Annotated in this window: 59 protein-coding genes (1 of these 59 cut by a window edge); 42 read left to right on the top strand and 17 right to left on the bottom strand. The window is 61.3% G+C overall.

The window, feature by feature from the left end:
- The 9 genes from JKA62_RS21680 to flhB form a co-directional block, all read left to right on the top strand.
- Positions 1-805, top strand: the 3' portion of a protein-coding gene (locus tag JKA62_RS21680; protein ID WP_201819374.1) for a flagellar hook-length control protein FliK. Its footprint begins 563 nt before the window's first position; only the last 805 of its 1368 coding nucleotides appear in the window; its start codon lies off the left edge, out of view; its stop codon occupies positions 803-805.
- 297 nt (positions 806-1102) lie between these two features.
- On the top strand, positions 1103-1606 hold the full coding sequence (gene fliL, locus JKA62_RS21675; RefSeq protein ID WP_011333056.1) for a flagellar basal body-associated protein FliL: 504 nt from the start codon (positions 1103-1105) through the stop codon (positions 1604-1606).
- Between the two features lie 9 nt (positions 1607-1615).
- Positions 1616-2584 (top strand): flagellar motor switch protein FliM, encoded by a 969-nt coding sequence (gene fliM / locus JKA62_RS21670; RefSeq protein ID WP_003222890.1) that lies wholly within the window; start codon positions 1616-1618, stop codon positions 2582-2584.
- A gap of 57 nt (positions 2585-2641) precedes the next feature.
- Positions 2642-3100: a flagellar motor switch protein FliN gene (gene fliN / locus JKA62_RS21665; RefSeq protein WP_011333057.1), complete on the top strand. Its 459-nt coding sequence runs from the start codon at positions 2642-2644 to the stop codon at positions 3098-3100.
- Entirely contained in the window at positions 3101-3559 is a 459-nt protein-coding gene (gene fliO, locus JKA62_RS21660) for a flagellar biosynthetic protein FliO (RefSeq protein ID WP_007951949.1), read from the top strand. It begins immediately after the preceding gene.
- Positions 3559-4317: a flagellar type III secretion system pore protein FliP gene (fliP, locus tag JKA62_RS21655; protein ID WP_007951950.1), complete on the top strand. Its 759-nt coding sequence runs from the start codon at positions 3559-3561 to the stop codon at positions 4315-4317. The genes fliO and fliP overlap by 1 nt, the downstream gene beginning before the upstream one ends.
- The gene (gene fliQ / locus JKA62_RS21650; RefSeq protein ID WP_007951951.1) at positions 4314-4583 is read left to right on the top strand and encodes a flagellar biosynthesis protein FliQ; all 270 of its coding nucleotides are present in this window, start codon (positions 4314-4316) and stop codon (positions 4581-4583) included. The genes fliP and fliQ overlap by 4 nt, the downstream gene beginning before the upstream one ends.
- Before the next feature lie 3 nt (positions 4584-4586).
- Complete coding sequence (fliR, locus tag JKA62_RS21645) at positions 4587-5372, top strand: flagellar biosynthetic protein FliR (protein ID WP_201819372.1); 786 nt, start codon at positions 4587-4589, stop codon at positions 5370-5372.
- Between the two features lie 3 nt (positions 5373-5375).
- Positions 5376-6515, top strand: coding sequence for a flagellar biosynthesis protein FlhB (gene flhB / locus JKA62_RS21640; RefSeq protein WP_201819369.1), 1140 nt, complete (start codon positions 5376-5378; stop codon positions 6513-6515).
- 111 nt (positions 6516-6626) lie between these two features.
- Here the strand turns inward: flhB and JKA62_RS21635 are convergent, their stop codons facing one another.
- Positions 6627-7001: a DUF6124 family protein gene (locus JKA62_RS21635; RefSeq protein ID WP_201819367.1), complete on the bottom strand. Its 375-nt coding sequence runs from the start codon at positions 6999-7001 to the stop codon at positions 6627-6629.
- 528 nt (positions 7002-7529) lie between these two features.
- On the opposite strand from JKA62_RS21635, the gene flhA reads away from it, so the two are divergent.
- The 14 genes from flhA to JKA62_RS21565 all read left to right on the top strand — a co-directional run bounded on the left by flhA (position 7530) and on the right by JKA62_RS21565 (position 21924).
- Positions 7530-9659, top strand: coding sequence for a flagellar biosynthesis protein FlhA (flhA, locus tag JKA62_RS21630; RefSeq protein ID WP_011333069.1), 2130 nt, complete (start codon positions 7530-7532; stop codon positions 9657-9659).
- 11 nt (positions 9660-9670) lie between these two features.
- Positions 9671-11011, top strand: a complete 1341-nt coding sequence (flhF, locus tag JKA62_RS21625) for a flagellar biosynthesis protein FlhF (protein ID WP_007951958.1) — start codon at positions 9671-9673, stop codon at positions 11009-11011.
- 113 nt (positions 11012-11124) lie between these two features.
- Positions 11125-11955, top strand: coding sequence for a flagellar synthesis regulator FleN (fleN, locus tag JKA62_RS21620; RefSeq protein WP_003222917.1), 831 nt, complete (start codon positions 11125-11127; stop codon positions 11953-11955).
- On the top strand, positions 11952-12692 hold the full coding sequence (fliA, locus tag JKA62_RS21615; RefSeq protein WP_011333070.1) for an RNA polymerase sigma factor FliA: 741 nt from the start codon (positions 11952-11954) through the stop codon (positions 12690-12692). Before fleN ends, fliA begins: the two co-directional genes overlap by 4 nt.
- Before the next feature lie 167 nt (positions 12693-12859).
- Positions 12860-13231, top strand: a complete 372-nt coding sequence (locus JKA62_RS21610; RefSeq protein ID WP_003183998.1) for a chemotaxis response regulator CheY — start codon at positions 12860-12862, stop codon at positions 13229-13231.
- A 17-nt stretch (positions 13232-13248) separates the two neighbouring features.
- On the top strand, positions 13249-14037 hold the full coding sequence (locus tag JKA62_RS21605) for a protein phosphatase CheZ (RefSeq protein WP_011333071.1): 789 nt from the start codon (positions 13249-13251) through the stop codon (positions 14035-14037).
- Between the two features lie 39 nt (positions 14038-14076).
- Positions 14077-16344, top strand: coding sequence for a chemotaxis protein CheA (locus tag JKA62_RS21600; protein ID WP_201819364.1), 2268 nt, complete (start codon positions 14077-14079; stop codon positions 16342-16344).
- A gap of 49 nt (positions 16345-16393) precedes the next feature.
- On the top strand, positions 16394-17530 hold the full coding sequence (locus JKA62_RS21595; RefSeq protein ID WP_011333073.1) for a protein-glutamate methylesterase/protein-glutamine glutaminase: 1137 nt from the start codon (positions 16394-16396) through the stop codon (positions 17528-17530).
- Positions 17530-18270: a flagellar motor protein gene (locus tag JKA62_RS21590; RefSeq protein ID WP_011333074.1), complete on the top strand. Its 741-nt coding sequence runs from the start codon at positions 17530-17532 to the stop codon at positions 18268-18270. Before JKA62_RS21595 ends, JKA62_RS21590 begins: the two co-directional genes overlap by 1 nt.
- Positions 18271-18282: 12 nt before the next feature.
- Positions 18283-19173 carry a flagellar motor protein MotD gene (motD, locus tag JKA62_RS21585; RefSeq protein ID WP_201819360.1) on the top strand — a complete coding sequence of 297 codons (891 nt, stop codon included), beginning with the start codon at positions 18283-18285 and terminating at the stop codon, positions 19171-19173.
- A 43-nt stretch (positions 19174-19216) separates the two neighbouring features.
- The gene (locus tag JKA62_RS21580) at positions 19217-20005 is read left to right on the top strand and encodes a ParA family protein (RefSeq protein WP_007959220.1); all 789 of its coding nucleotides are present in this window, start codon (positions 19217-19219) and stop codon (positions 20003-20005) included.
- Positions 20006-20007: 2 nt separating this feature from the next.
- On the top strand, positions 20008-20961 hold the full coding sequence (locus tag JKA62_RS21575) for a CheW domain-containing protein (protein ID WP_201819357.1): 954 nt from the start codon (positions 20008-20010) through the stop codon (positions 20959-20961).
- Positions 20962-21045: 84 nt separating this feature from the next.
- Positions 21046-21531 (top strand): chemotaxis protein CheW, encoded by a 486-nt coding sequence (locus tag JKA62_RS21570; protein WP_007959223.1) that lies wholly within the window; start codon positions 21046-21048, stop codon positions 21529-21531.
- Positions 21532-21924 carry a DUF2802 domain-containing protein gene (locus JKA62_RS21565; protein WP_201819355.1) on the top strand — a complete coding sequence of 131 codons (393 nt, stop codon included), beginning with the start codon at positions 21532-21534 and terminating at the stop codon, positions 21922-21924.
- A gap of 137 nt (positions 21925-22061) precedes the next feature.
- Here JKA62_RS21565 and JKA62_RS21560 read toward each other — a convergent pair whose 3' ends face one another.
- The 3 genes from JKA62_RS21560 to fliK all read right to left on the bottom strand — a co-directional run bounded on the left by JKA62_RS21560 (position 22062) and on the right by fliK (position 25506).
- Positions 22062-23465: an RCC1 domain-containing protein gene (locus tag JKA62_RS21560; RefSeq protein WP_201819353.1), complete on the bottom strand. Its 1404-nt coding sequence runs from the start codon at positions 23463-23465 to the stop codon at positions 22062-22064.
- A gap of 131 nt (positions 23466-23596) precedes the next feature.
- Complete coding sequence (locus JKA62_RS21555; protein WP_011333080.1) at positions 23597-23935, bottom strand: EscU/YscU/HrcU family type III secretion system export apparatus switch protein; 339 nt, start codon at positions 23933-23935, stop codon at positions 23597-23599.
- Entirely contained in the window at positions 23932-25506 is a 1575-nt protein-coding gene (gene fliK / locus JKA62_RS21550; protein ID WP_011333081.1) for a flagellar hook-length control protein FliK, read from the bottom strand. Before fliK ends, JKA62_RS21555 begins: the two co-directional genes overlap by 4 nt.
- Positions 25507-25703: 197 nt before the next feature.
- On the opposite strand from fliK, the gene ccmA reads away from it, so the two are divergent.
- The 12 genes from ccmA (at position 25704) to JKA62_RS21490 (ending at position 33940) form a co-directional block, all read left to right on the top strand.
- Complete coding sequence (gene ccmA, locus JKA62_RS21545; RefSeq protein WP_011333082.1) at positions 25704-26339, top strand: cytochrome c biogenesis heme-transporting ATPase CcmA; 636 nt, start codon at positions 25704-25706, stop codon at positions 26337-26339.
- Positions 26336-27004, top strand: a complete 669-nt coding sequence (gene ccmB / locus JKA62_RS21540) for a heme exporter protein CcmB (protein ID WP_011333083.1) — start codon at positions 26336-26338, stop codon at positions 27002-27004. The genes ccmA and ccmB overlap by 4 nt, the downstream gene beginning before the upstream one ends.
- 78 nt (positions 27005-27082) lie before the next feature.
- Positions 27083-27838, top strand: a complete 756-nt coding sequence (gene ccmC, locus JKA62_RS21535; protein WP_039769743.1) for a heme ABC transporter permease — start codon at positions 27083-27085, stop codon at positions 27836-27838.
- The gene (ccmD, locus tag JKA62_RS21530) at positions 27835-28011 is read left to right on the top strand and encodes a heme exporter protein CcmD (RefSeq protein WP_011333085.1); all 177 of its coding nucleotides are present in this window, start codon (positions 27835-27837) and stop codon (positions 28009-28011) included. The genes ccmC and ccmD overlap by 4 nt, the downstream gene beginning before the upstream one ends.
- Entirely contained in the window at positions 28008-28463 is a 456-nt protein-coding gene (gene ccmE / locus JKA62_RS21525; RefSeq protein ID WP_201819351.1) for a cytochrome c maturation protein CcmE, read from the top strand. The genes ccmD and ccmE overlap by 4 nt, the downstream gene beginning before the upstream one ends.
- Before the next feature lie 3 nt (positions 28464-28466).
- The gene (locus tag JKA62_RS21520; RefSeq protein ID WP_011333087.1) at positions 28467-30455 is read left to right on the top strand and encodes a heme lyase CcmF/NrfE family subunit; all 1989 of its coding nucleotides are present in this window, start codon (positions 28467-28469) and stop codon (positions 30453-30455) included.
- Positions 30452-30988 (top strand): DsbE family thiol:disulfide interchange protein, encoded by a 537-nt coding sequence (locus tag JKA62_RS21515; RefSeq protein ID WP_011333088.1) that lies wholly within the window; start codon positions 30452-30454, stop codon positions 30986-30988. Before JKA62_RS21520 ends, JKA62_RS21515 begins: the two co-directional genes overlap by 4 nt.
- Positions 30985-31455 (top strand): cytochrome c-type biogenesis protein, encoded by a 471-nt coding sequence (locus JKA62_RS21510; RefSeq protein ID WP_011333089.1) that lies wholly within the window; start codon positions 30985-30987, stop codon positions 31453-31455. The genes JKA62_RS21515 and JKA62_RS21510 overlap by 4 nt, the downstream gene beginning before the upstream one ends.
- Entirely contained in the window at positions 31452-32654 is a 1203-nt protein-coding gene (gene ccmI / locus JKA62_RS21505; protein ID WP_011333090.1) for a c-type cytochrome biogenesis protein CcmI, read from the top strand. Before JKA62_RS21510 ends, ccmI begins: the two co-directional genes overlap by 4 nt.
- Before the next feature lie 25 nt (positions 32655-32679).
- Positions 32680-33087, top strand: a complete 408-nt coding sequence (locus JKA62_RS21500; protein WP_064378639.1) for a hypothetical protein — start codon at positions 32680-32682, stop codon at positions 33085-33087.
- Between the two features lie 236 nt (positions 33088-33323).
- A complete protein-coding gene (locus JKA62_RS21495; protein WP_201819349.1) occupies positions 33324-33536 on the top strand; it encodes a type II toxin-antitoxin system HicA family toxin in 213 nt (70 codons plus the stop codon).
- The gene (locus JKA62_RS21490; RefSeq protein WP_201819347.1) at positions 33536-33940 is read left to right on the top strand and encodes a type II toxin-antitoxin system HicB family antitoxin; all 405 of its coding nucleotides are present in this window, start codon (positions 33536-33538) and stop codon (positions 33938-33940) included. The genes JKA62_RS21495 and JKA62_RS21490 overlap by 1 nt, the downstream gene beginning before the upstream one ends.
- A 45-nt stretch (positions 33941-33985) precedes the next feature.
- Here the strand turns inward: JKA62_RS21490 and JKA62_RS21485 are convergent, their stop codons facing one another.
- A complete protein-coding gene (locus JKA62_RS21485; protein WP_011333094.1) occupies positions 33986-35173 on the bottom strand; it encodes an MFS transporter in 1188 nt (395 codons plus the stop codon).
- A 240-nt stretch (positions 35174-35413) separates the two neighbouring features.
- Here JKA62_RS21485 and JKA62_RS21480 point away from each other — a divergent pair, with 240 nt between their 5' ends.
- Positions 35414-36034: a DUF5666 domain-containing protein gene (locus JKA62_RS21480; protein ID WP_085655459.1), complete on the top strand. Its 621-nt coding sequence runs from the start codon at positions 35414-35416 to the stop codon at positions 36032-36034.
- Between the two features lie 55 nt (positions 36035-36089).
- On the opposite strand, the gene JKA62_RS21475 is transcribed toward JKA62_RS21480, so the two are convergent.
- The 8 genes from JKA62_RS21475 to gcl all read right to left on the bottom strand — a co-directional run bounded on the left by JKA62_RS21475 (position 36090) and on the right by gcl (position 45540).
- The gene (locus JKA62_RS21475) at positions 36090-37088 is read right to left on the bottom strand and encodes a sulfate ABC transporter substrate-binding protein (RefSeq protein WP_011333096.1); all 999 of its coding nucleotides are present in this window, start codon (positions 37086-37088) and stop codon (positions 36090-36092) included.
- 106 nt (positions 37089-37194) lie between these two features.
- Positions 37195-38019 carry an ion transporter gene (locus JKA62_RS21470; RefSeq protein ID WP_011333097.1) on the bottom strand — a complete coding sequence of 275 codons (825 nt, stop codon included), beginning with the start codon at positions 38017-38019 and terminating at the stop codon, positions 37195-37197.
- 21 nt (positions 38020-38040) lie between these two features.
- Positions 38041-38955, bottom strand: a complete 915-nt coding sequence (locus JKA62_RS21465) for an urea transporter (RefSeq protein WP_011333098.1) — start codon at positions 38953-38955, stop codon at positions 38041-38043.
- A 145-nt stretch (positions 38956-39100) separates the two neighbouring features.
- Positions 39101-40516, bottom strand: a complete 1416-nt coding sequence (gene pyk / locus JKA62_RS21460; RefSeq protein WP_201819344.1) for a pyruvate kinase — start codon at positions 40514-40516, stop codon at positions 39101-39103.
- Entirely contained in the window at positions 40513-41787 is a 1275-nt protein-coding gene (locus tag JKA62_RS21455) for a glycerate kinase type-2 family protein (RefSeq protein WP_201819340.1), read from the bottom strand. Before JKA62_RS21455 ends, pyk begins: the two co-directional genes overlap by 4 nt.
- A 170-nt stretch (positions 41788-41957) precedes the next feature.
- Positions 41958-42851 carry a 2-hydroxy-3-oxopropionate reductase gene (locus JKA62_RS21450; protein WP_085605836.1) on the bottom strand — a complete coding sequence of 298 codons (894 nt, stop codon included), beginning with the start codon at positions 42849-42851 and terminating at the stop codon, positions 41958-41960.
- Between the two features lie 42 nt (positions 42852-42893).
- Positions 42894-43676: a hydroxypyruvate isomerase gene (gene hyi, locus JKA62_RS21445; RefSeq protein ID WP_011333102.1), complete on the bottom strand. Its 783-nt coding sequence runs from the start codon at positions 43674-43676 to the stop codon at positions 42894-42896.
- A gap of 88 nt (positions 43677-43764) precedes the next feature.
- A complete protein-coding gene (gcl, locus tag JKA62_RS21440) occupies positions 43765-45540 on the bottom strand; it encodes a glyoxylate carboligase (protein WP_064594456.1) in 1776 nt (591 codons plus the stop codon).
- Between the two features lie 268 nt (positions 45541-45808).
- Between gcl and JKA62_RS21435 the strand changes: the two genes are divergently transcribed.
- Positions 45809-46249, top strand: coding sequence for a GlcG/HbpS family heme-binding protein (locus JKA62_RS21435; RefSeq protein ID WP_007959289.1), 441 nt, complete (start codon positions 45809-45811; stop codon positions 46247-46249).
- Between the two features lie 91 nt (positions 46250-46340).
- Here JKA62_RS21435 and JKA62_RS21430 read toward each other — a convergent pair whose 3' ends face one another.
- A complete protein-coding gene (locus tag JKA62_RS21430) occupies positions 46341-46946 on the bottom strand; it encodes a TetR/AcrR family transcriptional regulator (protein WP_007959290.1) in 606 nt (201 codons plus the stop codon).
- 134 nt (positions 46947-47080) lie between these two features.
- On the opposite strand from JKA62_RS21430, the gene JKA62_RS21425 reads away from it, so the two are divergent.
- Positions 47081-47995, top strand: coding sequence for a DUF808 domain-containing protein (locus JKA62_RS21425; protein ID WP_011333105.1), 915 nt, complete (start codon positions 47081-47083; stop codon positions 47993-47995).
- Positions 47996-48059: 64 nt separating this feature from the next.
- Here JKA62_RS21425 and JKA62_RS21420 read toward each other — a convergent pair whose 3' ends face one another.
- Positions 48060-48848 carry an MlaA family lipoprotein gene (locus tag JKA62_RS21420; RefSeq protein WP_011333106.1) on the bottom strand — a complete coding sequence of 263 codons (789 nt, stop codon included), beginning with the start codon at positions 48846-48848 and terminating at the stop codon, positions 48060-48062.
- Positions 48841-50139 carry a serine/threonine protein kinase gene (locus tag JKA62_RS21415; RefSeq protein WP_201819337.1) on the bottom strand — a complete coding sequence of 433 codons (1299 nt, stop codon included), beginning with the start codon at positions 50137-50139 and terminating at the stop codon, positions 48841-48843. The genes JKA62_RS21420 and JKA62_RS21415 overlap by 8 nt, the downstream gene beginning before the upstream one ends.
- A 223-nt stretch (positions 50140-50362) precedes the next feature.
- Between JKA62_RS21415 and JKA62_RS21410 the strand changes: the two genes are divergently transcribed.
- A complete protein-coding gene (locus tag JKA62_RS21410) occupies positions 50363-50731 on the top strand; it encodes a hypothetical protein (RefSeq protein ID WP_201819334.1) in 369 nt (122 codons plus the stop codon).
- A 30-nt stretch (positions 50732-50761) separates the two neighbouring features.
- On the opposite strand, the gene JKA62_RS21405 is transcribed toward JKA62_RS21410, so the two are convergent.
- A complete protein-coding gene (locus JKA62_RS21405) occupies positions 50762-52357 on the bottom strand; it encodes a glycoside hydrolase family 17 protein (protein ID WP_011333109.1) in 1596 nt (531 codons plus the stop codon).
- Between the two features lie 287 nt (positions 52358-52644).
- On the opposite strand from JKA62_RS21405, the gene JKA62_RS21400 reads away from it, so the two are divergent.
- From JKA62_RS21400 to JKA62_RS21390, 3 genes are all read left to right on the top strand, one after another.
- A complete protein-coding gene (locus tag JKA62_RS21400) occupies positions 52645-53496 on the top strand; it encodes a glycine betaine ABC transporter substrate-binding protein (protein WP_011333110.1) in 852 nt (283 codons plus the stop codon).
- Between the two features lie 230 nt (positions 53497-53726).
- Positions 53727-54038 (top strand): DUF485 domain-containing protein, encoded by a 312-nt coding sequence (locus JKA62_RS21395; protein ID WP_011333111.1) that lies wholly within the window; start codon positions 53727-53729, stop codon positions 54036-54038.
- Complete coding sequence (locus JKA62_RS21390) at positions 54035-55693, top strand: cation acetate symporter (RefSeq protein ID WP_011333112.1); 1659 nt, start codon at positions 54035-54037, stop codon at positions 55691-55693. Before JKA62_RS21395 ends, JKA62_RS21390 begins: the two co-directional genes overlap by 4 nt.
- The last annotated feature ends 312 nt before the right edge of the window (positions 55694-56005 follow it).

Below are 56005 nucleotides of genomic sequence, written 5' to 3'. Positions count from 1 at the left end.
TTCACTGCCCGCCGTGCGCATGGCCATGGAGCAGAGTGGTCACATTTCTGCTTCCAGCCAGTCCCAGCCCAAGGCCACCCCGGCCCAGGCTCAGGCTGACGGCGAATTGACCTCGGCGCAGAACTTCGCTGCCGGCATGGCCAGCATGCTCGATGTGCAGGCTGACAAGGACAGCACCAGCCAGGGCGGTGAAAAGGCTTTCAGCGGTTTGATCGATGACGGCCTGAAAGACCTGAAGACCGCCACCAGCGACACCCGCGTGGATGATTTCGCCAACCGTCTGGCGGCGCTGACCCAGGCTGCCACGCCGAAAACCGCCAACGCGGTGCCGGTGAACCAACCGATTGCCATGCACCAGAACGGCTGGACCGAAGAAGTGGTCAACCGGGTCATGTACCTGTCGAGCAACAACCTGAAGGCGGCTGACATCCAGTTGCAGCCAGCGGAGCTTGGGCGTCTGGATATCCGGGTGAACATGGTGCCGGACCAGCAGACCCAGGTGACGTTCATGAGCGCGCATCCGAGCGTGCGTGAAGCCCTCGACGGTCAGATGCACCGCCTGCGCGACATGTTCAACCAGCAAGGCATGGGGCAGGTCGACGTCAACGTTTCCGACCAGAACCGTGGCTGGCAGGGCCAGGGCCAGGGCCAGGAACAGGCGCAGCAGGGGCAGAGTGGTCGCACCAGCGCTGCCGGCGGTCGCCTGGATTCGGCTGAAGAAGAGTTGACGCCGACGGCCGTGGCTGAAGCGGCAGCTACTGCCACTCACGTGATCGGCTCCAGCGCCGTCGACTACTACGCCTGATCAAATCAAAAGCCCCTCACCCTAGCCCTCTCCCAGAGGGAGAGGGAACTGATTGGGGGATGCCCGGATGCTCGCTAACCTGATTGTTTTGAGCTGAATCCAAATCGACTCGATGCTTCAGGTCGACATATCACGAAAAGACAACTCGATCGGCCCCCTCTCCCTCCGGGAGAGGGCTGGGGTGAGGGTTGCTTTTGACTTTAGTGTTGTCACCACGACTCCCGACACTTCTGGCATAACACTTGCTCTTGCCTTGCCGTGCGACTGTGAAAACCCGATTAGTGACGGATTATTGGCATGGCGAAGAGCGAAGCTGCAGCAGTAAAAGACCCCGCAACCAAAGGCAAACTCAAACTGATCATCGTGATCGTGCTGGGTCTGTTGCTGGCGATCGGCACGTCCGTGGGGGCGACCTGGTTCTTCATGCACAGTGCCCAGAGCAAGCCTGCGGCGACCGCCGAAGCGGCCCCGGTCGGCAAGCAACCGGCGATTTTCGAGCCCATGGCGCCGGCCTTCGTGGCCAACTACAACCAGAACGGCCGTCAGCGCTACATGCAGGTGAGCATCACCATGCTGGCGCGCAATCAGGCGGATCTGGAAGCGCTCAAAGTGCACATGCCGGTGATCCGCAACAACCTGGTGATGCTCTTCTCCGGTCAGGATTTCGCCACGCTGGCGACCCCGGTCGGTCAAGAGATGTTGCGCCAGAAGGCCACAGCCAGCGTCCAGGAAGTGGCGCAGAAAGAGCTGGGCAAAGTGGTGATCGAACAGTTGCTTTTCACTAATTTCGTACTGCAGTAGGAACACGACATGGCCGTGCAGGATCTGCTGTCCCAGGATGAAATCGACGCGCTGTTGCATGGCGTCGACGATGGTCTGGTACAGACCGATAACGCTGCCGAACCCGGCAGTGTCAAAAGCTACGACCTGACCAGCCAGGATCGCATCGTCCGTGGACGCATGCCGACTCTGGAAATGATCAACGAGCGTTTTGCCCGCTACACCCGCATCAGCATGTTCAACATGCTGCGCCGCTCGGCGGACGTTGCCGTCGGTGGCGTACAGGTGATGAAGTTCGGCGAATACGTGCACTCGCTGTACGTGCCGACCAGCCTCAACCTGGTCAAGATCAAACCCCTGCGCGGCACCGCGCTGTTCATCCTCGACGCCAAACTGGTGTTCAAGCTGGTGGACAACTTCTTCGGCGGCGACGGCCGTCACGCCAAGATCGAAGGGCGTGAATTCACCCCGACCGAACTGCGCGTGGTGCGCATGGTGCTGGAGCAGGCGTTCGTCGATTTGAAAGAAGCCTGGCAGGCGATCATGGAAGTCAACTTCGAGTACATCAACTCGGAAGTGAACCCGGCCATGGCCAACATCGTCGGTCCGAGCGAAGCGATCGTGGTTTCCACGTTCCACATCGAACTCGACGGCGGTGGCGGTGATCTGCACGTGACCATGCCGTACTCGATGATCGAGCCGGTGCGCGAAATGCTCGACGCCGGTTTCCAGTCGGACCTCGACGACCAGGACGAGCGCTGGGTCAATGCCCTGCGCCAGGACGTGCTGGATGTCGACGTGCCGATCGGCGCCACCGTAGCTCGTCGCCAGCTGAAACTGCGCGACATCCTGCACATGCAGCCGGGGGACGTGATCCCGGTCGAGATGCCGGAAGACATGATCATGCGCGCCAACGGCGTGCCGGCCTTCAAGGTCAAGATGGGCTCGCACAAAGGCAACCTTGCGTTGCAGGTGATCGAGCCGATCGAGCGCCGCTGAAGCGGCGCCCTCACTCCCTGATTCTTTTACCGGTTTTTTGCCCGCCGAGGACAAATGATGAACGACGATATGAACACCCAGGACGATCAGGCACTGGCCGATGAATGGGCTGCCGCCCTGGAAGAAACCGGTGAAGCCGGGCAGGCCGACATCGACGCGCTGCTGGCCGCCGACGCAGGTACTTCGAGCTCCAACCGTCTGCCGATGGAAGAGTTCGGCAGCGTGCCGAAGAACAACGACCCGGTGACCCTCGACGGCCCGAACCTGGACGTGATTCTCGACATCCCGGTGTCGATCTCGATGGAAGTGGGCAGCACCGACATCAACATCCGCAACCTGCTGCAACTCAACCAGGGTTCGGTGATCGAGCTCGATCGCCTGGCCGGCGAGCCGCTGGACGTGCTGGTCAACGGCACCCTGATCGCCCACGGTGAAGTGGTCGTGGTCAACGAAAAGTTCGGCATCCGTCTGACCGACGTGATCAGCCCGAGCGAACGCATCAAGAAGCTGCGCTGAGTGAAAAAGGTTCTGGGTGCCTTGTTCGGTCTGGCGCTGGCGTTGCCGTTCAGCGTGCTGGCGGCCGAGCCGGTGGCGACCACCGCGGCGGCTGCTGCGCCAGCCGTCAACAGCGGCGTGGCCGGTCAGCTGACGCAACTGGTGCTGGGTCTGTTGCTGGTGCTGGGGTTGATCTTCTTCCTCGCCTGGCTGCTGCGCCGGGTGCAGCAGGCCGGTCCCGCCGGCAAGGGGCAGGTGATCGAATTGATCGGCTCCCGCGCGCTCGGGCCGCGTGACCGTCTGATGCTGGTGCAGGTCGGCAACGAGCAGATTCTGCTCGGCCTCAGCCCCGGAACCATCACTGCGTTGCACGTGCTCAAAGAGCCGGTCGAGGTGCCGAGCACCGCCGACAAAGCGACACCGGAATTTGCCCAGCATCTGTTGAAGATCCTCGGCAAGGATCAGAAGGATAAGAAGTAATGGGTGCGTTGCGCATCGTCTTGACCCTGGCCTTGATGTTGGCCGCGCCGCTGGCATTTGCCGCCGATCCGTTGTCGATCCCGGCGATCACCCTGGGCACCAACGCCGAGGGCGCGCAGGAGTACTCGGTCAGCCTGCAGATCCTGCTGATCATGACGGCGCTGAGCTTCATTCCGGCCGCCGTCATCCTGATGACCAGTTTCACCCGGATCATCATCGTCTTCTCGATCCTGCGTCAGGCCCTCGGCCTGCAGCAGACTCCGTCGAACCAGATCCTCACCGGCATGGCGCTGTTCCTGACGCTGTTCATCATGGCGCCAGTGTTCGATCGCGTGAACAACGATGCCTTGCAGCCGTACCTTGCGGAAAAGCTGACGGCCCAGCAGGCAGTGGAAAAGGCCCAGGTGCCGATCAAGGACTTCATGCTCGCCCAGACCCGCTCCAGCGATCTGGAGCTGTTCATGCGCCTGTCCAAACGCACCGACATCGCGACGCCGGATCAGGCGCCGCTGACCATTCTGGTGCCGGCGTTCGTGACGTCTGAACTGAAGACCGCGTTCCAGATCGGCTTCATGATCTTCATCCCGTTCCTGATCATCGACCTAGTGGTGGCGAGCGTGCTGATGGCGATGGGTATGATGATGCTGTCGCCGCTGATCATTTCCCTGCCGTTCAAAATCATGCTGTTCGTGCTGGTGGATGGCTGGGCGCTGATCATCGGCACCCTGGCCAGCAGTTTCGGAGGTGTATCGCCATGACGCCAGAAGTAGCGGTCGACATCTTTCGCGAAGCCCTGTGGCTGACCACCATGATGGTGGCGATTCTGGTGGTGCCGAGTCTGTTGGTGGGCCTGCTGGTGTCGATGTTCCAGGCCGCGACCCAGATCAACGAACAGACCCTGAGCTTCCTGCCGCGTCTGCTGGTGATGCTGGTGACGCTGATCGTCGCCGGCCCGTGGCTGGTGCAGACGTTCATGGAATACATCACCCAGTTGTACAAAAACATTCCGATGGTCATCGGCTAAGCCATGCAATCGCTGCTTCAGCTGACCGATACCCAGATCAGTACCTGGGTGGCGACGTTCATGCTGCCGCTGTTTCGCGTCGCCTCGATGTTGATGGTGATGCCGGTCTTCGGAACCACGCTGGTGCCCCGGCGGATCCGTCTGTATTTCGCCTTCGCGATCACCGTGGTGATCACGCCCAACCTGCCGCCGATGCCGGCGGTCAGTCCTCTCGACCTCAGCGGCCTGCTGCTGATCGCCGAGCAGATTCTCGTTGGCGCGGTGCTGGGTTTCTCGCTGCAATTGTTCTTTCAGGCTTTCGTGGTGGCCGGGCAGATCGTCGCGATCCAGATGGGCATGGGCTTCGCGTCGATGATCGACCCTACCAATGGCGTGTCGGTGGCGGTGATCGGGCAGTTCTTCACGATGCTGGTGACGTTGCTGTTCCTGTCGATGAACGGACACCTGGTGGTCTTCGAAGTGCTCACCGAAAGCTTCACCACGCTGCCGGTCGGCGGCGGGCTGATGACCACGCATTACTGGGAACTGGCCGGCAAACTCGGCTGGGTGCTGGGCGCCGCGTTGTTGCTGGTGCTGCCGGCGGTCACTGCGCTGCTGGTGGTCAACATCGCCTTTGGCGTGATGACCCGCGCCGCGCCACAGCTGAACATTTTCTCCATCGGCTTTCCGCTGACCCTCGTACTCGGCCTGTTCATCGTCTGGGTCGGGATGGCGGACATTCTCAATCAGTATCAACCGCTGGCCACCGAGGCCTTGCAGTTTTTACGCGAACTGGCAAAGGCGCGCTGAGTCATGGCTGAGAGCGAAAGCGGTCAGGACAAAACAGAAGACCCCACGGAGAAGCGCAAAAAGGACTCCCGGGAAAAGGGTGAGATTGCGCGCTCCAAGGAGCTCAACACGCTGGCGATCATGCTCGCCGGCTCTGCCGCGCTGCTGATTTTTGGCGGGATGCTGGCGCAGGATTTGATGGACCTGATGCGCCAGAACTTCACGCTGTCGCGGGAAGTGATCATGGACGAGCGCTCCATGGCGACGTTCCTGATGAGTTCCGGATTGCAGGCTTTGCTGGCGATTCAGCCGATCATGATCACCCTGTTGGTGGCGGCTTTCCTCGGGCCGATTGCGCTGGGTGGGTGGCTGTTCGCCGCTGGTTCGCTGGCGCCCAAGTTCAGCCGGATGAACCCGGCGGCGGGCCTCAAGCGGATGTTCTCGATGAAGGCCGTGATCGAGCTGCTCAAGGCGCTGGCCAAGTTTCTCATCACGCTGGGTGTGGCGCTGGTGGTGCTCAATTCGGACATCGACGACCTGCTGCGCATCGCCCACGAGCCGCTGGACCGGGCGATCATTCACAGCTTGCAACTGGTGGGCTGGAGCTCGCTGTGGCTGGCCTGCGGTTTGATCATCATCGCCGCCGTCGACGTGCCCGTGCAGATCTGGGAAAGCATCAAGAAGCTCAAGATGACCAAGCAGGAAGTGCGCGACGAGCACAAGGATCAGGAAGGTCGGCCGGAGGTCAAGCAGCGCATTCGCCAGCTCCAGCGCGAGATGTCGCAGCGGCGGATGATGGCGGCGATTCCGGATGCCGACGTGGTCATCACCAACCCGACCCACTACGCCGTGGCGCTCAAGTACGACGCCGAGAAGGGCGGGGCGCCGATGCTGCTGGCCAAGGGCAGCGACTTCCTGGCGCTGAAGATCCGCGAAATCGCCGTGGCCAACAACGTCATGCTTCTCGAATCGCCGGCGCTGGCGCGTTCGATCTATTACTCCACGGAGCTGGAAGAAGAAATCCCTGGGGGGCTGTATCTGGCGGTCGCCCAGGTACTGGCCTACGTCTACCAGATCCGCCAGCACCGCGCGGGCAAGGGCAAGTTCCCGGAACCGCTCAAGGACGACCTGCCGATCCCGCCGGATCTGCGGCGTGATTCCTGATTGTGATGAAGCAAAAAAACCGCCATCCGGTTGCAGCCGGTGGCGGTTTTTTTTATGCCTGATGACCTGTGTTGCCTGTGAGGCCGCCTTCGCGACACATCTCTCAAGCCTTTACGCGGAGGTCTGCGATGGCGGCAGTTCCAGATTATCCAGCACCCGATTCACTGCCAGCTCGCCGAGCATGATCAGTTGCGCAATCCCCACCAGCGTCCTGCGCTGCGAGGCGGGCATGAGGTGGGTGAAGTCATTGACGATGGTTCTGGCTGAGGCCAGGGTTTCGCAGGCATCGGCCAGCAGTTCTTCGTTTTTGAAGTCTGCGGTGACGGCGTACATTCTGCGGGTTTTGCGCGGTGGTGGCCTGGAGCCGGGCGGGCAGAGATAGTGGTCGAGGGCGCGGTCGGCGGCTTCGTGAAGTTTTCTGGAGTCGGCGGATTCGTAGGGCGAGGCGGGGTCGGTTACGGGTGGGTTGGGTGTTGGTTTGATCATGGTGAAGCTCCTTTGGGGTGGAGCCGCCAAATCCAGTCGCTAAACAGGAAGGGTGGCGGCTGTACGCAGGTTAGCGAACCGGTCAAAGGCACCCGGTAGACCACAAGGGTCTCCCGCATACAGCCACCATAACGAAATTGCAGACATACAGATCCGCAACGAAGCCTGGCACGCTGGTGCACCTTTAAATTGAGCCGAGTCGCTAAACCCGATCGCTGATTCGTCAGCGACCGATCCACAATAGAACCCGACCCCACAGCGCACAAGCCGGCGGATTCTGGCGTAGCCGTAGGCAACGGCGCAAGGATTCGTAGCCTGTAAGGCGTGTCTGAAGGTGTCTTTTAAACACCTGAGTTTAAAAGGCAGTTTTTGCTGACTTCTAGCGAAAGCGACATCCCACCCAGCAGAAAAAACACGCCCAAACCCCTCTGTTTCAATCATCGGCAAAAGTTGGAAGGCTTCTTGCAGTAGCCGCCGTGCGCCTGCTTCGGGCGTCAAAAGTTTGCTTTAAAGGAACGGGGAAAACCGGTGGATCGCTCTCAGTTAATCAACAGTGCTCGCTCGAACATTGCCGACCTCAGTCGAGGCAATCTGGGTGTGCCGCTGTTGCTGCTGGTCATGCTGGCGATGATGATGTTGCCGGTGCCGCCGTTCCTGCTCGACGTGTTCTTCACCTTCAACATTGCCCTGTCGATCGTCGTGCTGCTGGTCTGCGTGTACGCCTTGCGGCCGCTGGATTTTGCGGTGTTCCCGACGATCCTGCTGGTGGCGACGCTGTTGCGACTGGCGCTGAACGTGGCGTCGACGCGGGTGGTGATGCTCCACGGTCAGGACGGCCACGCCGCCGCCGGTAAGGTGATCCAGGCCTTCGGTGAGGTGGTGATCGGCGGTAACTACGTGGTCGGTATCGTGGTCTTCGCGATCCTGATGATCATCAACTTCGTCGTGGTGACCAAGGGTGCTGGCCGGATCTCCGAGGTGAGCGCTCGCTTCACCCTCGATGCGATGCCCGGCAAGCAAATGGCGATCGACGCCGACCTCAACGCCGGTCTGATCGACCAGGCGCAGGCCAAGGCCCGTCGTCAGGAAGTGGCTCAAGAGGCAGAGTTCTACGGCTCGATGGATGGTGCCAGCAAGTTCGTCCGTGGTGACGCCATCGCCGGCCTGCTGATTCTGTTCATCAACCTGATCGGCGGCATGGCCGTCGGTATCTTCCAGCACAACATGACTTTCGCCGACGCGGGCAAGGTTTACGCCTTGCTGACCATCGGTGACGGTTTAGTGGCGCAATTGCCATCACTGTTGTTATCTACAGCTGCAGCGATCATGGTGACTCGTGCTTCCGGCTCGGAAGACATGGGCAAGCAGATCAATCGCCAGATGTTCGCCTCGCCCAAAGCGCTGGCGGTGGCGGCCGGTCTGATGGCGGTCATGGGTCTGGTGCCGGGCATGCCGCACTTCTCGTTCCTGAGCATGGCTGCCCTGGCTGCCGGTGGTGCTTACCTGTTCTGGAAGAAGCAGAACGTCGCCAAAGTGCAGGCGCTGCAAGAGGTTCAGCGTCAACAGGAACTGCTGCCGTCGCCGGCCCGCGCCATGGAAACCAAGGAGCTGGGCTGGGACGACGTGACCCCGATCGACATGATCGGCCTGGAAGTCGGCTACCGCCTGATTCCGCTGGTGGACCGCAACCAGGGCGGGCAATTGCTGGCGCGGATCAAGGGCGTGCGCAAGAAGCTCTCGCAGGATCTGGGCTTTCTGATGCCGACCGTGCACATCCGCGACAACCTCGACCTCGCGCCGAGCGCCTATCGCCTGACCCTGATGGGCGTGATTCTGGCCGAAGCCGAGATCTACCCGGATCGCGAACTGGCGATCAACCCGGGGCAGGTCTACGGCTCGCTCAACGGCATTACCGCCAAAGATCCGGCTTTCGGCCTGGAGGCGGTGTGGATCGAAGTCAGCCAGCGCGCCCAGGCGCAATCGCTCGGTTACACCGTGGTCGATGCCAGTACCGTGGTTGCGACCCACTTGAACCAGATTCTGTACAAGCACTCCAGCGAGCTGATCGGCCACGAAGAAGTGCAGCAATTGATGCAATTGCTGGCCAAGAGCTCGCCGAAACTGGCTGAAGAGCTGGTGCCGGGCGTGGTCACGCTGTCGCAACTGCTCAAGGTGTTGCAGGCGTTGCTGGCCGAGCACGTGCCGGTGCGCGATATCCGCAGCATTGCCGAGGCCATCGCCAACAATGCCGCCAAGAGTCAAGATACCGCCGCTTTGGTGGCTGCTGTGCGGGTTGGCGTATCGCGCGCCATCGTCCAAAGCATTGTAGGGACTGAGTCGGAGCTGCCAGTTATCACGCTGGAGCCAAGGTTGGAACAAATATTGCTCAATAGTCTGCAGAAGGCAGGACAAGGCTCGGAAGAGGGCGTTCTGCTGGAGCCGAGCATGGCCGAGAAGCTGCAGCGTTCGCTGATCGAAGCGGCGCAGCGCCAGGAAATGCAAGGTCAGCCGGTGATTCTGTTGGTAGCAGGCCCGGTTCGCGCGATGCTCTCGCGCTTTGGTCGCCTGGCAGTTCCCGGACTGCATGTGCTGGCCTACCAGGAAATTCCGGACAACAAGCAAGTGACCATCGTTGCGACAGTAGGGCCCAACGGCTGAGGTAGTGGTTTATGCAAGTTAAGCGTTTTTTCGCCGCCGATATGCGTCAGGCCATGAAGCTGGTTCGTGATGAGCTGGGCGCTGATGCCGCCATCATTGGCAACCGCCGCATCGCTGGCGGCGTCGAGCTGACCGCGGCGCTCGATTACAAACTGTCTGCGCTGGCCCCGCGTGTTCCGAACATGGAACTCGAGGATGAGCTGCGCAAGACCCAGTCGCGCATTGTCACCGCCCAGGCCGAGCTGAGCCTGCGTGGCGAAGCCGACGGCAACACCAATCGCCAGTTGTTCGCCGGGCTGCCGTTGACGGCCGGCCTGCCGCTGACCGCTGCCGAGCCGCTGACCGAACCGACCTACGAAGCTCCGGCTCGTCCGGCACCGGCGCCTGCAGCGGTTTCCGCAGGCGTTGACCCGCGTGCTCTGGACTCGATGCGTTTCGAGCTCAACAGCCTGCGCGAACTGATGGAAGTGCAACTCGGCACCCTGGCCTGGAACCAGCTGCAAGGCAGTCGTCCGGCCCAGGCGAATCTGTACCGTCGTCTGCAACGCATTGGTCTGTCCGGCCCGCTGTCCCGTGATCTGCTGTCGATGATCACCGAGATCGACGAACCGCGTCAGGCCTGGCGCATGCTGCTGGCGCACCTGGCGCGGATGATTGCCGTGCCGGAAGTCGAGCCGCTGGAAGAGGGTGGGGTGATTGCGATGGTCGGTCCTGCCGGCATGGGCAAGACCACCACCCTGGCCAAGCTGGCCGCCCGCTACGTGCTCAAGTACGGCGCGCAGAACATCGCGCTGGTGAGCATGGACAGTTTCCGTATCGGCGCGCAGGAGCAGCTCAAGACGCTGGGCCGCATCCTTAACGTTTCGGTGACCCACGTCGATCCGGGCCAGTCCCTGGTGCAGGCGCTGGATCCACTGCTGCGCAAGCGCGTGGTGCTGATCGATACCGCCGGCCTGCAGGCCAGCGATCCGGCCCTGCGCATGCAGCTGGAAAGTCTGGCCGGTCGTGGCATTCGGTCAAAAAATTATCTGGTTCTGGCAACCACCAGCCAAAAACAGGTTCTAACCGCCGCTTATCACAGTTACAAGCGTTGCGGGCTGGCCGGCTGCATCCTGACTAAACTGGATGAGACGGCCAGTCTGGGCGAAGTGTTGAGCCTGGCGATCAGTCACGAACTGCCGGTTGCCTACCTGACCGATGGCCCACGGATTCCGGATGATCTGCATCTGCCGCGGCGTCATCAACTGGTCAGTCGCGCCGTCAGCGTGCAAATGCAGGAAGAACCCAGCGAAGAAGCCATGGCTGACATGTTCGCTGATATCTACCACAGTCCGACCAAGCAGGTTGGCTGAGGTAATGAACAGTTTTCGTACCTACATCGATGGCCTGCCACGCATTGTTCCGGTTGTGAACGCGCAGCCAGTAATGTGGCCTCCGTCTATGCAAGACAAGGTAAAGAAATAACATGGGCAGCATGCATCCCGTACAGGTGATCGCGGTGACCGGCGGCAAAGGTGGCGTCGGCAAGACTAATGTGTCAGTGAACTTGTCCCTGGCCCTGGCAGAGCTTGGCCGTCGGGTCATGCTGCTGGACGCCGACCTGGGGCTGGCGAACGTCGACGTTCTGCTGGGCCTCACACCCAAACGAACCCTGGCCGACGTGATCGAAGGCCGCTGCGAGCTGCGCGACGTGCTGTTGCAGGGCCCCGGCGGGATCCGCATCGTGCCGGCCGCTTCCGGCACCCAGAGCATGGTTCACCTGAGCCCGGCCCAGCATGCCGGCCTGATTCAGGCGTTCAGCGACATCGGCGACAATCTCGACGTGCTGGTGATCGACACCGCTGCGGGTATTGGTGACTCGGTAGTCAGTTTTGTGCGCGCAGCGCAAGAAGTGTTGCTGGTGGTCTGCGACGAGCCGACCTCGATCACCGACGCCTACGCGCTGATCAAACTGCTCAACCGCGATTACGGCATGAACCGCTTCCGCGTCCTGGCCAACATGGCCCAGAGCCCGCAGGAAGGTCGCAATCTGTTCGCCAAGTTGACCAAGGTCACGGATCGCTTCCTCGACGTCGCCCTACAATACGTCGGCGCGGTGCCCTACGACGAAAGCGTGCGCAAGGCGGTGCAGAAGCAGCGTGCGGTCTATGAAGCCTTCCCGCGTTCCAAGTGCGCACTGGCGTTCAAGGCGATTGCACAGAAGGTCGACACCTGGCCGCTGCCCGCCAACCCGCGCGGCCACCTCGAATTTTTCGTCGAGCGCCTCGTGCAGCAAACGGCAGGACCTGTGCTATGACCGCCAGCGGTATGAATTTCTACAAGAAGTCGGCGCGTGACGCGCAGTACGAGTTGATCGAGCGTTACGCGCCACTGGTCAAACGCATCGCCTACCACTTGCTGGCGCGGTTGCCGGCCAGTGTGCAGGTCGAAGACTTGATCCAGGCCGGGATGATCGGCCTGCTCGAAGTCTCGACCAAATATGACGCCAGCAAGGGTGCCAGTTTTGAAACGTACGCGGGCATCCGGATCCGCGGCGCGATGCTCGATGAAGTCCGAAAAGGGGACTGGGCTCCGCGCTCGGTTCACCGCAATACCCGTATGGTCAGCGACGCGATTCGCTCGATTGAAGCTAAAACCGGCCGTGACGCTAAAGATCACGAAGTTGCGGCCGAACTCCAATTGAGTCTCGACGATTACTACGGGATTTTGAACGACACCCTGGGCAGCCGCCTGTTCAGTTTCGACGACCTGTTGCAGGACGGCGAACACGAAGGGCTGCACGAGGATGGCGCCAGTGCTCATCTGGAGCCGTCGCGCGATCTGGAAGACGAACGTTTCCAGGCCGCGCTGGCGGACGCGATTGCCAATTTGCCGGAGCGTGAGCGACTGGTGTTGGCGCTGTACTACGACGAAGAGCTGAACCTCAAGGAGATCGGTGAAGTCCTTGGCGTCAGTGAATCGCGGGTCAGCCAGTTACACAGCCAGTGCGCGGCCCGCTTGCGGGGGCGTTTGGGGGAGTGGCGAGCGCGCTGAAGGCAGTGTGGGGACACTGCGAACGAGGCTGGTGCGGTGGTGAACGGCACCGGTCTTGCTCTGTTGTGCTCCAGACAGTCATCGAGTGTTTTGCCGGATTGATTGAAATGGCGCGTCCAGGTGCTGGGCGCGTTTAAGACTGCTTGGAGGTCGAATTGAACAAAGACATGAAAATCCTCATCGTTGATGACTTCTCAACGATGCGGCGGATCATCAAGAACCTGTTGCGAGATCTCGGGTTCACCAACACCGTTGAAGCCGACGATGGCACCACTGCCATTCCGGTGCTCAACAGCGGCAGCATCGACTTTCTGGTGACCGACTGGAACATGCCCGGCATGACCGGTATCGACCTGCTGCGCCACGTGCGCGCCGATGAAAAGCTCAAGCACCTGCCGGTGCTGATGGTGACCGCTGAAGCCAAGCGCGAGCAGATTATCGAAGCGGCCCAGGCCGGCGTTAACGGCTACGTGGTCAAACCTTTCACGGCTCAGGCGCTGAAAGAAAAAATCGAGAAGATTTTCGAACGCATCGGCTGATGACGCGCGGGGGAGCTATGGAGCATAACGAATCTTCACAGGGCGACTTCGAGTCGACTCTGAAAAAACACGCCGTCGAACTGGTCGAAAGCCTTGAAAAAGGCAAGTTCGGCGACGCCGTGCAACTGATCCATGAGCTCAATCAGACCCGTGACCGTGGCCTGTACCAGGAAGTGGGCAAGCTCACGCGTGAACTGCACAGTGCGATCGTCAATTTCCAGATCGATCCGCACATGCCACAGGCTGAGGAAGTGTCGCAAATCACCGACGCTACCGAGCGCCTGGGCTACGTGGTCAAACTGACCGAAGCTGCCGCCAACCGCACCATGGATCTGGTGGAAAGCGCGACCCCCGTGGTCAATGGCCTGGCTGACGAAGCCCAGGCCTTGAGCGCCGATTGGGGCCGCTTCATGCGCCGTGAGGTCGGGGCTGAGGAGTTCCGTGAGCTGGCGCGCCGGGTCGACGGTTTTCTGGCACGCAGCAGCGCGGACAACCGCGCCGTGTCGAGCAATCTGAACGACATTCTGCTCGCCCAGGATTACCAGGATCTCACTGGCCAGGTGATCAAGCGCGTGACCCAATTGGTCACCGAAGTCGAAAGCAACCTGCTCAAACTCGTGCTCATGGCCAGCCAGGTGGACCGCTTTGCGGGCATCGAACATGACCGTGCGGCGATGCTTGCTGAAAAAGATCCACAAAAACATCTCTCGCAGGGTGAAGGTCCGCAGATTCATGCCGATAAACGAGAAGACGTTGTGTCCGGTCAGGACGATGTGGACGATTTGCTATCCAGCCTTGGATTTTGAGTTTTTTTGGGTTTTTAGACCTGTAGGAGCACCCCATTAATGAGCTTCGGCGCCGATGAAGAGATCCTTCAGGATTTCCTGGTTGAGGCCGGCGAGATTCTTGAGCAACTGTCCGAACAACTGGTCGAGCTGGAAAGCCGCCCGGATGACGCAGATCTGCTCAACGCAATTTTTCGCGGTTTCCACACTGTAAAAGGGGGCGCCGGCTTCCTTCAGCTCAACGAGCTGGTGGAGTGCTGTCACATCGCCGAAAACGTGTTCGACATCCTGCGCAAGGGTGAGCGTCGCGTAGATGCAGAACTGATGGACGTGGTGCTCGAAGCGCTGGACGCGGTGAACAGCATGTTCAGCGAAGTCCGCGATCGCAGCCCGATCACTGCCGCCACCCCGGAACTGCTGGCCGCCCTGGCGCGTCTGGCCGAACCGCAATCGGCGGATGAAGTTCCGGCTTCGCCCGTTGCCGAGATGATCGAAGAACTGGTCGTCGAAGGCGATTCGGGTGACATCACCGATAACGAATTTGAACAGTTGCTGGACTCGCTGAACGCCGTCAAGGCCGAAGCCGAAGCCCCGGCGGCTGCCGCTGCGCCAGCTTCTGTTGAAGCGGCCAGCGATGAAATCACCGACGCCGAGTTCGAGTCGCTGCTCGATCAGTTGCACGGCAAGGGCCAGTTCGCGGCCGACGCCGTGGCACCGGCGGCCGCTGCACCTGCTGCTCCGGCGGCGGGCGACAGCTCGGACATCACCGACGACGAATTCGAAGCCTTGCTCGATCAGTTGCACGGCAAGGGCAACTTTGCCGTCGATGCGCTGGAGTCGGCGATTGCTGCGGTCCCTGCGACGGCTGCTCCGGCAGCGGCGGCGGCCGGTAGCGATCTGATCACCGACCACGAGTTCGAATCGCTGCTTGACGATCTGCATGGCAAAGGCAAGTTCACTGACGTCGCCACCGGTGCTGTCGTGACTGCCGGCAATGCTTCGGCTGTTGCAGCGCCAGTTGCGAAGGCCCCGGCCGCTGCGGCAAAACCTGCTGCAAAAACACCTGAGCCGAAAGCCGAACCCGCCAAGCCAGCCGCTGCGGCACCGGCTCCGGCCCGTGCACCGGCGACGCCGCCACCGGAAAAACCGACGACTGAAGCCGAAACCACCGTGCGTGTGGACACCGCGCGTCTCGACGAAATCATGAACATGGTCGGCGAGTTGGTGCTGGTGCGTAACCGTCTGGTGCGCCTGGGCCTGAACAGCGGTGACGAGTCGATGCAGAAGGCCGTGTCGAACCTCGACGTGGTCACCGCCGACTTGCAGACCGCGGTGATGAAGACCCGGATGCAGCCGATCAAGAAAGTCTTCGGCCGCTTCCCGCGTCTGGTTCGCGACCTGGCACGCCAGCTCAAGAAAGAGATCAACCTGGAACTGGTGGGCGAAGAGACCGACCTCGACAAGAACCTCGTCGAGGCACTGGCCGACCCGCTGGTCCACTTGGTGCGCAACGCCGTCGACCACGGCATCGAGTCGCCGGAAGAACGCGAAGCCTCGGGCAAGGCCCGTGGCGGCAAGGTGATCCTGGCGGCCGAGCAGGAAGGCGACCACATCCTGCTGTCGATCTCCGACGACGGCAAAGGCATGGACCCGAACGTCCTGCGTGCCATCGCCGTGAAACGCGGTGTGATGGACAAGGATGCCGCCGATCGTCTGAGCGACACCGAGTGCTACAACCTGATTTTCGCCCCGGGTTTCTCGACCAAGACCGAGATCTCCGACGTGTCCGGCCGCGGTGTCGGCATGGACGTGGTGAAGACCAAGATTTCCCAGCTCAACGGTTCGATCAACATCTACTCGACCAAGGGCCAGGGCTCGAAGATCGTCATCAAGGTGCCGCTGACGCTGGCGATCATGCCGACCCTGATGGTGATGCTCGGCAACCAGGCGTTCGCGTTCCCGCTGGTGAACGTCAACGAAATCTTCCACCTCGACCTGTCGACCACCAACGTGGTGGACGGCCAGGAAGTGGTGATCGTGCGGGACAAGGCGCTGCCATTGTTCTACCTCAAGCGCTGGCTGGTCAGCTCCGCCGCTCACGAAGAGCAGCGCGAAGGCCATGTGGTGATTCTTTCGGTGGGCACCCAGCGGATCGGCTTCGTCGTCGATCAACTGGTCGGTCAGGAAGAAGTGGTCATCAAGCCATTGGGCAAGATGCTCCAGGGAACCCCGGGCATGTCCGGCGCCACCATCACCGGTGACGGCCGCATTGCACTGATTCTCGATGTTCCGAGCATGCTCAAGCGTTACGCCGCACGGCGTATTTGAATCCGGGGTGGCGGGGCGACAACGTCCCGCCGCACCTAATGGAGTGTTTATGGCAGTCAAAGTCCTGGTGGTGGACGATTCGGGTTTTTTCCGCCGCCGCGTCTCGGAAATTCTTTCAGCGGATCCGAGCATCCAGGTTGTCGGCACGGCAACCAACGGTAAAGAGGCGATCGATCAGGCCCTGGCCCTCAAGCCGGACGTGATCACCATGGACTACGAGATGCCGATGATGGATGGCATCACGGCCGTGCGGCACATCATGCAGCGCTGCCCGACCCCGGTGTTGATGTTCTCCTCGCTGACGCACGAAGGCGCCCGGGTCACCCTGGATGCGCTGGATGCCGGCGCGGTGGATTTCCTGCCGAAGAATTTCGAAGACATCTCCCGCAATCCGGAGAAGGTCAAGCAACTGCTGTGCGAGAAGGTGCACAGCATCTCGCGCAGCAACCGTCGTTTCAGTGCCTACAGTGCGCCGGCGCCTGCCGCTGCACCTACGCCTGCACCGATTCCGGCAGCAGCGCCGTCGAGCTTTGGCAGCCACAGCGCTCCGGCCCGTCCGGCTCCTGCGCCTGCACCGACTCGCGCGCCAGCGGCCAGCGCTTCGTCGCCAGCGCCGAAACGCAAGAACTACAAGCTCGTGGCGATTGGTACATCGACCGGCGGCCCGGTAGCGCTGCAACGGGTTCTGACTCAATTGCCGGCCAGCTTCCCGGCGCCGATCGTGCTGATCCAGCACATGCCGGCGGCCTTCACCAAGGCCTTCGCCGAACGCCTGGACAAGCTATGCCGCATCAGCGTCAAGGAAGCCGAGGATGGCGACATCCTGCGTCCGGGCCTGGCGCTGCTGGCACCGGGTGGCAAGCAGATGATGATCGACGGCCGAGGCGCAGTGAAAATCTTGCCGGGCGACGAGCGTCTGAACTACAAGCCGTGCGTGGACATCACCTTCGGTTCCGCAGCCAAATCCTACAGCGACAAAGTTCTGGCGGTCGTACTGACCGGCATGGGCGCCGACGGCCGTGAAGGCGCACGCCTGCTCAAGCAGGGCGGCAGCACGGTCTGGGCCCAGGATGAAGCCAGTTGCGTGATCTACGGCATGCCGATGGCCATCGTCAAGGCTGACCTCGCCGATGCGGTGTACAGCCTGGACGATATCGGCAAGCACATCGTCGAGGCGTGCGTCTGATGGATGTTCTAAGCCTTATCGGGATCATCATGGCGTTCGTCGCCATCATTGGCGGCAACTACCTTGAAGGTGGTCACCTCGGCGCGCTGGCCAACGGCCCGGCAGCGCTGATCGTGCTCGGTGGCACCATCGGTGCCGCGCTGCTGCAATCGCCGATGAGCGCGTTCAAGCGCGCCATGCAGATTCTGGCCTGGATCTTTTTTCCGCCGCGGGTGGACCTGGCTGGCGGCATCGACCGCGTGGTCAACTGGAGCCTCACCGCCCGCAAGGAAGGCCTGCTGGGTCTGGAAGGCGTGGCGGATGCCGAGCCCGACGCCTACTCGCGCAAGGGCCTGCAACTGCTGGTCGACGGCGCCGAGCCGGAAGCGATCCGCAGCATCCTCGAAGTGGATTTCTACACTCAGGAAGCCCGCGATGTCGAAGCGGCCAAAGTGTTTGAAAGTATGGGCGGCTACGCGCCGACCATCGGCATCATCGGTGCGGTGATGGGTCTGATCCACGTGATGGGCAACCTGGCCGATCCGTCGCAACTGGGCAACGGTATTGCGGTCGCGTTCGTTGCCACCATCTACGGTGTGGCCAGTGCCAACCTGATCCTGTTGCCGGTGGCTGCCAAGCTCAAGTCAATCGCGTTGCGACAGTCGCGTTATCGCGAAATGTTGTTGGAAGGGATCTTGTCGATCGCTGAAGGTGAAAACCCACGCTCCATCGAGTTGAAGCTCCAGGGCTTCATGGATTAAGGGACTGACCTCATGGCACGTCGTCGCCAGCATGAAGAGCACGTAAACCATGAACGTTGGCTGGTTTCCTACGCCGACTTCATCACCTTGCTCTTTGCCTTTTTCGTGGTGATGTACTCCATCTCGTCGATCAACGAAGGCAAGTACAAGATCATCTCCGAAGCGCTGATCGGGGTCTTCACCGACTCCGACCGCTCGCTCAAGCCGATCCCGATCGGTGAAGAACGACCGAAGACCGTGACCCCGGCCAAGCCGCTGGTCAAGGACGCCGAACAGGTCGACGCCGGCATCGCCGGGGCCAGCGATCCGCTGAAAAGCATCGCCGATGACATCAGCGCCGCGTTCGGTGATCTGATCTCCTCGAACCAGATGACCGTGCGCGGAAACGAGCTGTGGGTCGAGATCGAACTCAACTCCAGCCTGTTGTTCGGCAGCGGTGATGCGATGCCGAGCGACATCGCGTTCAACATCATCGACAAGGTCGCGGCGATCCTCAAACCGTTCGACAACCCGATCCACGTCGAAGGTTTCACCGACGATCAACCGATCCGCACCGCGCAGTACCCGACCAACTGGGAACTGTCCTCGGCGCGTTCGGCGAGCATCGTGCGCATGCTGGCCATGCAGGGTGTGAACCCTGGCCGCATGGCCTCGGTGGGCTACGGCGAATTCCAGCCGGTGGCCAACAACGCCACCGCTGAAGGCCGGGCGAAGAACCGTCGTGTGGTGCTGGTGGTGTCGCGCAATCTCGATGTGCGCCGCAGCCTGACCGGCACCGGAACCGCCCATGCGCAACCGGATGCCGCGTTGAAGCGTGCTGGCACACAAACTGCACCGACCCCGGTCAAGACGCCGGGACGCGAGAGTGCCGTCAATTCTCCGTCGCCCGCATTAATACGCTGAACCATGTCTCGGCCGAGTATCCCGGCCGGGAGGAACGATCTGAATGAGAGTCTGGGCAGTCGCCAATCAAAAGGGTGGTGTTGGTAAAACCACTTCTTCCATCGCTTTAGCCGGTTTGCTGGCAGAGGCGGGCAAGCGCGTGGTCGTGGTCGATCTCGACCCGCACGGCTCGATGACCAGCTATTTCGGTTACGACCCCGACAGCCTGGAACACAGTAACTACGACCTGTTTCTGCACAAGGGCAGCGTGCCGCAAGGCCTGCCGGGCCAGTTGCTGCTGTCGACCAGTGATGAACGCATTTCCCTGTTGCCGTCGAGCACTGCGCTGGCCACCCTCGAGCGCCAGTCGCCGGGGCAGAGTGGCCTGGGCCTGGTGATCGCCAAGAGTCTGGCGCAGCTGTGGCAGGACTTCGATTACGCGATCATCGACAGCCCGCCGTTGCTCGGCGTGCTGATGGTCAACGCCCTGGCCGCCAGTCAACAACTGGTGATCCCGGTGCAGACCGAACACCTGGCCGTCAAGGGCCTGGAGCGCATGGTCAACACCCTGGCGATGATCAACCGCTCGCGCAAACAGGCGCTGCCGTTCAGCATCGTGCCGACCCTGTTCGACCGCCGTACCCAGGCGTCGATGGGCACCTTGCGCGTGCTGCGCGACAAATTCCCCGACGAGATCTGGCAGGGTTACATCCCGGTCGATACCCGTCTGCGCGACGCCAGTCGTGCCGGTGTCACCCCTTCGCAGTTCGACGGCAAGAGCCGTGGCGTGCTGGCCTACCGCGCGCTGCTCAAGCATCTGCTGGCGCAGCAACTTGTTCCGCAGGTGGCTTGAGCATGAATCGGCCGATCAAGCTGACGTCGAAGCCGCAACTGGCGCTGCAGTCCTATCTGGACGGCTTGCTGCAGGAAGTGACGGACGAGGTCGAGCAGGAAATCGTGGCGCCGGTCGAGGTGGTCGAGACCGCTGCGGCGCTCGATGAATTCCAGGCCGCCGTGCTTGAAGAGCAGGCCCGGGATGCGCAAAAAGCCGCCCGGCCGGTCGCCCCGGTTGCAGCGCCTGCCGCTGTGGTAGCCAAAGCGCCTGCGACCCTGATCAAAGAGCCTGAGCCGGTGCGTGTGGTATCGACACTGGCACCGCTGCTGCAAACACAACTTCTGCAAACGCCTCCGGTTCCGGCGGCGCCAGAACCCGAGCCTGTAGCGCCTGCGCCAGCCCCGGTCGAACCGACCCTGGTTGCGCCGCTGGTCGAAGTGCATCTGCCGCCCAGCAACACGCCGCCACCGGTAGAGACTGATGGCCGTCCGGCCTGGGCTTCGGAAGCCTTCGAATGCCTGCTGTTCGACGTCGCCGGGTTGACCCTGGCCGTGCCGCTGGTGTGCCTGGGCTCGATCTATTCGCTGGCCGGCCATGAGCTGACGCCGCTGTTCGGTCAGCCGGAATGGTTCCTCGGAATCCTGCCAAGTCAGGCCGGGAATCTGAAGGTGCTGGACACCGCACGCTGGGTCATGCCGGATCGCTACCGCGATGATTTCCGTCAGGGCCTGCAGTACGTGATTTCGGTGCAGGGTTACGAGTGGGGCCTGGCGGTGCATCAGGTCAGTCGCTCGTTGCGCCTGGATCCGAATGAAATCAAATGGAGAAGTCACCGGGGTCAGCGGCCATGGCTCGCCGGCACGGTGATTGAACACATGTGCGCCTTGCTCGATGTTTCCGCTCTGGCCGAGTTGATCGCCAGCGGTGGGGCAAAGCACATGTCCGGCAGTAAGCCGAACCACAAACCGACATAACACTTACATAACAGACATGTACCGGCATTCACCGCCGGCACACGAGACACACACCGCCATTGCGGTATTTCGAGGGGCTAGGGTATGAACGACAAGGCTACGGCGGCAAAGGGTTCCGAAGATCCGATCCTGCAATGGGTGACCTTCAAGCTGGACAACGAAACCTACGGCATCAACGTGATGCGCGTTCAGGAAGTCCTGCGCTACACCGAGATCGCTCCGGTTCCGGGTGCGCCAAGCTACGTGCTGGGCATCATCAACCTGCGCGGCAACGTGGTGACCGTGATCGATACCCGTCAGCGCTTCGGCCTGATGAGCGGTGAGATCAGCGACAACACCCGTATCGTCATCATCGAAGCCGACAAGCAAGTCGTGGGCATCATGGTCGACAGCGTGGCCGAAGTGGTTTACCTGCGTCAGTCGGAAATCGAGACCGCACCGAACGTCGGTAACGAAGAGTCGGCCAAGTTCATCCAGGGCGTGTGCAACAAGAACAACGAGTTGCTGATCCTGGTCGAGCTGGACAAGATGATGAGCGAAGAAGAATGGTCGGAACTGGAGAACATCTGATTGATTCTCGAGGTAGCGGTCATTGTCCTGTTCCTGTTCTGGGCGGGCACGCTGGCAATGTTTCTGGCGTACATCAAGGCGCAGCGCGTAATCGCTGCGCAACAGGCCCAGGGCGATGCGCTGCGTGATCAGCGCATCAAGGACCTGGCCAAGCGTGTCGACGATTACCAGAACGGCAACGTGCGCATGGGCGAAGCCCTGCACGAGCTGCGCTCGGTGGTCGGTCCGATCCCGGACAAACTCGCCCAGCTCGAACAGCGCGATCCTTCCAGCCTGTCGTTCGCCCAAGCGGCGAAACTGGTCGGGATGGGCGCGAGTGTCGATGAGCTGACCCAGTCCTGCGGGTTGACCCAGGCTGAGGCGGAGTTGATGCGCAAGCTGCATAAAAGCTGAAGCAAAGACCAGATCAAAAGATCGCAGCCTTCGGCAGCGCCTACAGAGGTGTTCGATCCCTGTAGGCGCTGACGAACGCTGCGATTTTTTTTCGTCATCTCGTTATCGCCATGATTGAGTGCCAGGCCCCTTCCTGGTCAAGGCGCAACCTTCCTTGAGTAAGCGATCCGTCGGTAGAGTGCTTTTTGTTCGCCGGTGCCACCTTTGTGTGCGTCACCCCAAGCCACTACTCTTGCATCCTCCCTCAGTGCGACGAATGTTCGAGTCCCTCCATAGACAGCCCGTACGTTTTGAAGCAGAGGAGCAACGTTGCTGCTGTCACCGCCTGCCTCAGGGTCTCCCCAGGCGACGGCTTCCCCGTTGCTGCGTAAGGCGACGGCTGCCTCATGATTGGTACTTATCCCCACCACATCTGTCAGCGCTTTGATCGTATCCGGCACGTTGGCAGCCGCGCCGGCTCCCCATGCATCCACCTGACCATTGGCGCGCAGTACCACAAAACCATCCGATGTCGGACTAAAATGCACGATGTCTCTGTATTCAGTAATGGGGGCGGGAGGCGTATCCCAGGTGAAGTCTCCCCAGCCATCAACTTGGCCACTCGCCTGACGTACTGCGAATGCACCCGCATTACCCTGTATATCGACAATGTCCCTCAACCCGGCAATACGTTCAGGCATGGGGGCAATACGGCCCCAGACGGCAACACTTCCGTCATCGCGGCGCAGGGCGTAAGCGAAGCCGCTGCTTGCCAATTGAACGACACCGCTCATCTTGCCGATGTCATCAGGCAAAGCACCGCCATAATCCGGGTGGCCCCAAGTCACCACGTGACCATTCTTGCGTATGGCTGCAAATGCAAACTCTGATCCCTGGACATGCACAATGTCGGAGAGTCGGGCAATCCTGTCTGGAAGATCCCCTCCCGTTTCCTTTAATCCCCATGTCACGAGATTTCCCGTGGACAGGAGTGCCGCAAATGCATAGGCCCCTCCGTACAGAGCGACAATGTCGGTTCGCTTTGCAATCTCCTCGGGGACGCAGGAGCTGGGATTTCCAGCGCTGCCCCAGGCCAGGACGTTCCCTTTTGCGCGCCTGACCGCAAAAGCGGCCATGGAAGATGCCACTTCGCGAATATCCCTGAGGCAGGCCAGTCGGGGAGGCAAATTACCGCCATTTTCCCCCCAGCCCCATGCGTGCAGTTTTTGATCATTACGAAGAGCGCACAGGGCAGGGAAGTTGCCAATGATGTTCGAACGGGAGAGGACCAGCCTCTGCTTCCCCGAGGTGACAAGCAGGGGTGTCGAGGGGTTGGTATCAAAGAAATCGATTCCCGTTACAGATTGATCGTGATCTTCGTATTGCCAGACAGCCTCAATTGGCTCAAGGGTCCGGGCGTTCAGAGACACAAGTCTGTAGCTGTTGGAGCGAAAGGTGCCGACCACTCGATGACAGGCGCGTGCGCCCAGAACGAGCAGCTCGTCTTCTGCGACGGGGTTTTGTGGCCCTGTACCATCAACCTTTGCTGATTTTCTGATCATCTCGGGATGCGCCTCCTCAGCCGCTTCTGAGTGACAGGAGATCAGGCATCTAAGCGCTCCAGAGTGCGGGATGTCTACTGTCAGATTTGACAGTGGAGACATAAGGTTGGGGTGTGAGGGCGCGCGATGGCTCAGCGTGCGAGGTAATCATCTCCGCGATCGGTTACATCCTTTTCCGACTCTGCTGCAGGCTGGTCCTGACCTGCTGGAAATTTTCCTTTGAGATTCCAGGCAAACGCGATGATCTCGGCGATCGTGCGGTACAGCTCTTCGGGGATGCTGTCGCCCAGTTCCATCCGCGCCAGCAACTTCACCAGCTCGGCGTTTTCGTAGATCGGCACTTCACAGTCGCGGGCAATCCGCAGGATTTCTTCGGCCAGTTCTTCGTCGCCCTTGGCGGTGAGGGTCGGGGCGTGGTTGCCGTCGTATTTGAGGGCGATGGCCTGGCGTGGAGCGGTGGTGTCATTCATGCGGTTTCATCGACCCAGCGGTGTTCGAGGCGGGTTTGGATGCCTTGCGGCGGGGTGCCGAGGTGGCAGTCGAGGTCGCCGACGTTCAGCCCGGAATCCAGCAGACGCTGGCGCAGTGCGCTCAGGTTGTTTTCGATCAGGCTCGCGGTGTACGGCCGCTCGGCCCACAACTGGCTGGACAGGCTGCCGCTGATCAATTGCGCCTGAATCTGCATCGGCCCCAGCGGTTCCATGTCGAACGCCAGATCGACGCGCCACAGTTGCTGCTTCGGTTCGCGCTCATCGCGGCGCTGTTCGTTCGCTTCCTGTTTCTCCGGCGCTTCTTCGCGCTGGAACTTGACCTGCAACGGCACGATGTCCTGCAGGTTGCGCATCGGGATTTCCAGTTGCCAGGTGCTGAGCAGACGGCCGTCGTCGGTCACGCCGGTCTGTTCCAGACTCGACAGCTGATGACTTTGCAGGCGCGACACGGCAGCCGCAGCGAGGCGCAGCAAATGCTCCAGATCGCCTTCGCCTTCCAGGCTTTGCAGCAGTCGGTCGGGCAGCGGGAAACTGCTCGGCACCGGTTTCGCGCTGACCTGACCGAGCATGCCGAGGGCGTTGCGCACGAAGCTTGGTAGCGCCTGGGCCAGCGTGTTGGCGGCGATGATCGCGTTCAGGTTTGTGTTGCCGGGCAGGCCGGGGGTGAGCTGGGCGATCAGCTTGAGCAGATCGGCTTTCAGGTCCGGGGCCAGCGTCGGGTTCTGCCCGGTCAACAGCTTGGCCTCGAGGAACACGCCGCTGTTGGCCAGCGCCTGGGCCAGACCTTTCGGTGTGCTCAGTTGCTGCACGTCCGGAAGATTGGCGAGCAGTTTGTCCACGGCGGCGCGCAAATCCTGGGAGGTCTGATCGGTGGCGGGGGGCAGGCTCTGGAGCATTTTCAGCAAGCCGTCGAGCGAGCCCTGACGGCTTTGTTGACTGACCAATTGCTGGCTGACCGCCAGTTGTTCCTGGCGATTGCTCAGCGGCAGGAACTTCAGGGTCTGCGAGTCCTGCACCAGCGCCGACAGCAGGGTGCCGATGCGCAGCGGTTGCGGGCTGTCGATGCTCAGGGTGGTGCCGCTCAACGCGGTGTTGAGCAGGCTGACCATCGAGCGGTACACCGTCGGTTGTCCCGGTACCTGCGGCAAGACCTGAGCCGTCAGTACCTTGCCTTGCAGCAGCGTGCCTACCGGCAGTTGCGCGGTGTCGATGCGGGTGAGGGTGGCGACGCTGCTGGCGATGGCCTGTTGCACGGTGATCGCCAGATTGCCCGCCGACGGCTGGGTGATCGCCAGGCTGGTGCCCTGAGGCAGCGGCAGATTGCTGGTCGCCTGCACGGTGGTTTGACGACCGCTGTCCAGTGTCACCTTGAGCAGCAACTCAAAGGTCTGATCCGCCTGCTTGAGTGACAACACCTCGGCCTTGGCGCTCTGGCCAGCGGCAATCAGCCCGTCGACCGGCGTCAGCAACTTCAGCAGCTCACCCGCCTGCGGGCGAACGGTCGCCGGGGTGGTGGGCGGGAGCGGGAGGATGTTCATTTCGCCTGTCATACGCGGACACAACCTGAGGAAAATGCACTCGGGAGAGCGGGGGGCGCCATGTATAATGCCGCCCGTCCTTCCATTCGTTCAAAAAACATAGCAATTGTTTGACGCAGCTCTCTGGATTGAGCCGTCATTGCATTTATGCTGCAACTCTTTAACGGCCGCGCCAGAGCCGACTTGAACCGTATAAGGCCCGTGAACCCTTGACCAGTCCTGTCCTGCAAACCGTTGCCCTCGCGTGTGAGCGTGATCTCAGACTGCTCTTCGACAATCTCGAATTGAGACTGGCCAGTGGCGATATGGTGCAGATCAGCGGCCCCAACGGCAGCGGCAAGACCAGTTTGCTGCGTTTGCTGGCCGGTCTGATGCAGCCGACCGACGGTCAGGTGCTGCTCAACGGCAAGCCGCTAGGCGAGCAACGCAGCGAGCTGGCGCGCAATCTGTTGTGGATCGGCCATGCTGCCGGGATCAAGGACTTGCTCACCCCGGAAGAAAACCTCACCTGGCTCTGCGCCCTGCATCAACCCGCCGAACGCGACGCGATCTGGCAGGCCCTGGCGGCGGTTGGATTGCGCGGTTTCGAGGATGTTCCCTGCCACAGTCTGTCCGCCGGCCAGCAGCGCCGAGTGGCGCTGGCGCGGTTGTATCTCGATAGCCCGCCGTTGTGGATTCTCGACGAACCGTTCACCGCGCTGGACAAGCAGGGCGTGGCACAGCTTGAAGAACACCTGGCCGGGCACTGCGAACGGGGCGGCCTGGTGGTGCTCACCACCCACCACACGCTGAGCCGTATGCCGGCCGGTTATCGCGACATCGATCTGGGGAATTGGGCGGTATGAGTGTGTTCGGCCTGCTGGTTGCCCGTGAATCCCGACTGCTGTTCCGCCGCCCGGCGGAGCTGGCCAATCCGCTGATTTTCTTCGCTATCGTCATCGCGCTGTTCCCGCTGGCCGTCGGACCGGAAACTCAAGTATTGCAAAACTTGTCTCCGGGGTTAGTCTGGGTGGCGGCACTTTTGTCGGTCCTGCTCTCGCTGGACGGGCTTTTCCGCAGTGATTTCGAAGATGGCTCCCTTGAACAGTGGGTCCTTTCGCCGCACCCCCTGCCACTTCTGGTATTGGCCAAGGTGCTGGCACACTGGCTTTTTTCCGGGCTGGCACTGGTTTTGCTCTCGCCGTTACTGGCGTTGATGCTCGGGTTGCCGGCTGCGTGTCTGCCGGTATTGCTGCTTTCGTTGTTGCTGGGAACACCGGTGCTGAGCTTGCTCGGTGCGGTGGGCGCGGCGCTGACGGTCGGTCTGAAGCGCGGTGGCCTGTTGCTGGCGCTGCTGATTCTGCCGTTGTACATCCCGGTGTTGATCCTGGGCAGTGGCGCCTTGCAGGCGGCGTTGCAGGGCATGCCGGCGCTTGGTTATCTGTTGTGGCTTGGCAGCCTGACCGCCCTGGCAATAACCCTGACACCTTTTGCAATAGCGGCTGGCCTGAAGATCAGCGTCGGCGAATAATGAGGTCTGGTTAAAATTTAACCAGCAAAGACCCTGAGACTGCTCACACCGATGAGCGGCACCCGTGATGGAAACAGTATGAACTGGACCTGGTTTCACAAGCTCGGCTCGCCCAAGTGGTTCTACGGCATCAGCAGCAAGTTCCTGCCGTGGTTGAGCCTCGCCGCGTTGTTGCTGATCTGCGTTGGCGTCATCTGGGGCCTGGCCTTCGCGCCGCCGGACTATCAGCAAGGCAACAGCTTTCGCATCATCTATATCCACGTACCCGCCGCGATGCTCGCTCAGTCGATCTACGTGATGCTGGCGGTGTGCGGGGTGGTCGGGCTGGTGTGGAAGATGAAACTGGCCGACGTCGCCCTGCAATGCGCCGCACCGATCGGCGCGTGGATGACCGCCGTGGCGCTGGTCACCGGGGCGATCTGGGGCAAGCCGACCTGGGGTTCGTGGTGGGTCTGGGACGCGCGCCTGACCTCGATGCTGATTCTGCTGTTTCTGTATTTCGGCGTGATCGCCCTGGGCAACGCCATCAGCAATCGCGACAGCGCCGCCAAGGCCTGCGCGGTGCTGGCCATCGTCGGTGTGATCAACATTCCGATCATCAAATACTCGGTGGAGTGGTGGAACACCCTGCATCAGGGCGCGACCTTCACCCTCACCGAAAAACCGGCGATGCCCGTCGAGATGTGGCTGCCGCTGCTGCTGACGGTGCTGGGTTTCTACTGTTTCTTCGGCGCCGTGCTGTTGCTGCGCATGCGCCTTGAAGTGCTCAAGCGCGAAGCCCGCGCCAGTTGGGTGAAAGAAGAAGTGCAGAACAGCCTGGAGGCCGCTCGATGAGTTTCGCGTCATTCGGCGACTTCCTCGCCATGGGCCATCACGGCCTGTACGTCTGGTCGGCCTACGGCATCTGTCTGGCGGTACTGATCCTCAACGTGGCGGCGCCGATCGCGGCCCGCAAGCGTTATCTGCAACAAGAGGCGCGTCGTCTGCGCCGGGAGAACGGCAAGTGAATCCGCTGCGTAAAAAGCGTCTGATCACCATCCTGGCAATTCTGGTCGGGGTCGGCGCTGCCGTCGGCCTGGCCCTGAGCGCCCTGCAGCAGAACATCAACCTGTTTTACACGCCGACCCAGATCGCCAACGGCGAAGCGCCGCAGGACACCCGCATCCGCGCCGGCGGCATGGTCGAGAAGGGCTCGCTGCAACGCTCCACGGACTCGCTGGACGTCAAATTCGTGGTCACTGACTTCAATAAGTCCGTGACCATCACCTACCGTGGAATCCTGCCGGATCTGTTCCGTGAAGGGCAGGGCATCGTCGCACTGGGCAAGCTCAATGCTGACGGCGTGGTGGTGGCCGATGAAGTGCTGGCCAAGCACGACGAGAAATACATGCCGCCTGAAGTGACCAAAGCCCTGAAGGACAGCGGTCAATCCGCGCCAACCCCTGCGAAGGAGGGTTGATCGATGACATCCAGCATTTTCATTCCTGAGTTGGGCCATCTGGCCATGATCCTCGCGCTGTGTTTTGCGCTGGTGCAGGCCGTGGTGCCGTTGCTCGGTGCCTGGCGCGGCGATCGTCTGTGGATGGGCCTCGCTCAACCGGCGGCGTGGGGCCAGTTCGCGTTCCTGCTGTTCGCCTTCGGTTGTCTGACCTACGCCTTCATGACCGACGATTTCTCCGTGGCTTACGTCGCGATGAACTCCAACAGCGCGCTGCCGTGGTACTACAAGTTCAGCGCGGTGTGGGGCGCCCACGAAGGGTCGCTGCTGCTGTGGGCGCTGATCCTCGGCGGCTGGACCTTCGCGGTGTCGGTGTTCTCGCGGCAGTTGCCGCAAGTCATGCTCGCTCGCGTGCTGGCGGTGATGGGCATGATCAGCACCGGTTTTCTGCTGTTCCTGATCCTCACCTCGAACCCGTTTTCGCGGATCCTGCCGCAGATCCCGGCCGACGGTCGTGACCTCAATCCGCTGCTGCAGGACATCGGCCTGATCGTCCATCCGCCGATGCTCTACATGGGTTACGTCGGTTTCTCGGTGGCGTTTGCTTTCGCCATCGCCGCATTGCTGGGCGGTCGTCTCGATGCGGCGTGGGCGCGTTGGTCGCGTCCGTGGACCATCGTCGCCTGGGCTTTCCTCGGCATCGGCATCACCCTCGGTTCGTGGTGGGCTTACTACGAACTCGGCTGGGGCGGCTGGTGGTTCTGGGACCCGGTGGAAAACGCCTCGTTCATGCCATGGCTGGTGGGCACGGCGCTGATTCACTCGCTGGCGGTCACCGAAAAACGTGGCGTGTTCAAGAGCTGGACGGTGTTGCTGGCGATTGCCGCGTTCTCCCTGAGCCTGCTCGGCACTTTCCTGGTGCGTTCCGGCGTGCTGACCTCGGTGCACGCGTTTGCCTCCGATCCCGAGCGCGGCGTGTTCATCCTGATCTTCCTGCTTTTTGTGGTCGGTGGTTCGCTGACCCTGTTTGCATTGCGAGCGCCGGTGGTCAAGAGCCAGGTCGGCTTCAACCTGTGGTCGCGGGAAACCCTGCTGCTGGGTAACAACCTGGTGCTGGTAGTGGCGGCGTCGATGATCCTGCTTGGCACGCTGTACCCGCTGATTCTTGATGCGATCAGCGGCGCCAAGCTGTCGGTCGGCCCGCCGTACTTCAACGCGCTGTTCATTCCGTTGATGGCGCTGTTGATGCTGGTGATGGCTGTCGGTGTGATCGTGCGCTGGAAGGACACCCCGGTGAAATGGCTGGTCAGCATGCTGACTCCGGTGCTGCTCGGCAGCGTGGCGCTGGCGGTGGTGGCCGGTGTCGCTTACGGCGATTTCAACTGGGCGGTGATCGCGACGTTCCTGCTTGCGGCCTGGGTGTTGCTGGCCGGTGTGCGCGATATCTTCGACAAGACCCGCCACAAAGGTCTGATCAAAGGCCTGCCGACCCTGACCCGCAGCTACTGGGGCATGCAGATCGCGCATCTGGGCATCGCCGTCTGTGCGCTGGGCGTGGTGTTGTCGAGCCAGAACAGTGCCGAACGTGACCTGCGCCTGGCGCCGGGCGAGTCGATGGATCTGGCCGGTTATCAGTTCGTGTTTGAAGGCGCCAAGCACTTCGAAGGCCCGAACTTCACTTCCGACAAGGGCACCGTCCGGGTGATCCGCAACGGTCAGGAAGTCAGCGTGCTGCACCCGGAAAAACGCCTGTACACCGTGCAGAACTCGGTGATGACCGAAGCCGGGATCGACGCCGGTTTCACCCGTGACCTCTACGTCGCTTTGGGTGAACCGCTGGGCGATGGCGCCTGGGCAGTGCGGGTCCACGTCAAACCGTTCGTGCGCTGGATCTGGTTCGGCGGTCTGCTGACCGGTTTCGGTGGTTTGCTGGCGGCGCTGGATCGGCGTTATCGAGTGAAGGTCAAAGCCAAAGTGCGTGAAGCGCTGGGCATGGAAGGAGCCGCTGCATGAGACGTTGGTTGATGCTGGTGCCATTGGCGATTTTCCTGCTGGTGGCCGTATTCCTTTATCGCGGTCTGTACCTGGATCCGGCGGAGCTGCCGTCGGCGATGATCGGCAAACCATTCCCGGAGTTTTCCCTGCCGGCGGTGCAGGGCGACAAGACTCTGACCAAGGCTGACATCCTCGGCAAACCGGCACTGGTCAACGTCTGGGGCACCTGGTGCATTTCCTGCCGGGTCGAGCACCCGGTGCTGAACAAACTCGCCGAGCGCGGCGTAGTGATCTACGGGATCAACTACAAGGACACCAACGCCGATGCGCTGAAGTGGCTGGCCGAATTCCACAACCCTTATCAACTGGACATCCGTGACGATGAGGGCTCGCTGGGCTTGAATCTGGGTGTCTACGGCGCACCGGAAACCTTCTTCATCGACGCCAAGGGCATCATCCGCGATAAGTACGTCGGCGTGATCGACGAGCAGGTCTGGCGGGAAAAACTGGCGGCCAAGTATCAGGCACTGGTTGACGAGGCCAAGCCATGAAGCGCTTTTTAGCGGCCATGGTGCTGGGCTTGAGCCTGGCCGGTGTGGCCCACGCCGCCATCGACACCTACGAGTTCGCCAAAGAAGGCGATCGCGAGCGTTTCCGCGAGCTGACCAAGGAACTGCGCTGCCCCAAGTGCCAGAACCAGGACATCGCCGATTCCAACGCACCGATTGCCGCCGACCTGCGCAAAGAGATTTTCCGCATGCTCGGCGAGGGCAAGGACAATCAGCAGATCATCGACTTCATGGTCGATCGCTACGGTGATTTCGTCCGCTACAAACCGGCGCTCAATGCCAAGACCGCTTTGCTCTGGTTCGGCCCGGCCGGTCTGCTGCTGGGTGGGTTCGTGGTGATTGCCGTGATCGTCCGCCGCCGTCGCGGGCAACGCGCCGAGACGCCGCAATCGCTGTCCCCTGAAGAGCGTCAGCGCCTCGACCAACTGTTGGATAAAAACCAAGAATGATTGATTTCTGGCTTGCCGCAGGGCTGTTGCTTCTGGTCGCCCTGAGTTTTCTGCTGATCCCTGTCCTGCGCGAACGTCGCGCCCAGCGTGAAGAGGATCGAACCGCTCTCAACGTCGCCCTGTATCAGGAACGCGTCGCCGAACTGCAATCGCAGCAGGCCGAAGGCGTTCTCGACGCCGCACAAATGGACAGCGGCCGCGCCGAAGCCGCCCGTGAATTGCTGGCCGACACCGAAGGCGTGGCGCCGGCGCGGGTTTCGCGTTTGGGCAAGCCTTTGCCATTGCTGGCAGCGGTGCTGGTGCCGGTGTTGGGCCTCGGTCTGTACTTGCACTTTGGCGCGAGCGACAAGGTCGAACTGACCCGCGAGTTCGCCCAGGCGCCACAGTCGATGGAAGAGATGACCCAACGTCTGGAGCGCGCAGTCGCAGCACAACCGGATTCGGCTGAAGGCGTGTACTTCCTCGGTCGCACTTACATGGCTCAGGATCGCCCGGCGGACGCGGCGAAGATGTTCGAACGCGCGGTCAATCTCGCCGGTCGTCAGCCGGAACTGCTCGGCCAGTGGGCGCAGGCCCAATATTTCGCCGACAACAAGAAATGGTCGGACAAGGTTCAGGCCTTGACCGATGAAGCGCTGAAAGCCGATCCGAAAGAAGTCACCAGTCTCGGCCTGCTGGGCATCGCCGCGTTCGAAGGCGAGCGTTATCAGGAAGCCATCGACTACTGGAACCGTCTGCTGGCGCAACTGCCGCCGCAGGACAAATCCCGCGAGGCCCTGCAGGGCGGCATCACCCGCGCCACCGAGAAACTGCAGGCCAGCGGCGGCAAGGTCGCCCAGGCACCGGCGGCGAAAGCGGCGGCGTTGTTGAAAGTGCGTGTGGATCTGGCCAGCGAGCTCAAAGCCAAGGTGCAACCGGGCGACAGCGTGTTCATTTTTGCCCGGGCCACCTCGGGCCCGCCGGCGCCGTTGGCGGCCAAGCGTCTGACCGTCGCCGACCTGCCGGTGACCGTCGAACTGGGCGATGCCGACGCAATGATGCCGCAATTGAAACTGTCGAACTTCCCCGAAGTCCAACTGGTTGCGCGCATCTCCCGTGCCGGTCAGCCGACCGCCGGTGAGTGGGTCGGTCGCAGCGGGCCTCTGCCCAGCAGCACCACCGCGCCGCAGACACTGACCATCGACAGCCCGGACAAATAGCCGGACACAACAGGAAAGCACCGCCATGAACGCCATCGCCCGAATCACAGTCCTCACACTGGCCCTGGGCTTGAGCGCATGTGCGGTGCAACGACCGGAGCCGACCACACGGCTGCCGCCGATCCCGCCGTCACAACCCGGCCCGACCCCGTCAACCACCCCGACGCCGAGCAAACCGGGCATCCCGGCCAAACCCGCCAAACCCGTCCCGCGCACCTCCGCCAGCTTCGCCCCGCCCCCGGGCGGCAACAGCCACTGGGACCAGAAACTGGGCGTGTACGTACTCGACGACCAGACCAACACCTTCTACCGCCAGCGCACCTACTACCGCTGGAACAACGGCTGGAGCCGCTCGATCAGCCCCAACGGCCCGTGGGAAGAAACCAACATTCACGGCGTACCGGCGGGACTGGGCAAGCAGTTCGGGGAGTAATGAAAAACGGCGATCTCAGGATCGCCGTTTTGCTGTCTGGGGTGATGAGCAATGCCTCACTCGTATCCTGTCCTCAACGCCTGAGCTTGCTCTGCGAGAAGCGCCATTGCCTGCTCGCTGGGGCAGTGCATCAATCACATGCTGCAAAACAACCGAACGTCGTGCTGCGAATTTCTGTGCTTGAGTAAAGATAACTCTAGGGTTACTTTTGTTAAGCCGAAGCAAGGAGGCGGTTGGTGCAGAGCAGGCTATTGATCAAGGAGCTGGAGGAGGCAGGCTGGACGCTGGACCGGATAACCGGCAGCCACCACATCTTCACGCACCGTTACAACCCACACACGATTCCCGTCCCGCATCCGAAAAAGGATTTGCCGGTCGGGACGGTCAAGAGCATCAGGAGGCGTGCCGGGTTGTACAACCCGCCAGCCAGTTACAGAGGAGATCCGTAATGCAATACCCAATCTGCATCGAGTGGGGTGACGAGAACACCGCCATCGGTATTCAGATCCCCGATATTCCCGGCGCGGTAACGGCCGGGGATACGTTTGAGGATGCCTACAACGCAGCCGTCGAGATTGCCCACATCATGCTGCAGGAAATCGCGGCGGGTGGTGATTCGATTCCGATGCCGACCTCGGCGGCGACCCATCGCAACAATCCGGAATTTGCCGATATGGGCTGGGGCATGCTGGAGCTGGACATCTCGCCGTACATGGGCAAGACCGAAAAGGTCAACGTGACGTTGCCGGGCTATGTCATCCAGCGCATTGACCGCTATGTGCGTGAGCACAATGTCAAGAGCCGCTCTTCCTTTCTGGCGGATGCCGCCATGGAAAAACTGGTCCGGCATTGAGCATCAGGGACTGTCGGATCAGCGATCCGGCAGTGCTTTCAGATTCTAGGCCGTTGCCAGAACAGGCTTCTGCGAAGCACTCAAAAACCGCACCAGCGCCAGCAGCGGGAACGCGCTGCCGACAATCACGATCCACAACCAGCCACCATGCTCGTATACCGCACTGGCCACCGACGAGCCGAAGGCGCCGCCGACGAAGATGCTGGTCATGTACAGCGCGTTGAGGCGGCCGCGGCTTTTGGCGTCGAGGGAGTAGACCGCGCGCTGGCCGAGCACCATGTTCATCTGTACGCAGAAGTCGAGCACCACACCGGTCACGGCCAGGCCGATCACGCTGTAGGCCGGGTGGATGAAGGCGGGCAGGAAGCTCAGGCTGGCGAACAGCATGGCCAGCAACGAAGCGATGCGGGTGTGGCCGGCGTCGGCCAGACGTCCGCTGATCGGAGCGGCGATGGCACCGATGGCGCCGACCAGGGCGAAGATCGCGATTTCACTCTGGGACAGGCCATGGTTGCGCGCCAGTTCCAGCGGCACGGCGGTCCAGAACAGGCTGAACGTGGCGAACATGCAGGCTTGGTAGAACGCCCGCTGACGCAGCACCGGTTGTTTGCGCAGCAGCGTCCACAACGATCCGAGTAATTGGCCGTAGGAGGCGCTGTGATCCGGCTGGCGCTTGGGCACAGTCAGCGCCAAAACCACGCTGATCGCTGCCATCAAGCCTGCCGCGATCATGAACATCGCCCGCCAGCCGAGGTGGTCGGCGACCACGCTCGACACTGGCCGCGCCAGCAGAATCCCCAGCAGCAGACCGCCCATGATCCCGCCGACCACCCGGCCACGGGATTCTTCCGGCGCCAGATGCGCCGCCAATGGAATCAGCACCTGCACCGACACCGAGCTGAAGCCCACCAGCAACGAAATCAGCAGGAACACATTCGGTTGATCGGTAAACGCCGCACCCAGCAGGCTGGCAATTGCCACCACGGTGGTGATGATCATCAGACGGCGGTTTTCCAGCAGATCCGCCAGCGGCACCAGAAAGAACAGGCCCAGCGCATAGCCGATCTGGGTCAGCGACACGATGAAACTGGCCATGGTGTCGCTCAGGCCGATGTCCGGCGCGATCAAGCCGATGATCGGCTGGGCGTAGTAGATGTTGGCAACGATGGCGCCGCAGCAGAAAGCGAACAGCAGAACCATGCCTCGGGTCATTGCGTGAGTTGTGGCGGTCATAGGGTTTCTCGATCCAGCGAAAAGGAATGCGGTGAGGCTAAGGTACGGGCCGAGCCGTCAGTAGAGGCTTCTGATCGATATCAGTTATTCCGTTGCGGAATGGGTGGCGCCGAACACCCATTGTTCATCGGCGAACCTTGCGTCCGACCGTTGAGCGTCGATGATACATTCACTTACATCTTGTTCGATAGCGTGCTTATGTTGTGACCGGGTTTCAGCATTCATCAACGGAGGATTGCGATGTTTCGTCAGTTGCTTCGCCACACCACAACGATTGCCCTGATCAGTCTGCTCGGCGCCACGGCCGTGCAGGCCGCCGAAGCGCCCGGCATGCGCATGGGCGTGCGCGGCGAAATCACCGGGGTCGGTCCAGACTCGCTCAAGATTCACGTCAACACGGGTGAAAACGTGGTGGTCCAGTTGACCCCGGACACCAAGGTTCGCGCGGTCACCCTGGCCAATATCGAAGACATCAAGCCCGGCAGCTACATCGGCTCGGCCGCCATTCCCCAGGAAGATGGCACGCTCAAGGCGCTGGAGGTTCATGTGTTTCCGCCGGAGCTGGCCGGCAGCGGCGACGGTCATCGGCCGTTCGACCTGGCCAAGGGCAGCAGCATGACCAACGGCAGCGTCGGCGATCTGGTGGTCAGCAACGGCCGGGTCCTGACCGTCAACTACAAGGGCGGTCAGCAGAAGATCCTGGTGCCGGAGGACGTGCCGATCGTCAACCTGACGCCGGGCGATCGCAGCCTGCTCAAGGTCGGGGTGAAGATCGTCACTTTCGTGACCCAGAGCGCGGACGGCACGCTGACCGCGCAATCGATCTCGGCGGGAAAGGATGGCGTGAAGCCACCCATGTAGCCGGCCACAAAAAAGGCGACCTCTTCAGGTCGCCTTCTTCATATCAGCTCACGCCTTACTGGCCGTTGTAGATCTGGTCGAAGATCCCGCCATCGTTGAAGTGGGTCTTCTGCACAGTACGCCAGTCGCCGAAGGTCTTCTCGACCGACAGGAAGTCGACTTTCGGGAAACGGTCGGTGTACTTGGCCAGCACCGCCGGGTCACGTGGACGCAGGTAGTTGGCGGCCGCGATTTCCTGGCCTTCCGGTGACCACAGGAATTTCAGGTATTCCTCGGCAGCGGCGCGGGAGCCTTTCTTCTCGACCACTTTGTCGACCACCGACACCGGCGGCTCGGCTTCAGCGGAGACGCTCGGGTAGATGACTTCGAACTGGTCGCGGCCGAACTCGCGGGCAATCATTTCGGCTTCGTTTTCGAAGGTCACCAGCACGTCGCCGATCTGGTTGGTCATGAACGTGGTAGTCGCGGCGCGGCCCCCGGTATCCAGCACCGGCGCCTGCTTGAACAGCTTGCCGACGAAGTCCTTGGCCTTGTTCTCGTCACCGCCGTTTTTCAGCACATAGCCCCACGCCGACAGGTAGGTGTAGCGGCCGTTGCCCGAGGTTTTCGGGTTCGGCACGATAACCTGCACGCCGTCCTTGAGCAGGTCCGGCCAGTCTTTCAGGGCTTTCGGGTTGCCTTTGCGCACGATGAATACGGTGGCCGAGGTGAACGGCGCGCTGTTGTTCGGCAGACGGGTGACCCAGTCCTTCGGCACCAGTTGGCCGTTGTCGGCCAGGGCATTGATGTCGGTGGCCATGTTCATGGTGATGACGTCAGCCGGCAGGCCGTCGATCACCGAACGGGCTTGCTTGCTCGAACCGCCGAAAGACATCTGCACCGTGATGTTTTCGTTGTGTTCGGCCTGCCAGTGTTTCTGGAACGCAGTGTTGTAGTCCTTGTAGAAATCGCGCATCACGTCGTAGGACACGTTGAGCAGGGTCGGTGCGGCCTGAGCCACGCTGCCGAAGGCAAGACCTGCGGCGAGAAGTGAGGCGCCAAAGAGTTTTTTCACTGCGCATTCCTTGTTCTGTAGGGGTGTTTTTTTACAAAGATGAGGCCATTTGCCAGCGACTATAGCGGGGCACGCATAGTCGTTTAAAGATTAAAAAGAACTTTGCTTATTCTATTTTCTTGAATAACTGATTGCCGCATCGCGAACAGAAGGCGGCGCCGCTTTCATGGCTCTTTTTCTGGCAAACCGGGCAGTCGTGTTGCAACTGTTCACCACGCATCGCATTGGCCAGTTCGGCGGTGAAGATCCCGGTGGGCACGGCGATGATCGAGTAACCGGTGATCATCACCAGCGACGAAATCACCTGGCCCAACGGAGTCTTCGGCACGATGTCGCCGAAGCCGACGGTGGTCAGGGTCACGATAGCCCAATAGATGCCCTTGGGAATGCTGGTGAAACCGTGTTCCGGGCCTTCGATCACGTACATCAACGTACCGAACACCGTTACGAGTGTGCAGACGCTCACCAGAAACACCACGATCTTCTGCTTGCTGCCACGCAGCGCCGACATCAGGTAGTTGGCTTGCTTGAGGTACGGACTGAGTTTGAGGACGCGGAAAATTCGCAGCATCCGGATGATCCGGATAATCAACAGGTACTGCGCATCGCTGTAGTACAGCGCGAGGATGCCCGGCACGATCGCCAGCAGATCCACCAATCCGTAAAAACTGAAGGCATAGCGCAACGGTTTGGGCGAGCAGTACAGACGCAGAATGTATTCGCCGGCAAAGATGATGGTGAACCCCCACTCGATATACGCCAGCACATCGGCGTAATTGCGGTGAACGCTGTCGATGCTGTCGAGCATCACGATCACCAGGCTGGCCAGAATGATCAGCAGCAGAATGCCGTCGAAACGTCGCCCGGCGGGGGTGTCGCTCTGGAAAATCATGACGTAAAGCTGTTCACGCCAGTGCTTGTTACTGTCCATGGATCACGCCTGAATCAAAGATCAGCGCAGCCTAGGTTGATTCTCCCCGTGAGCGCAAGGCGCGCCGCTGATCTGCGGTTGCTGCATCAGGCGAATGCCGGTGCGCAGCAGCCAGCAGGCGAGAATGAACGGTGCAGTGAGGGGCGCCAGACCCAGGGCGCTGAACAGCGGCGCCAACAGCAGCGCCAGGCCGATGCCGAACAGCGGCAGCCACGGTTGCTGGCGCTGGGTGCTGAAGGCGAGGGCGGCAAGTACCGCGTTGTAGCCACCCAGACCGAGCAACGCGACCTGACTGTCGTGGTGCAACAGGCTGGAACCCAGGCCAATCGCCGAAGCCAGCAGCGCCCAGGCAAAGGCCCGGCGATCGGCGATCAGCAAACCGGCAGCGATCAAACCACCGGCCAGCGGATGATCGAGGAACATCACCTGACCGAAACCTTTCAGGGCGGCACCGAGCAGGTTCACGGTGTTCAGTTCAAGCACCGGTGCGGCGGACAAAGGCTCGGCGAAACACAGGAACACCCAGCTCAGCAACACGAACGGCGCGGTGTAGGCGGGCAGGTATTCGGTGAGGCGTGCGCGTTTGAGCCATTGCTGCGTGATCATCGCGCTCAGGCCACCGGCCGCCAGAATCAGCGGCGGCAGCATCGGCGACCAAGGGAAATACAGGCTCAGCAACAGGCCGACCAGCACGCCGTTGTAGCTGAACAGTCCGGCCTGGCGATCCGCCTTGGCGTAGTTGCGCCGTTGCGCGGTGAGCAAACCGGCGACCGCACCGAGCAGCGCGCCGGCGAACAGCACCGGCGCGGTGAATAAAATGGCCAGAAGGCACAGCAGGCCACACAGCGGATGGCGCTGGAGGAAGATTTGACTGAAGCCGTTGAGCAAAGCCTCGGCCCAGTCAGGGCAGTGGGTGTTGAAATGATTGGCAGGCATGTCTGGAGAATCTGGGCAGTAGGAAAATCAAAGGGTCTTGCGTGAAACGGTGGCGAGGGAGCTCGTGCCCGGTGCATGCGGCGTCTCTTGTGGAAACCGTCATGCCGGGCGACGGGAGCACGCTCCCTCGCCACACAGGTGTTGCTTAAATCAATGTTTCGATCCGCAGCGAATTAGTCGACCCCGGCTGCCCGAACGGCACACCCGCGGTGATCAGCAACGTATCGCCACGCTCGGCCATTCCTTGCGCCTGAGCGATTTCCAGCGCGGTCGAGCACACCTCATCCACCTGACGCAGGCGATCATTGACCACCGAATGAATGCCCCACGCCACGCTCAACCGGCGGGCGGTCTGCAGGTTCGGCGTCAGGTTCAGGATCGGCGCTTTCGGCCGCTCCCGCGCCGCACGCAGACTCGATGCGCCGGACTCGCTGTAGTTGACCAGCACCGCCACCGGCAGCACGTTGCTGATCCGGCGGATTGCGCAGCTGATCGCATCGGACACGGTCGCTTCGGCTTTCGGGCGGCTGACGTCGAGTTGGGTCTGGTAGTCCGGACCGTTCTCCACCTGGCGGATGATCTTGCTCATCATCTGCACGGCTTCCAGCGGGTATTCGCCGGACGCGGTTTCCGCCGACAGCATCACCGCATCGGCACCTTCGGCCACGGCGTTGGCGACGTCGGTGACTTCGGCGCGGGTCGGGGCCGGGGAGAAGCGCATCGACTCGAGCATCTGCGTCGCCACCACCACCGGTTTGCCGAGATGACGGCAGGTGGTGATGATGTTTTTCTGGATCTGCGGCACGCTCTCGGCGGGCACTTCCACGCCCAGATCACCGCGTGCCACCATGATCGCGTCGCTCAGTTCGGCGATCTCGCGCAGTTGCTCGACCGCCGACGGCTTCTCGATTTTCGCCATCAGGAACGCCTTGTCGCCGATCAGTTCGCGGGCCTCAAGGATGTCTTGCGGGCGCTGCACGAACGACAGCGCGACCCAGTCCACACCCAGCTCCAGACCGAAGCTCAGGTCGCGACGATCCTTGTTGGTCAGCGGGCTCAGGTCGAGCACCGCTTGCGGCACGTTCACGCCTTTGCGGTCCGACAATTCACCGCCATTGAGCACGGTGGTGTCGATCGCGTCGGAGTATTTGGTGACGACGCGCAGACGCAGTTTGCCGTCATCGAGCAGCAGATCCATCCCGGCTTCCAGTGCCGCGATGATCTCCGGATGCGGCAGGTTCACCCGGCGCTCATCGCCCGGCGTTGCGTCCAGATCGAGGCGGAACGCCTGACCGCGATGCAGCTGAACCTTGCCGTCAGCGAACTTGCCGACCCGCAGCTTCGGCCCTTGCAGGTCCATCAGGATCCCGAGTGGGTAGTTGAGCTGGCGCTCGACTTCGCGGATCCACTGATAGCGCTTGGCGTGGTCGGCGTGGTCGCCGTGGCTGAAGTTGAGGCGGAAGATATTGACCCCGGCCTCGACCAGCTCGCGGATGTCTTCGATGCCGTCGACGGCAGGCCCGAGGGTGGCGAGGATTTTGACCTTTTTATCAGGCGTCATGATTTAGAGCTCTCGAGGATCAGGATGGCGCGGAAGTCGTTGACGTTGGTGCGGGTCGGCTCGGTGACGATCAGCGCATCGAGCGCCGCGAAGTAGCCGTAACCGTTGTTGTTATCCAGCTCGTCGCTGGCGCTCAGGCCCAGGGCGGCGGCGCGGGCGTAGCTGTCCGGGGTCATGATTGCGCCGGCGTTGTCTTCCGAGCCGTCGATGCCGTCGGTGTCACCGGCCAGCGCATAGACGCCGGGCTGGCCCTTGAGGCTGTCGGTGAGGCTGAGGAGGAATTCGGCGTTGCGTCCGCCACGGCCATTGCCGCGCACGGTCACCGTGGTTTCGCCACCGGAGAGAATCACGCACGGCGCCGCCAGCGGCTGACCGTGATGGATGATCTGGCGCGCGATGCCGGCGTGGACTTTCGCCACTTCGCGGGATTCGCCTTCCAGGTCGCCGAGGATCAGCGTGCTGAAACCGGCCTGACGGCATTTCACCGCCGCCGCATCCAGCGATTGCTGGGGGCGGGCGATCAACTGGAAGTGACTGCGGGCCAGGCTCGGATCACCGGGTTTGACGGTTTCCGATTCCGGGCTTTGCAGCCAGCTGCGCACGGAGGCCGGGATCTCGATGCCGTAGCGCTTGATGATCGCCAGCGCTTCGGCGCTGGTGCTCGGGTCGGCCACGGTCGGGCCGGAGGCGATGACCGTGGCGAGATCGCCCGGCACATCGGAAATCGCGTAGGTATAAACAGTCGCTGGCCAGCAGGCTTCGCCCAGGCGTCCGCCCTTGATCGCCGAGAGGTGCTTGCGCACGCAGTTCATCTCGCCGATGGTTGCGCCGGATTTGAGCAGGGCTTTGTTGATCGACTGCTTGTCGGCCAGGGTGATGCCTTCGGCCGGCAGCGCCAGCAGGGCAGAGCCGCCGCCGGACAACAGGAAAATCACGCGGTCGTCTTCGGTCAGGTTGCTGACCAGTTCCAGCACGCGCTTGGCCACGGCCAGCCCGGCAGCGTCCGGCACCGGGTGCGCGGCTTCGACCACTTCGATTTTTTCGCACGGGGCGCCGTGACCGTAGCGGGTCACCACAAGACCCGAAACTTCACCTTCCCAGCAGCGCTCGACCACTTGCGCCATGGCAGCGGCAGCCTTGCCGGCGCCGATGACGATCACGCGACCTGTGCGATCGGCGGGCAGATGCGCTTCGAGGACCTGGTTCGGATGGGCCGCGTCGATGGCTGTGGCAAACAGCTCGCGCAGCAGTTGTTGCGGATCGACCGACATGGCGGGCTCCCGGAATTCTTGTTATTGGGATAGAGCGACAGCGATGCAGCGACGCGATCCTTATGGGAGCTGGCTTGCCAGCGATTCAGGCGCTGCGGTCTTTCAGGCCGAGCGAGTCGATGCCATCGCGGGCAAGCCCGCTCCCACAGGGAGCGGGTCAGGGACGCAACTTACTTCTTGTCGCGAATCGAGAAGTTGGCCATGTGTTCCAGGCCCTTGATCAGCGCCGAGTGGTCCCAGTTGCTGCCACCGATGGCCGCGCAGGTGCTGAACACTTGCTGGGCGTTGGCGGTGTTCGGCAGGTTGATGTTCAGCTCCTTGGCGCCTTGCAGGGCCAGGTTCAGGTCCTTCTGGTGCAGGCTGATGCGGAAGCCCGGATCGAAGGTGCCCTTGATCATGCGCTCGCCGTGCACTTCGAGAATCTTCGAGGAGGCGAAACCACCCATCAGTGCTTCACGCACCTTGGCTGGATCGGCACCGTTTTTCGAGGCGAACAGCAGGGCTTCGGCGACGGCCTGAATATTCAGGGCAACGATGATCTGGTTCGCCACCTTGGCGGTCTGACCGTCGCCATTGCCACCGACCAGGGTGATGTTCTTGCCCATGGCCTGGAACAGCGGCAGTGCGCGTTCGAAGGCATCGGCGTCGCCACCGACCATGATGCTCAGGGTCGCGGCCTTGGCGCCGACTTCACCGCCGGACACCGGGGCGTCGAGGTATTGCGCACCTTTCTCGTTGATCTTCGCGGCGAAAGCCTTGGTGGCGGTCGGCGAGATCGAGCTCATGTCGATCACCACCTTGCCTTTGCCGATGCCGGCCGCGACGCCGTCGGCGCGGAACAGCACGTCTTCGACCTGCGGGGTATCCGGCACCATGACGATGATGAATTCAGCTTCCTGGGCCACTTCGCGCGGGTTGGCCAGAGCGACGGCGCCAGCGGCGACCAGGTCGGCAGGGGCAGCATCGTGGTGCGCCGACAGGAACAGGCTGTGACCGGCTTTCTGCAGGTTCGCCGCCATTGGGTGGCCCATGATGCCGGTGCCGATAAATCCGATTTTAGCCATGAGAAATTCCTCTTGTTTTTGTCTTGCTCAAGCAAATAGGGGTCAGATCGCGTTGTGGGTCTTCAGCCAGCCGAGGCCCGCTTCAGTGGTGGTCAGCGGTTTGTACTCGCAGCCGACCCAGCCCTGATAACCGATGCGATCGAGGTGTTCGAACAGGAAGCGGTAGTTGATTTCGCCAGTGCCCGGCTCGTTGCGGCCCGGGTTGTCGGCGAGCTGCACATGGTTGATCTCGGCCAGGTGCGATTGCAGGGTGCGGGCCAGATCGCCTTCCATGATTTGCATGTGGTAGATGTCGTATTGCAGGAACAGGTTGGCGCTGCCGACCTGCTCGCGAATCGACAGGGCTTGCGCCGTGTTGTTCAGGTAGAAACCCGGGATGTCGCGGGTGTTGATCGCTTCCATCACCAGTTTGATGCCGACGGCTTGCAGCTTGTCGGCGGCGTACTTGAGGTTGGCGACGAAGGTCTTTTCAACGGTGGCATCGTCCACGCCCTGCGGACGGATACCGGCCAGGCAGTTGACCTGGGTGTTGCCCAGCACCTGTGCGTAAGCGATGGCCAGATCGACCCCGGCGCGGAACTCTTCGACCCGGTCCGGCAGGCACGCGATACCGCGCTCGCCCTTGGCCCAGTCACCGGCCGGCAGGTTGAACAGCACTTGGGTCAGACCGTTGGCGTCGAGTCTGGCCTTGATTTCGGCGGAGCTGAAATCGTACGGGAACAGGTACTCGACACCGCTGAAGCCAGCCTTGGCGGCGGCGTCGAAACGGGCAAGGAAATCCTGTTCGGTGAACAGCATGGACAGGTTGGCTGCGAAACGCGGCATGGTGGTCTCCTAAAACAGTTTTGACACGGTTGGTCAGACTGAACGCGATCAAGTCCCCTCTCCCGGAGGGAGAGGGAGCCGGTTACGTTCAGTCGAGCAACGAAATCGCGGTAGGCGCATCGTTGCCGACCAGCGCCAGGTCTTCGAATTCGTTGACGGCGTTGATCTCGGTCCCCATGGAGATGTTGGTCACACGCTCCAGAATGATCTCGACGATCACCGGCACCTTGAACTCTTCGATCAGCTCTTCGGCCTTGCGCAGGGCAGGAGCGATGTCAGCCGGTTCGAACACACGCAGTGCCTTGCAGCCAAGGCCTTCGGCGACTGCCACGTGGTCGACACCATAACCGTTGAGTTCCGGCGCGTTCAGGTTATCGAAGGACAGCTGCACGCAGTAGTCCATATCGAACCCGCGCTGGGCCTGACGGATCAGCCCCAGGTACGAGTTGTTCACCACGACGTGGATGTACGGCAGTTTGAACTGAGCGCCGACCGCCAGTTCTTCGATCATGAACTGGAAGTCATAGTCCCCCGACAGGGCCACGACTTTACGGTTCGGATCGGCCTTCACCACGCCCAGCGCTGCCGGAATGGTCCAGCCCAACGGGCCGGCCTGGCCACAGTTGATCCAGTGACGCGGCTTGTAGACGTGCAGGAACTGCGCGCCGGCAATCTGCGACAGACCGATGGTGCTGACGTAGCAGGTGTCCTTGCCGAACACCTGGTTCATTTCTTCGTAAACGCGCTGCGGCTTGACCGGCACATTGTCGAAGTGGGTCTTGCGGTGCAGGCTGGCTTTGCGCTGCTGGCAGTCTTGCAGCCAGGCGCTGCGGTTTTTCAGTTTGCCGGCGGCTTGCCATTCACGGGCGACTTCGATGAACACGGTCAGCGCGGCAGCGGCGTCGGAAACGATGCCCAGGTCCGGGGTGAACACGCGGCCGATCTGGGTCGGTTCGATGTCGACGTGAATGAACTTGCGGCCTTCGGTGTAAACGTCGACCGAGCCGGTGTGACGGTTGGCCCAGCGGTTGCCGACACCCAGCACCACGTCGGACTTGAGCAGGGTGGCGTTGCCGTAACGGTGCGAAGTCTGCAGACCGACCATGCCGACCATCAGTGGGTGATCGTCCGGAATGGTGCCCCAGCCCATCAGGGTCGGAATAACTGGAATGCCGGTCAGTTCGGCGAACTCGACCAGCAGCTCGCTGGCGTCGGCGTTGATGATGCCGCCGCCGGCCACCAGCAATGGACGCTCGGCCTGGTCCAGCATCGCCAGGGCTTTTTCGACTTGCACGCGGGTCGCGCTCGGCTTGGCCAGCGGCAGTGGCTGGTAAGCGTCAATGTCGAATTCGATTTCAGCCATCTGCACGTCGAACGGCAGGTCGATCAGCACCGGGCCTGGACGGCCGGAGCGCATTTCGTAGAAGGCTTTCTGGAAGGCGTAAGGCACCTGGCCCGGCTCTAGAACGGTGGTCGCCCACTTGGTCACCGGCTTGACGATGCTGGTGATGTCGACGGCCTGGAAGTCTTCCTTGTGCATACGGGCGCGGGGGGCTTGCCCGGTGATGCAGAGGATCGGGATCGAGTCCGCGGAGGCGCTGTACAGACCGGTGACCATGTCGGTACCGGCCGGGCCGGAAGTACCGATGCACACGCCGATGTTGCCGGCCTTGGTGCGGGTGTAGCCCTCGGCCATGTGCGAGGCGCCTTCAACGTGGCGAGCGAGGACGTGATCGATGCCACCGACTTTCTGCAGGGCGGAGTACAGCGGGTTGATTGCAGCGCCTGGAATGCCAAAAGCGGTATCAACCCCTTCACGGCGCATCACCAGAACGGCGGCTTCGATTGCTCTCATTTTGCTCATGGTTTTGTGCCTCTTTACGTTTTGTAATTGTATACAAGTGGCTTTGCGCAGAGTGTATTCACGGCGGACGGCGCAGGTCAATCCATTTTCTCAAGCGCCTGTTTCATTCGTCGGAAGCCTGTTCTGCTGTGGCTTTTCGTCGCACGAGGCGCTTTTCGAGAATTATTGTATACAAAAAAATAATTCATTGTGTTCTATTTGTTGCATCGGGCTGCGGCACAAACGCGCAGCCCAACGACTTTCCCAATAACAAAATGAGGACGGCACCATGAGCGCTTTAACCTTGAAAGTCGCAGTCAAGCTGGTCAACGAAGCCATCAGCGCAGGGCGGGCCATCTCCGCCGCGCCGCTGACCATCGCGGTACTGGATACCGGCGGCCATCTGGTCACCTTGCAACGCGAAGACGGCGCCAGCCTGCTGCGCCCGAACATCGCCATCGGCAAAGCCTGGGGTGCCATCGCCCTGGGCAAGGGCTCACGCCTGCTGGCGCTGGACGCGCAACAACGCCCGGCGTTCATCGCCGCGCTCAACAGCATGGGGCAGGGCAGCGTCGTGCCGGCACCGGGTGGTGTACTGATTCGGGATCAGGCGGGGAACGTGCTGGGTGCGATCGGCATCAGCGGCGATCTGTCGGACATCGATGAGCAGGTGGCAATCAAGGCCGTGGAGGCACTGGACCTGCGGGCGGATGCGGGGGTGGCGGCCTGAGTGGCTAAAACCGGATAGTCGCTGAAACGCACAAGCCCGCCCTCACAGGATGATGTGAGGGCGGGCTTGTTTGTGTCTGGAGGTGCGGACTTCAGTCCGGCTCGCAGCCCTTGAGCACCAACCGGATGATGGTTTGTGCTGCCGCTTCATAGTCGGCTTCGTCGAGCTTGTCCTTGCCGGTGACGGCGGAGATCTGCCAGTCGAAGTCGGCGTAGGTCTGGGTTGCGGCCCAGATGCTGAACATCAGGTGGTTGGGGTCGATCGGGGCGATCTGGCCGCGGTCGATCCAGGTCTGGATGCAGTCGATATTATGCTTGGCCTGGCCGTTGAGCTGCTCGACCAGGTCGGCGCTCAGGTGCGGGGCGCCGTGCATGATTTCGCTGGCGAACACCTTGGAGGCGAAGGGCAGGTCGCGGGAGATGCGGATCTTCGAGCGGATGTAGCCGCTCAGCACTTCGCTCGGTACGCCGTCCGGGTTGAACGGGGTCGAGGCCTGCAGAATCGGCACGATGATACTTTCCAGCACCTCGCGGTAGAGGTTTTCCTTGGACTTGAAGTAGTAATAGACGTTGGGCTTGGGCAGTCCTGCCTTGGCGGCGATGTCGCTGGTTTTGGTCGCAGCGAAGCCCTTGTCGGCAAACTCTTCACTGGCTGCACGCAGGATCAGTTCTTTGTTGCGCTCGCGGATTGTGCTCATAAACCCGGTGGTTCCTTGCCTGTTCTGGCGGTTGCGCATGGTAGCACCGGCCTCGCGCGGCGCTCAACAATGCCCCGTGTGGCCTGCAGTCGCGGTATGCTGCGCGGCATTATTCACATAAGGAAACAAGATTCATGGCAGGAAGCAGTTTGCTGGTGCTGATCGACGACATCGCCACCGTTCTGGACGACGTTGCGTTGATGACCAAAATGGCTGCCAAGAAGACCGCCGGCGTGCTCGGCGACGACTTGGCGCTCAATGCCCAGCAGGTCTCCGGCGTACGCGCGGAGCGGGAAATCCCCGTCGTTTGGGCGGTGGCCAAGGGCTCGTTCGTCAACAAACTGATTCTGGTGCCGTCGGCGCTGGCGATCAGTGCGTTCGTGCCGTGGCTGGTGACGCCACTGTTGATGGTCGGTGGCGCCTACCTGTGTTTCGAAGGTTTCGAAAAACTCGCGCACAAATTCCTGCACAGCAAGGCTGAAGACGAGGCCGAGCATGCGCAGTTGGTTGAAGCCGTGGCTGATCCGGCAACCGATCTGGTGGCGTACGAGAAGGACAAGATCAAGGGCGCGATCCGCACCGACTTTATCCTCTCGGCGGAAATTATCGCCATCACCCTCGGCACCGTGGCCGATGCTTCGCTGACCCAGCAAGTGATCGTGATGTCGGGCATCGCCATCGTCATGACCGTAGGCGTTTACGGTCTGGTGGCCGGCATCGTCAAACTCGATGACCTCGGTCTGTGGCTGACCCAGAAGCCCGGGCAGATGGCCAAAAGCATCGGCAACAGCATTCTGCGTGCGGCGCCTTACATGATGAAAAGCCTGTCGGTAATCGGCACTGCTGCGATGTTCCTGGTCGGTGGCGGCATCCTGACCCACGGCGTGCCGGTGGTGCATCACTGGATCGAAAGCGTCGGCGCAGCGGCCGGTGGCGCCGGGTTTGTGGTGCCGATGCTGTTGAACGGCGTGGCGGGGATCATCGCGGGTGCGGTTGTGCTGGCGGGCGTGTCCGTGATCGGCAAAGTCTGGAAAGCCCTGAAAGGCTAAATCCTGAAGCAAACAAAAAGGCCATTCGATTCGCATCGAATGGCCTTTTTTGTGGCTGGCATTTTTACTCGGCGATCTGCAACTTGCGCGACTCGGTGTAGACGTAGCGCACCTTCTCGTACTCGAACGGTGAGTTCAGCTGGCCGTAGCGGAAGCTGGTCTGGTAACGCTTGTCGACGCCGCGCAGTACCCAGACTTCCGGATGGTTGGAGCTGACTTCCGAGACGTTGAGGAAGTTGATCGCGGACTCGGCGGTGTAGTCCACGGCCAGACCTGCGGTATCGCGCAGGTTCGACGGGCCGAGGATTGGCAGCACGAAGTAAGCACCGCCCGGCACGCCATAGAAGCCCAGGGTCTGGCCGAAGTCTTCGTTCTGGCGCGGCAGGCCCATGGCTGTGGCCGGATCCCAGAGCCCGGCGATGCCGATAGTGGTGTTGAGCAGCAGGCGCGCGGTGGTTTCCATCGAGCGCTTGCCCTTGAACTGCAACAGGCTGTTGACCAGGTTCGGCACGTCGCCAATGTTGTTGAAGAAGTTGCTCACGCCGGTGCGCACGAAGCTCGGGGTGATGTAGCGATAGCCATCGACCACCGGCAGGAACACCCATTGGTCGAAGCGGTAGTTGAAGTGGTAGACGCGGCGGTTCCACTCTTCCAGCGGGTCGTAGACGTTCAGCGCGCTGAGGGTCGAGCGCTCGAACTCGCGCTGATCCAGCCCCGGGTTGAATTTGAGTTTGGACAGCGGCTCCTTGAAGCCGTCGCTGTCGATGACCACCGGTGCATTGGCTTTGCTGTTGTCGGCCTGGGCCATACCTGCACTGAGGAGCGCTGCAATCAGCAGGAGATATTTAGCCACGGAAGAACTCCAGCATGGCGTCGCTGTTGACGCGGTAGTTAAGGTTGCCGCAATGGCCGCCCAGCGGGTAAACGGTCAGGCGATCGCCGAAGGTCCGGCGCAGGAAACCGAGGTCGCCCGGGCCGAGGATCACGTCATCGGCGTTGTGCATGACGGCGATTTTCGGGCTGTCGTGCAGGTAATCCTTCAGGGCGTACAGGCTCACCTGATCGATCAGTTGCAGCAGGCTGCCGCCGTCTGTGCGGGCGCGCCACATCGGGATCACCTGTTCGGTGAGGTAGCAGTCGAAGTCGCACTGCAGCGCACGCTTTAGGAACGGCGTGAGGCTAGTGCCTTCGGTGATCGGGAATTTCGGCGGAGTGATCAGGCCGCGACGGTTGATCAGGTCGGAAGTGAACGCGATATCCGCCGCCGAGAAACGGAACGAGGTGCCGATCAGCATCGCCATCTGTTCGTTGCTCAGGTGCTGCTTGGACTGCTGGAAGTCGTAGAGCAGTGCATCGTTGAGGTCGATGTAGCCTTTTTGCTGGAAGTAGCGGGTCAGTTTGCTCAGCACCAGTTCATAGAAGGTGGTGCTGTTGTTGATGCCCTTGACCTCGGTCTGCACCAGCTTGTCGAGGTTGGTGATAGAGGTGTAGAGGTTGACCGGCGGATTCAGCAGCAGGACTTTCTTGAAGTTGAAGCTGCGCCGGGTTTCATCCAGATGGGCCACGAACGCCGCGTCCAGCGCGCCGAGGCTGTAGCCGCTGAGGTAATAGTCAGTGACCGGCAGTTTCGGGTTCTGCGCCCGCACGGCCTGCATCACCCGGTACATGTCTTCGGCATCTTCCTTGGTCACGCCGGGGGTGGCGAAACGCGAGGCGGCGCTCATGAAGTCGAAGCTGGTCGGCGATGACAGCTGCACGACGTGGTAACCGGCCTTGTAATAAAGCTTCTTCAGGTATTCGTTGAGCGTGCTGTCGTAGCGCGCGCCGGTGCCGGCGATCAGAAAGATCAGCGGTGCGGCCTTGTCCTGGGTGGCGATGCGATAGGTCAGTTTTTTCACTGGCCAGAAATTGTCCGGCAGGATGAATTCGCGCTCGGGGCGCAGGGTGACGCTGCGATCAGTCTGATCGATGTCGTCGTCCAGTGGCAGATCAGGGCGCAAGTCCGGCGGCGTGGTGGCGATGGTCGCCTCGAACGGGTTGGTCAGGGGATAGCCATAGCTGGCGGCGTCGATATCCACCGCCAGCGCGGACGCACTCAGAATAAGGCCGCCAAACAGGGCGGCGAAGCGCAAGGAACGGAGCATGACTAGATCCCTTAGAGGAAGGTGCCGAATGAGGTTCGCAGGCTATGACCACCGGGTTTGCGCCAAAGTGCCATGCCACGGCACCAAACTGACGGAATTCGGAGTAATAGTAGCCGGACGATACACTTTGCAAGGAAGGAATGACCAGTTAAGAGTTGTTAGTCCTTGCGTATGCGCGGCGGCAGATTAAGCTGGCCGCCGATTTCATCGATTGGAGTGTTCCATGTCCCGCCGCTTGCCCGTGATTCTGCTGCTCGTTCTGTTGCCGCTGTGGCTGGCCGCCAGTTATGGCGCGCGTTATGGCTTCATGGAGGATGCGCAGTGGGTGGGCATCTGCGTGGATGAGGCGAGCCGCTGGGAATGCTCGGTGCGCTCGAACCTGGGCCTGATGATTCATTTCCAGATGCTGGGCTGGGCGGCGGTCGCGGCTGCGGTGATCGGTTTTGTCGTGCCGGGATGGGCAGGGTGGTGGCTGGCGGTGCTGGCGCTGGTGTTCGGGTTGCCGGCGCTGGCGCTGTACAACACGACGCTGGCGGTGTTTGCGGTGGTGATTGCCGGGTTGCGACTGGTCCGGGAATCCCGCGACGCCTGATCGTCAGTCATCGCGGGTAATCTCTATGAGTCAACCCTCGCGAACCCGCAGGCAGCGCCAAAGTGCAGCCACCATCAACACGCTGACCAGCGCCCAACCCCACGCCTGCTGATTCTGCAATCCTTCACGGAACAGCTGCGGCGCAATGCCTGCGCCGATGATGAAGGTCAGCAGGGCAATCTCTCGACGGGCCACTCGCACTGGACGGCACAGGTAAACCAGCGCCGGCAGGATGAACGCCACGCTCGGGAAGCTGCGATAGCGCGGATCGAACACCAACTCCAGCATCATCACCGCAGCGGCAAAACCGGCTGCCGCCACCAGCCAGCCGGCCCGTCGCTCGAAAGCGTTGAACGCCCGTTCACGCCAGCCATTACGGGCGCTCAAGGTCAGCGCGGCATGGGCCAGCACCAACAGATTCAAAGCCGTCAGCAACCCGACCCACAACCATTCGCTGGCAAACCGCGTGGTGACCCGGGCCAGATCACTCCAGGCACCGATCGAACAGGCGGCGAGGGCGCCGAGCAGCGGCAGGATCAGTGCCGAACGCGTCGTACTAACCCGACCGCCCAGCAGCAATGTTCCGAGGAAAATCAGCCCGCCGACCGCCAGCCACTGCGACCAGTACGGCACGTTCGACACCGGGCCGGCCAGCACGCCCTTGTCTTGGCGATCAGCATCGAACAGCCCCCAGTAACCGCCGACCGCGCCTTCGCTGCCGCGCTTCCATGGCTGGTCGAACGCTTCGATCAGGTTGTAACGCCAGCCCTCCTTTTCGGCGAGGGTGACAAAACCACGAATGAACTTGGCCTCGTTGACCCGGCTCGGCAGGGCGGTCTCGCGCTGGCGACCTTCGCTCGGCCAGCCGGTTTCGCCAATCATCACGTCCTTGGGGGCGAACTTGTTGCCGAACACCTGGCGCACTTCCGCTACATGATGCAGCGCGGCGTCGATGTTCGACGGATCGTCTTCCCAGTACGGCAGCAAATGAATGGTCAGGAAATCAACCGCCGGCGCGACTTCCGGGTGCTTGAGCCAGAACTCCCAGACATCGGCATAGGTCACCGGCTGCTTGATGTGGCTCTTGACCTTGTTGATCAGCTTCACCAGCTGGGTCGCGGTAACCTCTTTGCGCAGCAAGGCTTCGTTGCCGACGATCACGGCGCTGACCACATCCGGGTTGGCGTTGGCCGAGGCGATCAGCAAGTCGACTTCCTTCTCGGTGTCCACCGGATTGCTGTTGACCCACGCACCGATCATCAACTTCAAACCATGTTTGCGCGCCAGATCCGGCAGCGCTTCGAGGCCGCTCATTGAGTAGGTGCGGATGCATTCAAAGCGGGTGGCGAGCAGGGCGAGGTCGGCGTCCATGCGCTCCGGGCGCAGTTTGAACGGCACGTCGAACGGCGACTGGTCTTTGTCGAACGGGGTATAGGAGGCGCATTGCAGCTTGTGGGTAGGGGTGGCGACGTCCGGCAGGATCACCGGTTTACCGAGGCCGTACCAGAAACCGCACAGGGCAAACAGCCCGAGCAGGCAGGCGAACAGATAGGGAAGAAAGGGGAAACGGGAAGTCGCGGACATGGTCAGGCCGAGTGGCTGCAAAGCGACGCATGTTACCTGCATTTATAAGCAGGTTGGTGGCCCGCACGATTTTGACATGCAAAGTTCGGGCGGATTGTCTGGCGCCAAATATCCGGACGCAGTTAATGGCTTTCTGATGTCGTTTCTCATTGCTTCGAGGTCGCTGGCAGAGCAGGTCTTATCGGGCGTCAGGTTGATGATCAAAAGCGTCAGTACTCCGCTGATGTTCTAACGAGTTTGCGGTCAGGCGTGATGGGGGCGCTGTGCACCATAACAATACGTTGACGATGCCCGGCATCCGCCGGGCGCAGCATTTCGGGGAAGTAACGATGAAGATGCGACGACTTTTAGGCGCAGGTGCCGCTCTGGTACTTGCGATGAGCTCCACTTTCGCCAGCGCTGAAAAACAGACCCTGAACATCGGTTACGTTGACGGCTGGTCCGACAGCGTCGCGACCACTCACGTGGCAGCCGAAGTGATCAAGCAGAAACTCGGCTACGACGTGAAACTGCAGGCCGTCGCCACCGGCATCATGTGGCAGGGCGTTGCCACCGGCAAACTCGACGCCATGCTCTCGGCCTGGCTGCCAGTGACCCACGGCGAATACTGGACCAAGAACAAGGATCAGGTCGTCGATTACGGCCCGAACTTCAAGGACGCGAAAATCGGTCTGATCGTGCCGGAGTACGTCAAGGCCAAGACCATCGAAGACCTGAAAACCGACGACTCCTTCAAGAATCGCATCGTCGGCATCGATGCCGGTTCGGGCGTGATGCTCAAGACCGATCAGGCGATCAAGGATTACGGCCTCGACAAATACACCCTCAAGGCCAGTTCCGGCGCCGGCATGATTGCCGAGCTGACTCGCGCCGAGAAGAAAAACGAATCCATCGCCGTCACCGGCTGGGTGCCGCACTGGATGTTCGCCAAGTGGAAACTGCGCTTCCTCGACGACCCGAAAGGCGTGTATGGCGCGGCTGAAACCGTGAACAGCATCGGCAGCAAGGAACTGGCGACCAAGGCGCCGGAAGTGGCCAAGTTCCTGAAGAACTTCCAGTGGGCTTCGAAAGACGAAATCGGCGAAGTCATGCTGGCAATTCAGGACGGTGCAAAACCTGACGCAGCGGCCAAGGATTGGGTTGCCAAGCACCCTGAGCGTGTTGCCGACTGGACCAAGTGATTTAAGCCGAAGCGTCTAATCTGCGCTTCCCAGGGCCGCCCGACATGACCGTCGGGCGGCCTTTTTTGTTTGTCCTCTATTAATAGGCAGCGTTGGCCGTTTTCGATCCGTCTGGAAATTGGCAAAAACGTCATGGCGTTCTACTACTAAGGTCGTCTGGAACCCGGCTCGCAGCCGCATACAGTGGATATGTTCCAAAAATAAAAATCTGTGCTGCGAGGATAAAAACAATGAACGACAGCATTTACCTCTCGATTCAGAACAGCCCGCGCTTCAAGGAGCTGGTCAAGAAAAGAGAAAGGTTCGCCTGGATACTCTCGGCGATCATGCTCGGGCTCTACTCCGGCTTCATCCTTCTGATCGCGTACGGGCCGCAAGTGCTCGGGACGAAAATCAGTCCCGAATCATCCATCACCTGGGGCATCCCGATCGGTGTCGGACTGATTGTCTCGGCCTTCATCCTGACCGGCATTTACGTGCGCCGCGCCAATGGCGAGTTCGACGACCTGAACAACGCGATTCTCAAGGAGGCTCAGCAATGATCCGGCGTCTACTGGCTCTTTTGAGCATCGCAGCGTTCGCTCCGGCCGTCTGGGCCGCTGACGCCCTGACCGGCGAAGTCCACAAACAACCACTCAACGTTTCCGCGATCGTCATGTTCGTGGTGTTCGTTGGCGCGACCCTGTGCATCACCTACTGGGCGTCCAAGCGCAACAAGTCGGCGGCCGACTACTATGCGGCGGGCGGCAAGATCACCGGTTTCCAGAACGGTCTGGCAATTGCCGGTGACTACATGTCGGCGGCGTCCTTCCTGGGTATTTCCGCGCTGGTGTTCACCTCCGGCTACGACGGCCTGATCTACTCGATCGGCTTCCTGGTGGGCTGGCCGATCATTCTGTTCCTGATCGCCGAGCGTCTGCGTAACTTGGGTAAATACACCTTTGCCGACGTGGCGTCCTACCGCCTCGGGCAAACCCAGATCCGCACCCTGTCGGCCTGCGGTTCGCTGGTGGTGGTAGCGTTCTACCTGATCGCGCAAATGGTCGGTGCCGGCAAGCTGATCCAGCTGCTGTTCGGTCTCGACTACCACGTCGCGGTGATTCTGGTCGGTATCCTGATGTGCCTGTACGTGCTGTTCGGCGGCATGCTGGCGACTACCTGGGTGCAGATCATCAAGGCGGTGCTGTTGCTGTCCGGTGCCTCGTTCATGGCGCTGATGGTGATGAAGCACGTCAACTTCGACTTCAACACCCTGTTCTCCGAAGCCATCAAGGTTCACGCCAAGGGTGAAGCGATCATGAGCCCGGGCGGTCTGGTCAAAGACCCGATCTCGGCGTTCTCCCTGGGTCTGGCGCTGATGTTCGGTACCGCCGGCCTGCCGCACATCCTGATGCGCTTCTTCACCGTTAGCGACGCGAAAGAAGCCCGTAAGAGCGTGCTGTACGCGACCGGTTTCATTGGCTACTTCTACATCCTGACCTTCATCATCGGCTTCGGCGCGATCCTGCTGGTCAGCACCAACCCGGCCTTCAAAGATGCGGCGGGCGCTCTACTCGGCGGCAACAACATGGCGGCGGTGCACCTGGCCAATGCCGTGGGCGGCAGCGTGTTCCTCGGCTTCATCTCGGCGGTAGCGTTCGCGACCATTCTGGCGGTCGTGGCCGGTCTGACCCTGGCCGGGGCTTCGGCGGTGTCTCACGACCTGTACGCCAGCGTGATCAAGAAGGGCAAGGCCAACGAGAAGGATGAGATCCGCGTTTCGAAGATCACCACCATCGCGCTGGGCGTTCTGGCCATTGGCCTGGGCATCCTGTTCGAAAGCCAGAACATTGCGTTCATGGTTGGCCTGGCGTTCTCCATCGCGGCAAGCTGCAACTTCCCGGTGCTGCTGCTTTCGATGTACTGGAAGAAGCTGACCACTCGTGGCGCCATGATTGGCGGCTGGCTGGGCCTGGTGAGTGCGGTGGGTCTGATGATTCTTGGCCCGACCATCTGGGTGCAGATTCTGCATCATGAGAAGGCGATCTTCCCTTACGAGTATCCGGCGTTGTTCTCGATGATCATTGCGTTTATCGGGATCTGGTTCTTCTCGGTCACCGATAAGTCGGCCGAAGCCGAGAATGAGCGTGCGCTGTTCTTCCCGCAGTTTGTGCGTTCGCAGACTGGGTTGGGGGCTAGTGGGGCGGTTTCGCACTGAGGCTTTTTGTGTAGGTTGAGTTGAATGAAAATGCCCTGGTCGAGAGATTGGGGCATTTTTTTGTGGGCGGTTATCGGATGTTCTTGGGGGTTGGGTGAATATCCGTTGCTGCGGTAACGGCTTCTTAGGGTTTCGCCCTTACGGCGAGTCACCTTTTCCAAACGCCGAAAAGGTAACCCAAAAGGCTTTACCCTGACGTTCGGCCCTCGCTGTGGCTCGGGTTCCTTCGCTCCGGGATTGATCCGGGGGCATCGCCTACGGTTTGCTTCGCTGCACCTCCTCTCGATGTGTTTGGCTTCGCCAAACGGTCGC

This window comes from Pseudomonas sp. B7 (assembly GCF_016735645.1).
GTDB classification, from domain to species: Bacteria; Pseudomonadota; Gammaproteobacteria; order Pseudomonadales; family Pseudomonadaceae; genus Aquipseudomonas; species Aquipseudomonas glycinae.
This window is presented reverse-complemented; position numbering and strand designations above follow the sequence as displayed.

Excerpts from the sequence above, each read along its gene's own strand:
- fliP (WP_007951950.1), top strand. The coding sequence starts at position 3,559 with ATGGGTGCGTTGCGCATCGTCTTGACCCTGGCCTTGATGTTGGCCGCG.
- JKA62_RS21560 (WP_201819353.1), bottom strand. The coding sequence starts at position 23,465 with ATGATCAGAAAATCAGCAAAGGTTGATGGTACAGGGCCACAAAACCCC.
- JKA62_RS21490 (WP_201819347.1), top strand. The coding sequence starts at position 33,536 with ATGCAATACCCAATCTGCATCGAGTGGGGTGACGAGAACACCGCCATC.
- fliA (WP_011333070.1), top strand. The coding sequence starts at position 11,952 with ATGACCGCCAGCGGTATGAATTTCTACAAGAAGTCGGCGCGTGACGCG.
- JKA62_RS21390 (WP_011333112.1), top strand. The coding sequence starts at position 54,035 with ATGATCCGGCGTCTACTGGCTCTTTTGAGCATCGCAGCGTTCGCTCCG.
- JKA62_RS21600 (WP_201819364.1), top strand. The coding sequence starts at position 14,077 with ATGAGCTTCGGCGCCGATGAAGAGATCCTTCAGGATTTCCTGGTTGAG.
- JKA62_RS21570 (WP_007959223.1), top strand. The coding sequence starts at position 21,046 with ATGAACGACAAGGCTACGGCGGCAAAGGGTTCCGAAGATCCGATCCTG.
- pyk (WP_201819344.1), bottom strand. The coding sequence starts at position 40,516 with ATGACGCCTGATAAAAAGGTCAAAATCCTCGCCACCCTCGGGCCTGCC.
- motD (WP_201819360.1), top strand. The coding sequence starts at position 18,283 with ATGGCACGTCGTCGCCAGCATGAAGAGCACGTAAACCATGAACGTTGG.
- JKA62_RS21595 (WP_011333073.1), top strand. The coding sequence starts at position 16,394 with ATGGCAGTCAAAGTCCTGGTGGTGGACGATTCGGGTTTTTTCCGCCGC.
- JKA62_RS21415 (WP_201819337.1), bottom strand. The coding sequence starts at position 50,139 with ATGCTCCGTTCCTTGCGCTTCGCCGCCCTGTTTGGCGGCCTTATTCTG.
- JKA62_RS21400 (WP_011333110.1), top strand. The coding sequence starts at position 52,645 with ATGAAGATGCGACGACTTTTAGGCGCAGGTGCCGCTCTGGTACTTGCG.
- fleN (WP_003222917.1), top strand. The coding sequence starts at position 11,125 with ATGGGCAGCATGCATCCCGTACAGGTGATCGCGGTGACCGGCGGCAAA.
- fliK (WP_011333081.1), bottom strand. The coding sequence starts at position 25,506 with ATGACAGGCGAAATGAACATCCTCCCGCTCCCGCCCACCACCCCGGCG.
- JKA62_RS21485 (WP_011333094.1), bottom strand. The coding sequence starts at position 35,173 with ATGACCGCCACAACTCACGCAATGACCCGAGGCATGGTTCTGCTGTTC.
- JKA62_RS21605 (WP_011333071.1), top strand. The coding sequence starts at position 13,249 with ATGGAGCATAACGAATCTTCACAGGGCGACTTCGAGTCGACTCTGAAA.
- fliQ (WP_007951951.1), top strand. The coding sequence starts at position 4,314 with ATGACGCCAGAAGTAGCGGTCGACATCTTTCGCGAAGCCCTGTGGCTG.
- fliL (WP_011333056.1), top strand. The coding sequence starts at position 1,103 with ATGGCGAAGAGCGAAGCTGCAGCAGTAAAAGACCCCGCAACCAAAGGC.
- JKA62_RS21470 (WP_011333097.1), bottom strand. The coding sequence starts at position 38,019 with ATGGACAGTAACAAGCACTGGCGTGAACAGCTTTACGTCATGATTTTC.
- JKA62_RS21635 (WP_201819367.1), bottom strand. The coding sequence starts at position 7,001 with ATGATCAAACCAACACCCAACCCACCCGTAACCGACCCCGCCTCGCCC.
- ccmI (WP_011333090.1), top strand. The coding sequence starts at position 31,452 with ATGATTGATTTCTGGCTTGCCGCAGGGCTGTTGCTTCTGGTCGCCCTG.
- JKA62_RS21515 (WP_011333088.1), top strand. The coding sequence starts at position 30,452 with ATGAGACGTTGGTTGATGCTGGTGCCATTGGCGATTTTCCTGCTGGTG.
- JKA62_RS21480 (WP_085655459.1), top strand. The coding sequence starts at position 35,414 with ATGTTTCGTCAGTTGCTTCGCCACACCACAACGATTGCCCTGATCAGT.
- flhB (WP_201819369.1), top strand. The coding sequence starts at position 5,376 with ATGGCTGAGAGCGAAAGCGGTCAGGACAAAACAGAAGACCCCACGGAG.
- JKA62_RS21405 (WP_011333109.1), bottom strand. The coding sequence starts at position 52,357 with ATGCAGGTAACATGCGTCGCTTTGCAGCCACTCGGCCTGACCATGTCC.
- JKA62_RS21575 (WP_201819357.1), top strand. The coding sequence starts at position 20,008 with ATGAATCGGCCGATCAAGCTGACGTCGAAGCCGCAACTGGCGCTGCAG.
- hyi (WP_011333102.1), bottom strand. The coding sequence starts at position 43,676 with ATGCCGCGTTTCGCAGCCAACCTGTCCATGCTGTTCACCGAACAGGAT.
- fliM (WP_003222890.1), top strand. The coding sequence starts at position 1,616 with ATGGCCGTGCAGGATCTGCTGTCCCAGGATGAAATCGACGCGCTGTTG.
- JKA62_RS21520 (WP_011333087.1), top strand. The coding sequence starts at position 28,467 with ATGACATCCAGCATTTTCATTCCTGAGTTGGGCCATCTGGCCATGATC.
- JKA62_RS21425 (WP_011333105.1), top strand. The coding sequence starts at position 47,081 with ATGGCAGGAAGCAGTTTGCTGGTGCTGATCGACGACATCGCCACCGTT.
- JKA62_RS21450 (WP_085605836.1), bottom strand. The coding sequence starts at position 42,851 with ATGGCTAAAATCGGATTTATCGGCACCGGCATCATGGGCCACCCAATG.
- fliR (WP_201819372.1), top strand. The coding sequence starts at position 4,587 with ATGCAATCGCTGCTTCAGCTGACCGATACCCAGATCAGTACCTGGGTG.
- fliN (WP_011333057.1), top strand. The coding sequence starts at position 2,642 with ATGAACGACGATATGAACACCCAGGACGATCAGGCACTGGCCGATGAA.
- JKA62_RS21455 (WP_201819340.1), bottom strand. The coding sequence starts at position 41,787 with ATGTCGGTCGATCCGCAACAACTGCTGCGCGAGCTGTTTGCCACAGCC.
- JKA62_RS21510 (WP_011333089.1), top strand. The coding sequence starts at position 30,985 with ATGAAGCGCTTTTTAGCGGCCATGGTGCTGGGCTTGAGCCTGGCCGGT.
- JKA62_RS21435 (WP_007959289.1), top strand. The coding sequence starts at position 45,809 with ATGAGCGCTTTAACCTTGAAAGTCGCAGTCAAGCTGGTCAACGAAGCC.
- JKA62_RS21465 (WP_011333098.1), bottom strand. The coding sequence starts at position 38,955 with ATGCCTGCCAATCATTTCAACACCCACTGCCCTGACTGGGCCGAGGCT.
- JKA62_RS21555 (WP_011333080.1), bottom strand. The coding sequence starts at position 23,935 with ATGAATGACACCACCGCTCCACGCCAGGCCATCGCCCTCAAATACGAC.
- gcl (WP_064594456.1), bottom strand. The coding sequence starts at position 45,540 with ATGAGCAAAATGAGAGCAATCGAAGCCGCCGTTCTGGTGATGCGCCGT.
- JKA62_RS21500 (WP_064378639.1), top strand. The coding sequence starts at position 32,680 with ATGAACGCCATCGCCCGAATCACAGTCCTCACACTGGCCCTGGGCTTG.
- JKA62_RS21430 (WP_007959290.1), bottom strand. The coding sequence starts at position 46,946 with ATGAGCACAATCCGCGAGCGCAACAAAGAACTGATCCTGCGTGCAGCC.
- JKA62_RS21590 (WP_011333074.1), top strand. The coding sequence starts at position 17,530 with ATGGATGTTCTAAGCCTTATCGGGATCATCATGGCGTTCGTCGCCATC.
- JKA62_RS21395 (WP_011333111.1), top strand. The coding sequence starts at position 53,727 with ATGAACGACAGCATTTACCTCTCGATTCAGAACAGCCCGCGCTTCAAG.
- ccmD (WP_011333085.1), top strand. The coding sequence starts at position 27,835 with ATGAGTTTCGCGTCATTCGGCGACTTCCTCGCCATGGGCCATCACGGC.
- JKA62_RS21610 (WP_003183998.1), top strand. The coding sequence starts at position 12,860 with ATGAAAATCCTCATCGTTGATGACTTCTCAACGATGCGGCGGATCATC.
- JKA62_RS21580 (WP_007959220.1), top strand. The coding sequence starts at position 19,217 with ATGAGAGTCTGGGCAGTCGCCAATCAAAAGGGTGGTGTTGGTAAAACC.
- ccmC (WP_039769743.1), top strand. The coding sequence starts at position 27,083 with ATGAACTGGACCTGGTTTCACAAGCTCGGCTCGCCCAAGTGGTTCTAC.
- ccmB (WP_011333083.1), top strand. The coding sequence starts at position 26,336 with ATGAGTGTGTTCGGCCTGCTGGTTGCCCGTGAATCCCGACTGCTGTTC.
- JKA62_RS21410 (WP_201819334.1), top strand. The coding sequence starts at position 50,363 with ATGTCCCGCCGCTTGCCCGTGATTCTGCTGCTCGTTCTGTTGCCGCTG.
- flhF (WP_007951958.1), top strand. The coding sequence starts at position 9,671 with ATGCAAGTTAAGCGTTTTTTCGCCGCCGATATGCGTCAGGCCATGAAG.